Here is a 57,671-nt window from a genome sequence, read left to right on the forward strand (position 1 = left end):
ACTGGAGATGCCAATTTTCGCACCGATTTCCTGAATCGGCTTCTTGTTCGCCTCACGGGCGATTTCGATGTCGGATTTGTAGCTCATTGGGCAGGGTCCCTGATTGAATGCCGTGCGTGCCGACGCAATACGTCGGTGCTGATCAATCCATACCGTCGTGTACAATCGCAATGGATATGAATTCCGACATAATCATGGCGTGAAACGGCGTTGACCCAGTTCTGGCGCTGTTAGCGCAACATTCCGAGGCTTATAAGGGTTCCCACGCGCGCTGATCCGGCACAAAAAGCGAGACGGAGTCGTTCAGCTTCAACGTTCCCGGACGTTCGATCCAGGCCGTGACGCCACGACGGCCCTTGGCAGCGGGTTTGAACGTCTTGCCATAGCCTGGAATGTCAGATTCGATTTCTTTCCCTGGATAGATGCAAGGGCGGTTCTCCATATCAACGGTCATCGTAAGCCCATCGGGGGCCTGCAGCCGCGATGAGGGCGGAATATGGGTAAAATCCGGTATTCCCTTTAGCACCATCGACGCCCCCAAATAGGTGGGGTCGAGCGTTTCCAGCCCCATTTCACTTGCGATCTCGTCCAGTTCTTCGGACGACAGAATCGTCAACTGACGCACATTTCGAATTTCAGTATCTTCGGGGTACAGGTTCTTCATACGCATACATGAGGCTCGATTGACCCCTGCGTGACGGGCGCCTGTTTCCCCGGCAAAATCAAGATCCAACCGATCGACCGGACGGGCGCGCAGCGAGCCACCTGACGGTACATGCCCCAACCAGACAACCTGCGCCGAATACTCGGTTTTTCGCATCACCGGCATGTGGGGCCTCGCTCCAAATTCCTGACAACGGCTCTTCGCACCGTACGTATCCCGACTGTGAAGTGAAGCAAAAAAGACCCGGGACAATGCCCGGGTCTGATGTACTTAAGCTGAAGGTTCCGGCTCCATCCCACCATCGGGCGGAGACTTCTTGACCTTTGTCTTGGGAATCGCCGTCACGCTGGGCGCGCTGCCCTCGTCGGGATTGTCACCATCATCATCACCCTCGCTGGGCGATTCACCGTTCATGACGCGCTTGATCTCGTCCCCGGTCAGCGTCTCATATTCCAGAAGACCCTGTGCCAGACGCTCCCATTCCTCGTTCTGTTCGGTCAGAATCTGGTGGGCGCGCTCGTAACCCTGCTGGATCAGACGCTTCACCTCTTCCTCGATCAGCTCTTTGGTATGGGCCGAAACCGAGAACCCGGCGGTATTGCCAGAGTATCCATCATGCGCCTCGGCATAGTCGATATTGCCGACCTTGTCCGACATACCCCAGCGCATCACCATGGCGCGCGCCAATTGGCTCGCTTGCATGATGTCACCGGCTGGGCCGTTCGAAACATGGTCTTCGCCGTACTTGATCACCTCGGCGGCCTTACCCGCCATGGTCATGGCCAGCTTCTGCTCACATTCGTCACGGTGATAGTTCAGGCGATCCATTTCCGGCAGCGAAACAACCATGCCCAGCGCACCACCGCGCGGGATGATCGTCGCCTTGTAGACCGGATCACACAGCGGCAGGGTCAGCCCGACAACGGCGTGACCGGCCTCGTGATAGGCGGTCTTTTCTTTCTGATCCTGGGTCAGCACCATCGAGCGACGCTCAGCCCCCATCATCACCTTGTCCTTGGCATTCTCAAAATCTTCCATGGTGACAAAGCGACGGCCCACGCGCGCGGCCATCAGCGCGGCCTCGTTCACGAGGTTCGCCAAATCCGCACCCGAGAAGCCCGGCGTACCACGCGCGATGATGCGCAGGTCCACATCGGGGCCCAGAGGCGTCTTGCGCGCGTGAACGCCCAGAATCTTTTCGCGGCCTTTGATGTCGGGGTTGCCGACAGTCACGTTGCGGTCGAAGCGGCCCGGACGCAGCAGCGCAGGGTCCAGAACGTCCTTACGGTTCGTTGCCGCCAGAATGATCACGCCTTCGTTGGCCTCGAACCCGTCCATCTCGACCAGCAACTGGTTGAGGGTCTGTTCGCGTTCGTCATTACCACCACCGTAACCGGCACCACGATGGCGACCCACAGCGTCGATCTCGTCGATAAAGACGATACAGGGCGCGTTTTTCTTAGCCTGCTCGAACATGTCACGGACACGGCTGGCACCGACACCAACGAACATCTCAACAAAGTCAGAGCCCGAGATAGTAAAGAACGGCACACCCGCCTCACCCGCAATGGCACGGGCCAACAGCGTTTTACCGGTACCCGGAGGGCCAACCAACAGCGCGCCTTTCGGGATCTTGCCGCCCAGACGGCTGAATTTCTGCGGGTTGCGCAGGAATTCCACGATCTCTTCCAGCTCTTCCTTAGCTTCGTCAATGCCTGCGACATCATCAAAGGTCACGCGACCATGCTTTTCGGTCAGCATCTTGGCCTTGGACTTGCCAAAGCCCATCGCGCCGCCTTTGCCGCCACCCTGCATCCGGTTCATGAAGTAAATCCAGACACCGATCAGCAGCAGGAAGGGCAGCAGCGTGATCAGGAAGGACTGAAACCCGGATTGCTGCTGTTTCACGGCCTGAACGGGAATGCTTTCGTCGATCAGCAGCTTGGTGACTTCGGCATCGGCGGGTTTGATGGTGACATAGGTCGCGCCGCTTTGCGTGGAATAGCGAATCTGTTCACCGTCCAACGTCACATTTTTGACTTCGCCGCTTTCAACTGCGCTGACAAAATCGGAATAGGTTCTTTCATTGCTCTGAAGCGTTCCGCCCTGACCACTGAAGAAATTGAACAGTGCAAGGATCAGCAGAAACAGAACGACCCAGAAGGCGATGTTACGAGCGTTGCCCAAGGAATATCTCCCAAAAGATTTCGGCAGGTGGGGGTCTGCCGGTTTGCCCTATAAAATAGAGATGATTCAAGCATGTTCAATGCGATAAAAGCGAAGAGTAAAACTCGGGCCTTTGTGGGGCCATTTCGGCTGTCCAACCGTTGGAATAATCAACTAGGGGTGCAGCAAGCAGGTTTTCACCGCTCCACACGGCAGGCGAGGCCAAAAGCGCCATACGTGGTTTGCCCAATGCGCGCCATTCCGGCACCTGCGGCAAACCAGTCTCACCCAGCGCACGCACCTCGGCGCCCACGGTCCGAGGGCCGGACAGAACCCAACGGTCATCCCAAAGCTTTTCCGGGGTGGTGATTTCTGTCGCCACGGCGTTTAGCTCTCTGCAAAACCACATTTTATCGCCGTGTGGGATCAACAAACAGCCCGCCAGAGTCAGGGTCTTTGCATCCCGAACGGCTGCCACAGCCTGATCCACCGCAGCCCCGCGCGGTGGATAGCCCGGTCCTGCGATCCACACGGTGATTCCAATGACCAGCCGCCGTTGAATCTCTGCCGGAAGCAGTTCAAAGCCGTTGCGGTCCACGCAAATGTCCCCGCTATCCATATCAGTAACTCGTCGTGCGGATTCCTGCGTATAATGCGCCAGTGCTTCACGCGCTTGTGCAAGATTTTCAGCCACGCGCGACAGCGATTGTGCAGAAATCCCCAGCGGTTCCAGCCCTGTCAGGGCTTCACGCGCTTTGATCCGGTCGAATTTGAAGTCCTGATTCGACGGATCCTCGATCCAACTTGCGCCGATCCGCGACAGGTAGCCGCGCAGGGTTTGCCGAGTGATTCCCAACATCGGGCGCAGCAGCGACACGCCGTTTTGGTCCCGCACCCAAGGCATCCCTGACAATCCTGTCACACCGGCCGCCCGGCCCAACCGCATCAGAACAGTCTCGGCCTGATCATCGGCTGTATGTCCCAAAGCAATCGCCGATATGTCATTCCGGTTCGCCCAGTCGGTCAACAATCGATACCGCGCCTGACGGGCCTGATCCTGCAGATTGCCCGCACCATCCCACCCCTGCCACCGCAGCGTTTCGTGCGGGATATTCAATCCAGCGGCCTGTTCGGCCACGCAAATAGCCTCAGATGCCGATTCGGGGCGCAATCCATGATCCACGGTGGCAGCGAACAGATCGACCTGCTCGGCCTGAGCGATTTCATGCAACAGATGCATCAGCGCCACCGAATCCCCGCCACCAGACACGGCGATACCCAAACGTGGCGGCAGTCGGTCAGGCAGCCGCGTGCGGAGTTCAGATCGAAGTGTTTCGGCCTCGCCCGTCAAGAACAGCCCAGCGAAGCCATTTCCTGAGTGGCGGCGGATACTGTGGCCGAGGCCGGGAACCGCACGCCAACCTCTGTCAGGGTGATACAAGCCTGTTCGGTTTGTCCCAGACGACCCAACGCGGCACCCAGTTCAAACAGAGCCTCGGGGGCAAACGCACCTTCGGAATCGCCGGTAAAGCTGGCCAGGAACGCCCGTGCGGCCTCACGCGTGTCGCCCAATCCGTCCAGCGCCTGCCCGCGCTTCAAATGTGCTTCGGGCGCAAGCGGGCTGCCTGGATACGACGAATCGAACTGCGCGAACTGGTCGGCTGCGGCCTGAAAATCCCCTTCGGACAGGGCCAGCGCAGCAGCTTCGAAGTCTGATTGTTCACCGATCGCCAGTTCCCCCTGCTCACTTACCGAAGAGGGCGTTGGTGAAATGGGTGCCGCAGAACCGACCGTAGCTCCTGAATCACCACCCAGGGTCGAGGTTTCGCCAAGCGTACTCAGATCTCCGCCTTCCAGTTCGACCAGACGGAACTCCAGGTCGCCGATCCGGTTGGTGCCATCGGTCACGACGTTCTGAACCCGCTGATTAAGCTGCTCGGTCTGGCTCGTGAGGCGTTGCAACTCGGCCTCGATCGCGTCGACTCGTTCCAGAATGGAACTGCCAGACAGGTTCGGCGCCGGAGATCCGGTCGTCGAAAACTCACGCTTTAGACGTTGAATCTCCACGTGCAGCACTGTCAATTCCTGACGGATATCCGCCAGCGTCTGCTGATCCTGTGCTTGTGCCACACCGGCGGTCGCAATAACTGCGGCCAGAACCCATCCTGCAAGTCTCATCATTTTACCCCAAGGTTGAACCGGTCAGCACCGTAACCGCGCGGCGGTTCTTGGAATAGCATTCCTCGGTGCTGCAAATCTCAATCGGGCGTTCCTTGCCGTAGCTGACTGTTGTCAGGCGGTTCCCTGCCACCCCGCGCGAGATCAAATAGTCGCGGGCCGCATTCGCCCGTTTCGCGCCCAGACCAAGGTTATACTCGCGTGTGCCTTGTTCATCTGCATGACCCTCGATAGTAGCCACGAAATCCGGGTTGGCCAAAAGCCAGTCTGCCTGCCCCTGCAAGACCGTTTGCGCCTGTGGCGTCAGTGTGGACTGATCCACTGCAAACAATACCCGGTCGCCAACAGTTTGCTGGAAATAGGCGGGCGAGCGCGGATCGCTGGGCGAGCCCGGCGCAATGGCACCATTTGCGCCATTTCCAAAACCGCCACCCAGTGCCGATGGATCGTTGTTGGTACAGGCGGCGATTACACTCAGCGCGCCTATAGCCAGAACTTTGCCCAATACGTTCATTTCAAGTGCCTCGTTGTTTTATCGGTTTATTGCCGTCTCTGTATCACAGTGCAGGATTTTTGTGAACTTTTCCAACCGCCTGCCCCGATCAATTCTGCAATGGCCCCCAAGACGGATCGCTGCCGCCATCCGGAGTGCGCACCGGATGCAAGTTCCGCCCCGAAATATCCACGGAATACAGCGTCGCCCGCCCGCTGGCCCCCTGCGTTTCGCGGGTAAACATGATGACGCGGCCATTGGGGGACCAGGTCGGCCCCTCATCAAGGAAGGATGAGGTCAGCAGTCGTTCTTCACTGCCATCCGTACGCATGACACCGATGTGAAAACGGCCCTTGTTTTGCTTGGTAAACGCAATCAAATCGCCACGCGGCGACCAGACCGGGGTGCCGTAGCGGCCTTGACCAAAGCTGATCCGTGTTGCCTCACCCCCATTGGCGGGCATGATATACAGCTGCGGTGTGCCCGAGCGGTCGCTTTCAAACACGATCTGCGAACCGTCCGGGGAATAGCTAGGCGCGGTTTCAATGGCCGTCGTATTGGTCAGACGAACGCTTTGGCCCGAGGCCAGGTCCATCTTCCACAGGTCGGTATTGCCGCCCTGAATCAGCGAATAAACAATCGAGCGGCCATCGGGCGAAAAGCGTGGGGAAAAGCTCATCGTGCCTTCTTGCGTCTGCAATTCGGTTCTTTTCACTCGGTCGACGTCCAGAACATAGATGCGTGGCTGACCGGTTTCATAACTGGTATAGAGCAACCGATCGCCCGACGGCGAAAAGCGCGGGGCAAGGACGATGGCGGCACTGTCAGTCAGGTACTGCACGTTGGCTCCGTCATAATCCATGATCGCCAAACGTTTCAGGCGCTGATCCTTGGGCCCGCTTTCGGAAACAAAGGCCACGCGGCTGTCGAAATATCCGCCCTCTCCCGTGATGCGGCTGTAAACCTGATCGGCTACTTTATGCGCCATGCGTCGCCACCCTTCGGTAGTGCCTGCAAATTGCAGACCGTTGCCCAGTTCCTGACCCGAAAACACATCCCACACCCGGAATCGCACAGTCAGCCGGTTGCCGGAGACGTTCACAGCACCCGTCACCAGCGCATCTGCGTTGATGGCTTTCCAGTCGGCAAACTGGACCGGCGCATCAAAACTACTGACCCGACTGATGAATGCGTCCGATGAGATTTCGCGGAACAGCCCCGTACCGGTCAGGTCGGCGGCTACGACTCGAGAGATGTCGTTGGCATATTGCGCCGCGGCTGGCCCGTCAGGCACAAAATTCGGAACCGCAAAAGGCAAGGGTTCAATGATCCCCTGATCCAGTTCCAGACGCAGCGGTCCGCTCTGTGCGTATACCGGCGCTGTCATAATCGTCAGGCCAAGCAATAGGCTGGTCAGAAATCTCATCATTTGATCCGCATCCTCTCGGGATTGAATGTAATCTCAATATCTTGCCACTGAGCATATTTGTCAGCAGGCAGGTCGTATCCTTTGGCGCCACAGCGCAATATTGCCCGTCTGGCGGCTTCGTAAGCTTGTTTAGCAGACGCCGTTGTTCCGCCCGAGCTATCGATCATACGCAGGCTACCGCCTTCCACCTTCCCTTCACGGGTCAATGAAAATCCAACGACTACAACCGTTTGCAAGGCATCCGTGGACAATGACCCCACGTTCCAACACTGTGACACAGCCAGACGCATTGCATCTTTTTCACCGCTTGTCAGTGGAGGACCAGCAGGCTCACTACTCTCTTGCAAAGCCTCGGCCAAAGCATCTTCAACGGCGCTTTCGTCAACTTGTGTTGGTGGCGTCGACTCCTGCTCCTCAGGTTCTGCCACTACCGGATCTGCCGGTGGCGCGGGTCGGTTTGGCCGCACCTGCGGTCGCGGGGACGTACGCGGAGCGTTCTCTTTGGTTTCCTCGGCTTCGGTCACGATCTGATCCGTGGCCTCTTCCGGAGCGGTTTGATCCTGCTGTTCCTGCTGGGTATCCGCACCCTCATCCAGCGACACAGCGGGCGTTTCCACTTCGTCCGGTTCCGCCTCGGGCGGTGGTGGCGCAATGGGTTCCGGTGCAACCTTGTCAGCGGGGCGCGGCTGCGCCTCGGGGCCCGGAGCCGCGGGCAGCACTTCGGTCACTGGCTCGGGCTGATCCAGTGTCGGCGCTTCGTCGACCACTTCGGGTTCTGGCGGAGCCTCGACCGGTTCGGGTACGGGATCGGGCTCGGGTTCAGCTGGGGTCACAACCTCGGGTGGGGTTTGTTCTTCTTCAACCGGTGCGGGCGGTGTCACATCTTCGGTGGGCACTTCGGGCGGTTGCAGGGCAACGGGTGTCGACACCTCAGGCGCGGTGCGCTGTGCGGTTAAAGCATCGAACTGATCAACCGAGACCACCGACACCTCCTGCACAGCCATAGGCAGGGGGTCGGACCGGAACGTGCCGCCGAAAAAAGCCCATCCAATCAAGACGACATGGGCAATAGCCGAGATCTTGGTGCCGGTATCCACCGCGCGGCCTCACTCTCCACCTTCGTCCAGGGCCGGCCCGCCGCTATCGGTCACAAGACCCACATTGGAAAACCCACCCGCATTTAACGCACCCATTACCTGCATCACCTGCGCGTAAGGAATCGCCCCGTCGGCCCGCAGGAACACGCGATCACTGCTGCGTTCTGCCGCAATGGCGCGCAGTTTGCCAATCAACTCTTCGCGCACCACGTCCGTCGTCTGGATCTGCACGCGTCCATCCGCGGTCAGTGTTACGGTCAGTGGTTCTTCGTTATCGCCGGGCAAGGCACTGGCCGCCGTTTTCGGCAAGTCTACAGGCACCCCAACGGTCAAAAGCGGGGCCGCAACCATGAAAATAATCAGCAACACCAGCATGACATCCACAAACGGCGTCACGTTGATTTCGGCCATTGGCTGCGCCCGGCCGCGACGCCGCCCGCGTCTGCGCCCGTTCCCACCACCGTTTTGCTGAACTGCCGCGCCCATCGTTAGCTGTCCAACTGTCGCGACAGGATGGTGGCGAACTCGTCAGCAAAGGCTTCGTACCCGCCAACGATCCGGTCACTATCCGCACTGAGCTTGTTGTAGAAAATGACCGCCGGGATCGCCGCCAGCAGGCCCAGACCCGTGGCCAGCAACGCCTCGGCAATACCCGGCGCCACAACGGCGAGGTTTGTATTCTGTTGCTCGGCAATCTCGATAAAGGCGTTCATGATGCCCCAAACGGTTCCAAACAGACCAATAAACGGCGCGGTCGAGCCGACGGTCGCCAGAATGGGAAGGCCCTTTTGCAGCGTCTCAGCCTCTTTCGCGATGGCAACGTCCATGGATCGGTCGATCCGCGCCGTGGCCCCGGCGATCAGCCCGCCATCAGTGCGATGAGACCGCCGCCATTCGATCATACCGGCGGCAAAGATCTTTTCCGAACTGCCATCAGGCTGCGTTCCAATCTGTTCGAACAGCTCATCAAGGGGGTTCCCTGACCAGAAGCTTTCATCAAACACCTGGGCCTCACGTCGTGCCGCGCGGTAGTTGATCAGCTTTTGAATGATGATGCCCCAGGACCAGATAGATGCGCCGATCAGCATCAGCATCACCAGTTTGACGATAAAGGTCGCGCGGGCATACAGCCCCCACATGGAGAAATCGATCTCCTGCGCCAGCGCCAGCGTTTCAGCTTCCATGAACCTGCTCTTTGTTTTGCCTGTTGGCCGTTCGTTTGGCCTTGTTTTGCCAAACGCTAACCCAGATGGTCCTGAAAAGCCAACAGAACCACCCCAACGCCGCAATTTGTTACAGCAATGCGCGAATCTCTGCCGGAAGCCGCACCGGTTTGCCCTGTGCATTCATGCAAACGGCGGTGACAGTGGCACGAAAAATCTCGGTTTCGCCTCTTTTTACCAACTGCCCCATCGTAAGCCGAACGCCCGAGCGTGAAATGAAATGAGTTTCGATGGTCAACTCATCGTCGAACTTGGCCGGGGCCAGGTAATCCGCCTCAATCCGCCGGATGACCCAAACGATCCCATCATCGCGCATCGCATTTTGGTCATTGCCCAACCGGCGCACATAGTCCGACCGGGCGCGCTCGATGTATTTCAGGTAATTCGCGTGATAGACCACGCCGCCCATGTCGGTGTCTTCATAATAGACCCGAACCGAATAGATGTGCTTTTGCGGGTCGGTCATACTGGCATTCCATCCTGTTGAAATCTTTGGAACGGGGCAGGACATGCCTCACACAGATGCAGGCCAACGCGCAATCCCTATAAGGTTACAAAAAATCAGATCACCCAACACTTGGTATCGAAATTTATCCCCTAGCTGGCTAGGCTGACCAAATAGAGGTTTGAATTTAAAGGGGATCCCATGGCCACCCCCCACCGAGAAGAGGGCAAATTCCCACTGCCCATCCTGCAGGGTATCGTGCCGATCAAGCGGTCGTCCCTGCCGACTGAGGTTCTTGCCGGACTGACCTTTGCCTGTCTCGCGATCCCCGAGGTGATGGGCTACACCAAAATCGCAGGCACCCCTGTGGTGACGGGACTGTACACGATCCTGATACCGATGGCGCTGTTCGCCCTGTTCGGATCATCGCGGCATCTTGTCGTGGGGGCGGATTCCGCCACGGCGGCCATAACTGCGTCTGCTCTGGCGGGTATGGCGGTGTCAGGATCTTCGGAATATCTGGCGCTGGCCTCTCTGCTGGCGCTGATGGCAGCAGTGCTGTTGATTGCCGCGCGCCTGATCGGCCTTGGCTTTCTAGCCGATTTCTTATCTCGGACAGTACTGGTTGGCTTTCTGACTGGCGTAGGCATTCAGGTGGCCACGGGAGAGGTGCCCGGAATGCTGGGGATCGAGGCGTCGGGCCACGGAACGCTGGCCAAACTTCAGGGCTTGATACAGCACTATGACCAGACAAGCTGGCCAACGATCGCGGTATCCTTGTCCGTTCTGGTCGTCGTCATTGGGTGCAAAAGTTTATCGCCCAAAATACCCGGCCCGCTGATCGCAATTTTGGGCATCATCCTTTGCAGTTGGACTTTCCAGTTCAGCGCGGCGGGCGTCACCGTGCTGGGCGCGGTTCCCGGTGGCCTGCCCGCCCTTTCAATCCCGGATGTGGATTGGAACTGGTCTCTGTTCAAGCAACTGACCCCTACCGCCCTGTCGATCTTTGTGGTGATCCTTGCCCAGAGCGCCGCAACCTCGCGCGCTTATGCGGCCCGGTACGAGGACAAGTTCAGCGAAAACACCGATCTTGTCGGGTTAGGTTTGGCCAATCTCGGCGCAGCCTTTACTGGCACTTTCGTCGTCAACGGCAGCCCCACCAAAACTGAAATGGTGGCCAGCGCCGGAGGCCGCAATCAAATCGCACAACTGACGACGGTGGCGATTGTTCTGGTGGTAATCCTGTTTCTGACCGGGCCGCTTGCGTTCCTGCCAAATGCCGCGCTGTCCGCGGTAGTCTTCCTGATCGGTGTAAAGCTAATCGATTTGAAGGGCCTTGCTGCCATTTATCGGCAGGCACGGTCAGAATTCTGGATCGCGGTGGCCACAGCAGGTGTTGTGGTTCTGATCGGGGTCGAGCAAGGGATCATCTTTGCCATGGTTCTGTCGCTGATCGACCACACGCGCCGGGGATACCACCCCAAGAACGCGATCATCGCCCAAAGCCCTGATGGCGGCTGGCATATAAGTCCAGTCACCACGTCAAACCAGTTCAAACCCGGCCTGGTGATCTATCGCTTTTCCCACAGCATTTATTACGCCAACACGCAATGGCTGTCGGACGAGGTCGCTTCAATCCTCAATAGGGCCGACCCCAAGTTGCGGTGGTTCTGCATCGAAGCTTCTGCCATTGATGATGTGGATTTCACCGCAGGTTACTCATTGCGAAATATCCACGGCTTGCTGCAGTCCAAGAACATTCGACTGGTTTTTCTGCTGGTCGAACCGGATGTCCGCAAAGAACTGGACCGCTACGGTGTCACCGATCTGGTCGGGCCTGACGCATACTTTGACACCGGCAGCGATCTAATTAAGGCGTTTCAGCACCAGAGCAAACCACTTGCCTAGGCTTTATTGCGGCGCTTGTAGCCGCGCAAACAGCCTCAGCGCGTGTGACGCATCCTGCGCAGCCCCGGGCAGGATCGGGTCATAGGCCGCGCGGATCACCTCGGCGATTTCGGGTCGCAGAACGGTTGTTTCCCCGGCAACAGCCAATGGGGATTGGGTCCGAAATGCGGTGTCCGACCACAGCAAGATGGTCTGCACCACCTGGCTAAGCGCCAGTGTTTCCGCCGGAACCTTGGACAGTTCCTTGTCCATTCTCAGAAATACAAAAGCCGCGCGGATCGCTCCGTCCTCTTCAAAGCGGAAAATCCGGTACTGGTTGGCATCCGCAGCCATCAGACGATCCACCAAGGGTGCCAGATCGGGGATCAGCCGATCCAGATCGGGAACCTCCAGCAGCTCTTGCCAGTCTCGGAAAAAGAACACCATGCAATTGGCGCCAAGTTCCGGATCCGTTTCGGCCATCTTGTGCCCAGCCAATGCCACCACGGCCTCGATCGCGCCTTTGACGGTTGCCAGTGTTTCATCCTCAACACCAAAGACAATCGGCACGATGGGGCGCCCCCAACGGGCAAACAGAAACTCACCACTTTCGCGCGTAAACAGCGCCTCGATCTGATCGGGTGTCACGCCCTGCCCCTTTTCTGAATCAAATACGGCCGCCGGTGGCATAAAATCTAATGGTGCGTACTTCAACCAAACAGATCGCTCTGTCCCTTCGGTGCGGCCATGCCCAGATGCGTCCATGCCTTTTGCGCCAACATCCGGCCGCGCGGGGTGCGTTGGATTAGACCCTGTTGCAACAAGAAGGGCTCGATCACCTCTTCCAGCGAGTCGCGGCTTTCCGACAGCGCCGCCGACAGGGTCTCAATCCCCACTGGACCACCTGCGTAATTCTCGGCAATCAGCTTCAGATAGCGCCGGTCTGCGCCATCCAGCCCCAGATGATCCACGCCCAGCCGCGTCAAGGCCCCGTCCGCCAGTTCGCGCGTGATCCGGCCGTCGCCTTCGACAATGGCGAAATCGACAACTCGCCGCAGCAGCCGCCCAGCAATCCGCGGTGTTCCGCGCGAACGTCGCGCAATCTCGCGCGCACCGTCATCATCCGCAGGTGCCCCCAGTTTTCGGGCGTTGCGGGTGACAATCTCATGTAACTCGTCGACCGTATAAAACTGCAGCCTGGTCGGTATCCCGAAGCGGTCGCGCAGCGGCGTGGTCAGCAGACCCATCCGCGTGGTCGCACCGACCAGCGTAAAGGGCTGCAATTCAATCCGAACGGTCCGGGCGGCAGGGCCTTCGCCGATCACCAGATCCAGTTCGAAATCCTCCATCGCCGGATACAGCACTTCTTCGACCGCTGGGTTCAGACGGTGAATTTCGTCGATAAACAGCACGTCCCGCGATTCAAGATTGGTCAGGATCGCCGCCAGATCCCCCGCCTTGGCCAGCACCGGCCCCGAGGTCATGCGGAAATTCACCCCCAACTCACGCGCCATAATCTGCGCCAGAGTGGTTTTCCCCAGCCCCGGAGGGCCGTGAAACAACGTGTGATCCATTGCCTCGCCCCGCTGACGGGCGGATTGGATGAAGATACGCAGATTGGCGCGTGCCTCGGCCTGACCGATGAATTCGTCCAGACCCTGCGGACGCAGGGCGCGGTCATTATCCTCGGGCATCGGCTCGGGCCGCAGGGTGGGATCTGCATCTACCATTCAATCACCCCTTCGGAGCAAGCAGTTTCAGCGCTGCTCGGATCAGATCAGCCTCACCCGCGTCAGGCAGGTTGGCTGCCGCTTCGGCCACGGCGGATGCCGCGTCAGACGGCCCATACCCCAGATTTGACAGCGCCGACAACGCCCCTGCCGAGGCCGCCGCAGCCCCCGAAGCCTGCTTCACCGCTCGCTTCGGCGCAGGTGCCGGTTCCGCCAGTTCGACAACCTCTAGCTCTGGGCCGTCCATTGCCTCGGTTACGGTTCCGCCCATGGCCATCACACCCGGCGCCTTGTCCTTGAGGTCCAGCACAATGCGCTGCGCGGTCTTTGGTCCGACACCCTTGGCCGCCTTAACCGCGCCCCAGTCGCCCAGAGCAATTGCACGGCTGACCCCATCGGGGCCCAATGCCGAAAGGATAGCCAAAGAAACCTTGGCCCCAACCCCCTGCACCGAGCACAGCAGCCGGTGCCATTCCTTTTCGACCAATGACAGAAAACCATAAAGCTGCATCAGGTCCTCTCGCACCACCATGTCGGTGTAGATCGAGACAGCCTCACCCACCCCCGGCAGCGCCGCCATCGTCCGGTCCGAGCAATAGACGAGGTAACCCACGCCGCGAACGTCGATCAGCACGTGATCCGCCGCGCGATAATCTAGCCGCCCCGTCAGTTTCCCAATCATGCCCGCACCTCTTTCATGCGCGCCTGTGGCGCTGTGCCGTAATACGAATGACAGATGGCAATCGCCAGCGCATCCGCCGCATCCGCCCCTTTGGGCTGACACCCAGGCAGCTGTAGTTTGACCATGTGAAGTACCTGCTCTTTTTCGGCATGACCGACACCCACAACCGTTTTCTTGACCCGGTTGGGTGCATATTCCCCCACCGGCAATCCGGCCTGCGCCAGTGTCAGCAAGGCCACTCCGCGCGCCTGACCAAGCTTTAGCGTTCCGGCCCCATCTTTGTTGACGAAGGTCTGTTCGATAGCTGCCTGATCAGGTTGATGCTCGGCGATGACCTCGACGATCTGATTGTGCAGTGACAACAACCGCTCACCCAGATCATCCCCGTCCGACTTGCACAAACCGTTGGCAACATGAGTCAGGCGGCTGCCATGTGATTCGATGACGCCCCATCCCAGGGTCCTTAGCCCCGGATCAATGCCCAGAATTCGCATGTCGTGCCTCGGCCTGCTCGGGTTTTTTGTGATCTTTGTTTCCGATTAGCACGAAGCGTGAACATTTTCCAAGCGAATTGACACGAAGTCTGAAAACGACACACCTAACCCACCCGCGACAGCGCGGCTTGTTTGCGACAGTGAAATGCCTGAATTCGACACGTTCCATGACCGTTAAATGGCTAATAAATTAAGGGTTTTTTAGAAAAATCCACCCTTGCAAAAATTGCATAGGACACATGCAATTTCTGCTCTTGCGCGGCCAAATCCACGTCACTAGATGCCCGCTTAGTATCAAAACTGTAACACCAACCAGAAGGAAACAGGATATGGCTGCATTGGACACCACCCGCGCCACCACTGGCTCATTCGGCCTCGTCGGCCGTATCGGCGCAACTTTCGCATCGGTCGTAAACGCCGTCGCAGAATGGAATGACGCCCGTGTAACCCGCAACACGCTGAGCGGTCTGACTGATCGCGAACTGGAAGATATCGGCCTGTGCCGCGGCGATATTGACGTCGTGGTGGAAGGTCGTCGGTAAGACGCAACCATCACTCATTCGCCCCTTTCCTCCCTCAGGGGCACAAAAGAACGCCGCGCATTTCACGATGCGCGGCGTTTCTTTTCAAAGCTGACCGAATTCAGCGAATGAGGCTATTGATATTCGTCGCCAAAAACTCTGACACGGGGTCAATCTGCATGACCCAGGCGCCGGCCTGTTCAACCGACGTACCCTGCGCCAGACTATCAACGCGATATTGATAGGCCGAAGCGCCAAGGCTGGTTAGCAAAAAGGTCTTGAATGCAAACAGCCCAGCAAGACAGATCAAAAGCAGCTTAGCCGGAACCGCAGATTTGACTCGCTGCGGTTTCATCACCACCAGGCCATCTTTGCGCATCGTGGCGCGATAGCCCCGGCTGAGCTTGGCGTGTTTCTTGTTCAGGCGATGAACGCGCTGACCAAATTCCAGTTGTTTTCCCGTCATGGCAGCCTCCAATAAACCGCCCCCGTAACCACGTCCTGACGGTAGTTACAGATTGCGACAAAAAAGAGGCAAGAATCCATGAAACTCCTGAAAATGGTCTAAATTACGCCCTGTTTGCTTAAGATTAGCGTTGTCCATTCACCAATCTCATCTCTTTTAGTTAAATTGAACCCGTTTTGTAGATAAACCGAGATCACATCATCGGCCTGCTCATTGAGGATTCCCGAAAGAATTGCATATCCTCCGGCCCGCAGATTCGCTCCGATTTCGGGGGACAAGGCAACCAATGGACCTTTGAGAATATTGGCAAAAATCAGGTCGTAAGGGGCGTGCGACTGCAGATCCGGGTGATCGAATCCAGCGGCTTCGATGCATTGAACCCTACCGGCCATATTGTTGGCTTTCAGATTGGCTTCGGCCACATCTACCGCAACCTGATCTATGTCGCTGGCTATGATATCACCGTCCCAAACCCGCGCGGCGGCCATGGCCAAAACGGCAGTCCCGCAGCCGATATCGGCAACTTTGGATGCCGTGAATCCATCGTCCAGCAGGAAATCCAGCGCCTTGAGGCAACCCAAGGTCGTGCCATGGTGACCGGTGCCAAAGGCCATCGCGGCCTCGATCAATAGCGGGATGCGCCCTTCGGGCAGCTTATCGGCATCGTGGCTGCCATAGACGAAGAACCGCCCTGCCTCGACCGGGGCGAGTTCGCGGCGCACATGGGCAACCCAATCGGTTTCGGGCAGTTCCGAAACCACAAACGGCTTGGCCTCGAAGGCCGCGGCCAGAACGGCCAATGCGGTGTCATCGGGGGCTTCGGTAAAATAACCACCAACTTCCCACAGGCCCGAGCCGTCTTCGACCTCGAACACGCCGACACCGGTGGGTTCCGGTTCTAGCCGCTCCATCGCTTCGCCCAGACCTTCGGCGGCTTTATTGCCGGTCAGAGTGGTAAGCGCAGTGAATGTGGGCATGGGGGCCTCCTGTCTCAGTTGAAACAGCGCCTAGGGCGTGGGCCCGCCAAGGTCAAGCAGTTGCGCCTATTCTGCGGGGGCCGGGGCGTATTTCGACAGGATGGTTTCGTTGCCAGCCTCAGGATGGCGCGGGATCAGCAGCGATAAGCCCAGCGACACCATCGCCATCGCGGCGGCCAGTGCAAAGACCGCTCCTGGCGAGGCCACCCAAAGCAGGCCCAGCAACGCAGGCAGGAACACTGCCGCGATGTGGTTGATGGTAAAGGCCACAGCCGCCGTGGGCGCGATATCGGCCGGATCGGCGATCTTCTGGAAATAGGTCTTCAGCGCCAAAGCCAGCGCAAACAAAACGTGGTCGATCACATAGAGGGTTGCGGCCAGTATGACGCCCCAGCCAAACCAGTAGATGCCGCCATATGCGGCGAACACGATGGCCAGACCGGCATATTCAAAGATCAGCGTACGCCGTTCACCGAACCGTGCCACCGCCTTGCCCAGCAACGGGGCGGCCATCATGTTGATCATCAGATTGATCAGATAGAGGCTGGTCAGTTCATGCACTTCAAATCCGAACTTCTCGACCATCATAAAGCCTGCGAAGACGACGAAAATCTGCCGCCGAGCGCCAGCCATGAACTGCAAGGCATAATACAACCAGTACCGGCGACGCAGAACCAGTTTCTTGGTCTGCGGTGTAGGCGCATCAAATTGTGGGAAAGCGAACAAGCAAAACAGCGCCAGCAGGGCCGTTGCTCCACCTGCCGCCATAAACACGAAGTTATAGGACAGATCGAACCGTTCCCAGGTCAGCACGATCAAACCATACACAACCGCCGTAGCTGCCGAGCCCATTGCAACCAGCCAACCCAGTACCTGCGGTGCGCGGTCCTTAGGCAACCATTGCAGTTGCAGCGATTGGTTGACGGTTTCGTAGTAGTGAAAGCCTATCGAGCTGAACAGGGTAACGAACAGCAGCCCGCCCAAACTTGGGAACCACGCCGTCACCGCCGTTGCCACACCCAGCATCATCAGCGAGATCATCGCCAGCACTTGTTCGCGGATAAAGATGATCACCGCGATCACGCCGATGGCAAGAAAGCCAGGAATCTCACGAACCGTGTGCAACAGGCCGATATCTGCACCGTCGAAATTGGCAACTTCGATCACGAAGTTGTTCAACAGCGCGCTCCACGCGTTGAAGGCAACGGGCATGGTCAACGCCATTACGAACAAGAGCGTCACCGGGCGGCGCCAGAACGGAAGGCTCTGTGCCTCAGCAAGGGGCATGGGTTTCAGCATGAGACCCCTCTACGCCCATTTATGCTGCTTGGCGAGAGGAAAGCTGCACATGCACAATCGCTCTGCGCCAGTGCAGAGTCAGTAAAAGCTCTGCGGGTCGATGTCCACAGTCAGTCGGATGTCGCCTTTCAGGCGCAATGGGGCGATCCAACGGGCGATAGCGTCTTGAATAGGCGCACCTTTCGGAGCTTTGACCAGCAGGCGTACACGGTGTCTGCCCCGGATACGCGCGATGGGCGCGGGGGCCGGGCCGAACACGTGCGCCCCAATCTCGCGCAGCGGTGCATCGTTTCGGGCCATGGCATTGCCGATATCAAAGACAGGGCCGACCTCGGGCCCGGACAAAACGATCCCGGCCATGCGCCCGTAAGGCGGCACGCCAGCCGCCTGCCGCCCTGCGGCCTCGGCCTTCCAGAAACCTTCCTCGTCACCCGACAGAATGGCGCGGATCACCGGATGTTCTGGCTGAAACGTCTGTAACAACGCCTGCCCCGGCTTGTCCGCGCGCCCAGCCCGACCTGCGACTTGTCGCATCAACTGGAACGTGCGTTCGGCGGCGCGCAGGTCGGCGCCATGCAGGCTGAGATCAGCATCAATAACTCCCACCAAGGTCAGTTTGGGAAAGTTATGTCCCTTGGCCACCAGCTGCGTGCCGATAATGAGGTCGGCATCCCCCTCGGCGATCTCCTCGATCTTGGCCTTCAACGCCCGCGCCGATCCGAACAGATCAGAGCTGAGCATCGCGATCTTAGCTTCGGGGAATGTCGCCTCGGCCTCTTCTGCCAACCGTTCGATCCCGGGCCCGACCGGGGCCAGCTTGCCTTCGACACCGCACGAGGGGCAGGCGCCAGGCATCGGTTTGGTCTCACCACATTGATGGCACATCAGACGCTTGAGAAACCGGTGTTCAACCATCCGCGCATCACAGTGATCGCAGGCAATCTGTTCGCCGCATGCCCGACACAACGTCACCGGCGCATAACCGCGGCGGTTGATGAACAAAAGCGACTGCTCGCCCCTTTCGATCCGCTGCCCCACCGCCTGCCGCAAGCTTGGAGAAATCCACGTTCCCGGCTGCATCTGCTCGGCCCGCATGTCGATCGGCTTCATCTCAGGCAGTACTGCCGCCCCAAACCGCGATGTCAGGTCGAGCCGCTCATACTTCCCCGCCTCGGCATTGGCCCAGCTTTCCAGCGACGGCGTGGCGCTGGCCAGAATCACCCGTCCTCCGCAAATGGCTGACCGCAGAACCGCCATGTCACGGGCGCTGTAATGTACTCCGTCTTCCTGTTTGTACGAGGTGTCGTGTTCTTCATCGACCACAACCAAACCCAAATCCCGAAACGGCAGGAACAACGCCGAACGCGCGCCCACGACCAGTTGCGCGTCACCCTGCCCGACCATCCGCCAAACCCGGCGGCGTTCGGTCATTGTCGCACCCGAGTGCCACTCGGCCGGGCGCGCGCCAAACCGCGCCTCAACCCGCGTCAGGAATTCGGCGGTAAGGGCAATCTCGGGCAGCAACACCAGCGCCTGCCGACCCATCCGCAACGCCTCGGCCACAGCTTCCAGATAGACCTCGGTCTTGCCTGAGCCGGTCACCCCCTTCAGCAATGTCGTTCCATAGTCGCCGGTACGCTGACCGGTCTGCAACTTAGCAACCGCTGCCGCCTGATCCTCGGTCAGGGTCTTGCCCGGCAGATCCGGATCCAACTGTGGATAGGGCAAATCGCGCGGGCTGTCCTCCTCGCGCACGGCACCCTGTTTCACCAAGCCTTTGACAACTGACGATGTCACACCAGCCTGTTCCGCCAATTCCTTCAGCGTAAATGCCAACCCGCCATAGTCCTGCAGAACCTCCAGAACGCGGGTCCGTGCGTCGGTCATCCGGTCTGGCTCACCTTGTCCAAGGCGGTAAATCTTGCGCATTGACGGTGGATCACCCAGTCCAGGCGCGCGCGTCGCCAACCGCAGCATTGATGGCATCGGCGTCAGCGTGTAGTCAGCCACGCGTCCCAGAAACACGCGCATCTCTTCGCGCATCGGCGCAACCTCAAGCACGCGGATCACCGATCGGGCCTTGCTTAGATCAAAGCCGCCCTGCCCTGGCCCCCACACCACGCCTAGAACCTTGCGCGGGCCCAGCGGCACCTCGACAAACGCGCCCAGAAAACACCCGCCCTCGGGCGCCTTGTAATCCAGCGTCCGGTCCAGCGGCTGTGCGGTCAGCACGGCCACCAGCTCACCTTGGTCGAAATACTCCTGAGTGCTCAATGCATATCCTTGGGCCAGGGGGTTTCAGCATGGGTCTCTTTGAGGTAAAGGCATCCGCGACCAAGGCCAACCCATCAAAGGACTGCCCTCATGAAATTCTTCGTAGACACCGCCGAGATCGACGCCATCGCCGAACTGAACGATCTGGGCATGGTGGACGGCGTAACCACCAACCCCTCGCTGATCCTGAAATCGGGACGCGACATTCTGGAAGTGACCAAAGAGATCTGCGATCTGGTCGACGGCCCCGTGTCCGCCGAAGTGGTTGCGACCGAAGCCGACGATATGATCGCCGAAGGGCGCAAGCTGGCCAAGATCGCGCCGAATATCGCTGTCAAAGTACCGCTGACATGGGCCGGCCTGAAGGCCTGTAAAACGCTGACCGACGAAGGCCAGATGGTTAACGTGACCCTGTGCTTCTCAACCAATCAGGCGATTCTGGCTGCCAAGGCGGGTGCAACATTCATCTCGCCCTTTATTGGCCGTCTGGATGACATCAACCTCGACGGCATGGACCTGATTGCCGACATCCGTCAGGTCTATGACAATTATGGGTACGAGACCGAGATTCTGGCGGCTTCGATCCGCACCGTGAACCACGTGACAGATAGCGCCCGCATCGGTGCAGATGTGATCACCGCACCACCCGCCGTGATCAAAAAGTTGGCGGATCACCCGCTGACGGACAAGGGTCTTGAAACCTTCCTGGCTGATTGGGCCAAGACCGGTCAGAAAATCCTCTGATCCTGTAACGCACCCGCGCGGCGCCTTCAGGCGTCGCGCCCGGCCCAACTGCAGAATCTGATCTTCTGATCAGTGTATTGCAGGCGGGAGCTTTTCCGACACAGCCCAAGTTTAATTCTACTTTTGCCTGTATTTTTTCCAAGGCAAATGCACCAACCCGTGTTATAAGCCGCTCAACAAAAAAAGACCGGACGGGACATGAGCAGCAACACCAAACTCAAGGATAATCTCCGCGCCGCGATTCTGGCTGAACCGGACGCTGTGCTGGACGACAAGGATCTGATGCAGGCGCTGGTCGCAGCCAACGAACAGGCGCGCGGTGACAATGTCATCGACCTGCGCGGCATCGCCATGCAACGGCTTGAGGCGCGGCTGGATCGGCTTGAGGACACGCACCGTTCGGTCATTGCAGCGGCATACGAAAACCTTGCGGGCACAAATCAGGTGCATCGCGCCATCCTACGCCTGCTGGAACCGGTCGAGTTCGAAGATTTTCTGCGCGCGCTAGGCAGCGACGTGGCCGAGATTCTGCGCGTCGATCACATCACGTTGGTTCTGGAAACAACAGTGATGCAGGAAGATCAGGCAATCGAAAAACTGGGCGGCGTGCTGACCGTGGTCGAGCCGGGCGCAATCAACGCCTATCTCAGCCAAGACCGCGGCGGCCCCGCACGCGAGGTTGTTCTACGTCAGGTTCCAAACCCAAATCCCCGGATTTTTGGGGCTACGGCCAATCAGTTCAGGTCCGAGGCCTGTTTGAAATTGAATTTGGGCGATGGGCGCTTGCCCGGCATGATTGTCATGGGATCCAAAGACGCCAACCATTTCACTCCGCAACTGGGCACCGATCTGCTGTCGTTTTTTGCCAGTGTGTTCGAACGATCAATGCGCCACTGGTTGTCATGAGCCTGATCTCTCCGGCCTGTCGCGATGCGTTGCAGCATTGGCTGGACAGTCTGGGGGCGTTGGCCGGACGGTCTGAGAATACGCAGACCGCTTATCGCGGCGATATTACAGATTTCCTGTCCTTCATGACCCTGCACCACAGCGAGCGGCAGGGTCTGGCGGCGTTGGCGCGGATCACGGTATCCGACATGCGCGCCTGGATGGCCGATCAACGCGCATCTGGCGTGGGCGCACGCTCGCTTGCCCGCAAACTTTCGGCCGTCAAAAGCTTTTATCGCTGGCTGTCCGAACGTGAGGGGTTTGAACCCACGGCCGTGCTGTCGACCCGCGCGCCAAAGTTTACCAAGAAACTGCCCCGGCCACTGGCCGAAGACGCCGCCCGCGCCATGATCGAAACGGTCGAGCTGCAATCGACAAGCGATTGGGTCTCGGCCCGTGACGTGGCGGTGGTCACGCTGCTCTATGGCTGCGGCCTGCGCATTTCCGAGGCGCTCTCACTGACCGGCGCAGATGCCCCCCTGCCGGAGACCCTGCGCATCATCGGCAAAGGCGACAAAGAGAGAATCGTCCCGGTTCTGCCCGTGGCCCGCGCAGCGGTGGACCACTACCTGCGACTTTGTCCGCACCTGCAGGCCAAGGACAAAGCACTGTTTCGTGGCGTGCGCGGCGGCCCACTGAATCCACGCGCGATACAGGGGGTAATGGCCAAGGCCCGAATGCAACTCGGCCTGCCGGCAACAGCCACACCGCACGCGATGCGACACAGCTTTGCCACACATCTTCTGTCCGCCGGAGGAGACCTGCGCGCCATTCAGGAATTGCTTGGACACGCATCGCTTTCGACCACACAGACATACACTGCTGTGGATACAGCGCGGTTGATGGAGGTCTACAACCGCGCCCATCCCAAAGCGTGATGTCTCTACATCGTAACGTTGGGTACTCACTCTAATCTTGCTTTTGGTTTGCATCTGCCGAATGCATCGTACATGAACCCTTCATGACTCTTAGATTCAAAGCCCTTTCCGTCCATCTGTTCACTGCCACAGGTGCTGTTTTCGCAATGCTGGCCATGTTGGCGGCCGTCGAGGAAAAATGGAGCCTGATGTATCTGTGGCTGGTGGTCTCGTTTATCGTGGACGGGATCGACGGGCCGTTGGCGCGGCACTACCATGTCAAAAAGAATGCGCCCGAATTCGACGGGGTGCTGTTGGATCTGATCATCGACTATCTGACCTATGTATTCATTCCGGCCTTCGCGCTGTTCAAATCCGGGCTGATGGATGGCTGGACCGGTTGGTTTGCCATCATTGTCATCACTTTTGGTAGTGCGATGTATTTTGCAGACACTCGCATGAAAACAAAAGATAATTCATTTTCTGGCTTCCCCGGTTGCTGGAACATGTTCGTGATCGTCATATTTGCGTTAGAGCCCAATTTCTGGGTCATCCTGCTGCTGGTGTCGCTGTTGTCCCTGGCGATGTTCCTGCCGCTGAAATTCATCCACCCGGTGCGGACCGAGCGGTGGCGTGCGGTGTCGCTGCCGATGGCTTTTGCCTGGACATTCTTTGCAGGCTGGGCGGCCTGGGTCGATTTCCACCCCGAAAGCTGGGCGCACTGGGGTCTGGTGATAACTAGCTTGTATCTGGTCTTCGCAGGAATAGCGCAACAGATCGTCCCGCAGCGCAAAAGCGCAGGCTACAAGACCTCTTGAACCTCGAACTCGGTGCCGTTGTGGGTGAACACGTCACCCTCTTGCAGGCCGACCATGGCCAGATAAATCGGGCTTTGTGTTGAGATGCCCATGTAGGTTTTGCCGTCCACATCGAACCGCGTGGTCGAAACGCAAACCACGAAGCGGCGATTGTTGAACTTGACGACGGCCCCTGGCTGCACCCTATCGGTGATATTGAAATCGGTGTTTTCAATCACATCAATCTTGGCGTGATGGGCATGCACAGGGGCATCAAAAGCCGCCGCCAGATCCGCGTTCTCGCGCGAGGCCGCGATATCGTCCTTGTCATGCCCTTCCCGGTCATCCAGCTGAGAATCCTTCAGGAAAGCGTCGTAATGGGCCTGTGCCGTCGCCAATTCCTGTGCTTCCAATGACATCAGTTTATCAATGATGGCCTTTTTTCGGACGGCCGGGTCTGTTGAGGCAGTCATGCAATGCGATCCCTTGAATTCTCTATCTGATACAAGTTGAGCCTCAACCAGCCGGATTGCAACAGATTTCCGTGATCAGATCAGCAGGCCCGCTGCCCGTTCATGGCGCAGCAGGGCGACTTTGGTCTCAATCCCGCCATCCCCCGAAAAGCCACCCAGACTGTTGGCAGCCAGTACCCGGTGGCACGGGATAATCACCGGAATCGGGTTGGATCCGCAGGCCTGCCCCACCGGTTGAGGCGGTTGGCCCAGTTCCTTCGCGATATCTCCGTAAGTCCGTGTTTCGCCCAGCGGGATGGCAAACATTAGATCGCAAACCTGCTTTTGAAAATCGGAACCAGTTATGCGGTATGGCAGGTCAAACTGGTCCAGTTTCCCCTGATCATAGGCCTTCAGCTGTGCGGCGGCCTCTTGCAGCAGCGGGGTCTCGAGTCCCTCATCCCGCCCATTCCACACAAGACGTGTGACGGCGCCATCAGTTTCTTCGACGCCAAGTCGACCAAACTGGGTTTCAACGGCAATCATCGGCATGACGGCAGCGTTTCAGATCGCCAGGCTGGGCGCAAGAAGAGAAAACCCCCGGCGTGTGGGCCGGGGGGTCAAATATTAGCTCAGCGCCTCGTCGCAGCGTCCGCAGACGCATTCATGGGCGTGGCGGCCCACATCGGGCAGGATTTTCCAGCAACGCTGACATTTGTCGCCCTCGGCCTTTTCGAACAGCACCGCGACGCCTTCGATTTCCGGCACGCGGAACGCCTCGGCCGGGGCCGGGTCGCCAGTGACGGTCAATCCGGATGTGATGCACATGTCATCCACGTCGAAGGTTGCCAACAAGTCGCGGGTATCGCCATCCTCGACGTGCACGATCGGGGCCGCTTCGAGGCTAGAACCGATCACCTTGTCCTGACGTTGGATTTCCAGCGCGGCGGTTACAGCCCGGCGCACACGGCGAACCTTGGCCATGTTGGTTTCCAGCTCCGTATCGCGCCACTCGGTGGGAGTATTCGGGAAATCCACCAGATGAACCGAACTGTCGTCGCCGGGGAATCGCTCCAGCCAGACCTCTTCCATGGTGAAGACCAGAACCGGGGCAAGCCATGTGGTCAGGCGATGGAACAGGATATCCAGCACAGTGCGCGCAGCGCGGCGGCGCAGCGTGTCGCCGTCGCAGTACAGCGCATCCTTACGGACGTCGAAATAGAACGATGACAGGTCAACGGTGGCAAAAGTGAAGACCGCGCTGAACACGCCCTGGAAATCGAAGGACGCATAGCCCTTGCGAACCTGCTCATCCAGATCGGCCAGACGGCTGAGAACCCAGCGTTCCAAACGTGGCATATCCGCCGGATCAACCCGATCCGCTTCGGTGAAGTCAGCCAGCGAGCCCAGCATGAACCGCATGGTGTTGCGCAGGCGGCGATAGCTGTCGGCGGTGCCTTTCAGGATTTCCGGCCCGATCCGCTGGTCAGCGGTATAGTCGGTCTGAGCCACCCACAGGCGCAGGATATCGGCACCGTATTGTTTGACGACCTCTTCCGGCACGATGGTATTGCCCAGCGACTTGGACATCTTGTTGCCTTTGGCGTCCAGCGTGAAGCCATGGGTTACCACATTGCGATAGGGCGCACGGCCCTTGGTGCCGCAGGCCTGCAGCATTGACGAATGGAACCACCCACGGTGCTGGTCAGTGCCTTCCATATAGACATCGGCGATACCGTCCTCGGTCCCATCTTCACGGTCTCGCAGAACGAAAGCGTGGGTTGAGCCGGAGTCAAACCACACGTCCAGCACGTCGAACACCTGATCGTAGTCGTCGGGGTTGGCGATACCGTCGAGGATTTTCTCTTTGAACCCGTCGGTGTACCAGATATCCGCGCCGTCTTTCTCGAACGCTGCTTTGATGCGGGCGTTCAGGTCATCGTTACGCAGCAGATAGTCCGCGTCAGTCGGTAGCGCGCCCTTCTTGGTGAAACATGTCAGCGGTACGCCCCAAGCACGCTGGCGAGACAAAACCCAATCCGGGCGCGCTTCGATCATGGAATACAGGCGGTTGCGACCGGTCTGCGGCGTCCATTTCACCAGTTCGTCGATGGACCGCAAGGCACGTTCGCGGATGGTGTCGCCCATCTCGCCCATGCCGTCATCCAGCTTGCGGTCGACCGAGGCAAACCACTGCGGCGTGTTGCGATAGATGATCGGAGCTTTCGAGCGCCACGAATGCGGATAGCTGTGCTTGATCTTGCCGCGTGCCAGCAGACCACCGACTTCGACCAGCTTGTCGATCACGGCCTTATTGGCGTCACCTTCGCCACCCTTGCGGGACAGGATGTATTTTCCACCAAAGAACGGTAGATCGGCGCGGAACGAGCCGTCATCCATTACATTGTAGGTGATGACCTGCTCAAGCATGCCCAGATCGCGGTAAAGCTCGAATTCCTCCATCCCATGCGACGGCGCGCAGTGGACGAAGCCTGTACCCTCGGTATCGGTCACGAATTCAGCCGCGCGGAAGTCGCGGATGTCATCCCATTCGCCGTCGCCACCTTCGGCACCGGCCAGCGGGTGGGTCAGTTGAACATTGGCCAACTCATCCGTCGTCACGTCGCGGACGCGGGTCCACTGATCGTCGTTCAGACGGGCGCGGCCCAACACGTCAGCGGCAAGGTTGTCTGCCAGCAAGAACTTGTCGCCGACACTGGCCCAGCATTCCTCAGGTGCGCCGGTGACTTCGTACAGGCCGTAGGAGATATCCTTACCGTACACGACCGCCTTGTTCGACGGCATGGTCCATGGAGTCGTCGTCCAGATCACGACAAAAGCATCATCCAAGTCGCCTGCATTCACGACTTTGAACTTCACCCAGATGGTGAAGCTTTCCTTGTCGTGATACTCGACCTCAGCTTCGGCCAGCGCGGTCTTTTCGATGGGCGACCACATCACAGGTTTCGAGCCCTGATAGAGCGTGCCGTTCATCAGGAACTTCATGAATTCGTCCGCGATCACGGCTTCGGCATGATAATCCATGGTGATGTAGGGATCGGGCCAGTTGCCGGTGATGCCCAGACGCTTGAACTCTTCGCGCTGGATGTCGATCCAGCCTTCGGCGAACTTCCGGCACTCCTGGCGGAAATCGACGATGTTCACCTCATCCTTGTTCTTGCCCTTCTTGCGGTATTGTTCCTCGATCTTCCACTCGATTGGCAGGCCGTGGCAATCCCAGCCGGGCACATAGCGCGCATCATGACCCATCATCTGATGGGATCGGACGATCATGTCCTTGATCGTCTTGTTCAGCGCGTGGCCGATATGCAGGTGTCCGTTGGCGTAGGGGGGGCCGTCATGCAGGGTAAAGGGCGTGCGGTTTTCTTTTTCACGCAAGCGGTCATAGACGCCGATGGTCTCCCACCGCTCCAGCCATGCGGGCTCGCGTTTGGGCAGGCCGGCGCGCATGGGGAAGTCGGTTTTGGGCAGGTTCAGCGTGTCTTTGTAATCAGGTGTCTGGATCGTGTCGGCGCACATTGGGGGCGTCCTTTGGATGATCTGGTCGTCTTATGGCTCGAAGCGGTCGGTGCGAAGTCTCAAACACCTTTGCCCGGCGTCTCAATGGGTCAGAGCGCCGGGGATATAATTCGAATAATGATGGCCATCCGGTCATACATGGCCGCGCTTATAGGACGCCCGCCCTCAATGGTCCAGAGGTTCCGGGTCCTGCGGCGAATGGCGCAGCTTGGCCCATCGGTTCAGCCATGCCAGCCCTGCCAATGCCAGGCCCAGCGCCAGCAGCGAGAACACCCGGATCAGCCCACCCAGGCCAGCGATATCGATCAGGAACACCTTGGCCACGGCCAGTCCGATCACCACCAGACCCGCCTTACGCATCAGGTCGGATCGGCGCGCCAGCGATTGGTAGAACAGCACCGCACCAATCGCCAGCAGAGCCATGGTGTAGGTGTAAAGCTCAGGCTGTGTCACGCCGTTGCCTTCATACATCCCAGCGGCGCCCTGCCAAACATGGCGGATCATCAACCCCAGCCAAAGGGCGGCAAGTACACTGGTCAATCCCCAACTGGCACGCTTTAGCCAAAGCGGGGTTGCGTAAATGCGCCAGACCGAGAAACCGATAATCAGCGCAGGCAGCAGATAGGCCACCGCCAGCGTATTCAGAACCGGCGGTCCCAGAACCGGTGGCACGGCTGTGCCGAGCAGCGGGTTCGCCTCGACCACCGCCTGCGCCAGACGCAACAAGCCGTGGCTGGCAAAGAACGCGGTCAGCAGATAGCGGACGTAGTTCAGCTTACCCCCCAGTTCCAACCGCTGGACTTGCGCGAAGGCTAGAAGCAGCCAGATGATCGCCAGCAAGCCCAACCCCCAGTGGCTGTTGGTGGCGTTGCCTTCGCCAAAGCTTTGCAGCCAGCGCTCCAAAAGCAAGGACAGCAGAATGCCCCCGGTTGCCCAAGCCGCGCTTTCCAACAACAGGCGCGCTACCGGGCGATGCATCGGCCGCAGTAGCAACCACCCGATCACAAATCCCAAAGTGGCCCCGCCATACACCAGCGCCATCTCAGGCACCGGTGCATAGCTGGCCCAGGCAAGGCCCGGTGTCAGAACCAACCGAACGGTGACTGTGAATACGCCTGCCCAGATGAACCAAGTCATCGGTGGCAGATTGAATTGGCGGTCCAGCGCCGCTGCCACCACGACCATCACAACCAGCGCAATGGTTAACGCGGCCGAGCTAAGAACAATGATGCAGGCAAAACTCAGGCAGGACAGGGCTGATATCGTAGCCAGCGCCGGACGCATCCGATCCTCGCCATCTAATCGCGCAAAACGCTCGGCCAGAATGACCATCAGCACGCCCAGCGCAATTGCGTGCAAGGCCCAAGGGTATGCCCCGATGACGTGGGCCGGATGCCAGCCGACCTCAAGCGCGATGGCCAACGCGGGGGCAAACACCGCCGCTGCTCCGGCCCAGATTGGCGCGTATTTTTGCGCATTCATCGACCGCCACGCCGCAGTGATCGAAATCACCACGCCAAGGGCGATGAGAATGGTTGCCACCCAAGGAAAGTCAGCCTCGGGCGTTTCTGCAAAGGTCTCGGCAAACTGGCGCAAAACGATCCCGTTGTCCAAGCCATGCATCAGGACAAACCAGACGAGACCAAGCGCAGGCAGTGCCGTAGCATCCTGCAACGCTTCGGCCCGCTGTGCCCACAACATCAATCCAAGGGTCATCCCGGATAGCAGAACAACGCCCAACCAGAATTCATCAACACTGTCCGCCCAGTGCAGCGACACAATCGCCGAGCTGACAGCGACCGCGCCAAAGCCCAGTCGGGTCGGGAATTCTGGCCATGCATCGCCCTTTTTCCGCCTAACGATTTCGCAGATCATCGACCCGCCATGATTGGGCCAAATGCGCCGGACTGGAATTGCGATGGCGATCACAGCCAATGCCGTTACGCAAATCAAGTATGCGGCCTCGGTCAGGGGCGAAGACAACACCAGCAGTAGGCAGGTTGTGTAGGCCCCAAACAAGGTCAGGACCGAAATCCATGCCCATCGCCGCACCGTGTCGATTCCCAGACCCAGAACAGCGATGACAACGAAATAGGCATACAGCCAGCTTGGGTTCTCTGACGTGCCACCAACCACGAAGGGGGCAGAAAACGCACCCGTTAATCCGACAGCGGCCAGCAAGGGGCCGTGAAACCAGCCCAAAACCAATCCCACCAGCGCAACCGCGACCATTGCGGTCAAAGCGACCTCGGGGCCGATCAGGTCATAAAGCTGCCGCGCGGCCAGAACGGCTCCGAACAGCGTGACCAGCCCAGCACCGGAAAAGACCGACGGCAGATAGGCAGTCGCTGTGCTTTCGTCATCACCATATCTGCGCCGGATGACCTCGCCAGCAACAATCAGCACTGCACCGAAAAGCAACGCCGCGATCACACGAGCGAATGGCGGCAACAGCCCGCTTTCAACGCCGTACTGAACCAGAAATATCCCCGCCAGCGCCAGCGACAGGGCCGAGACCGCATAGAACCAGTTCTCGCGCAGCCAGATTGTCAGCGCGGCCAGACGATCCTCGCGGAAGACAACGGCTGCGGGTGGCGTTTGCTCGGCCACAGGTTTGACCGATTGCGCCTTGGCTGCAGACCATGGAGCGGGTTTCGATGCCCTGTCCGGATTTTCGGTCGGTTTGCGCGGCTCAACCTGCTGCGGTTCCGGCGCATCGCTGCCAAGGGACAGTATTTGGCGCTCCAGATGCTCAACCCGTCGACGTAGGCGTGTATGGTTGACTAACAGCACAATGAAGGTGACCGGAATGGCCAGCACGATCAATCCGACAAGGACAAGAAGGGATTCCAATGGGTTCTCCGGGCGGTTTCGATGTCAGGCTACCTGAGGCGCACAGTCAGCAACAGCCAGAATTCCCGATAAATTGCTTGTCGGTCTTAAGGGCTACACCCAACCAATCGACGGGCGGGCGATCATCAGCCAGATGATAATCAAAACCGACGCAAAGGCAGGAAATCCGCAAGCGAACCAGATGCGGAACAGACGGTGATAAGCCCAAGGCAGCGGCGCGTCCGCATCTGCAGAGGCCTGCGCCAACCTGCGCATTCGAACCTGTATCCACACCACCGGCAACCAAAACACCCCCGCAACCGCATAGAGCACCAGCGAGGCCAAAACCCAACCTTCGGTCAAAGGCCAGCCCAACCGCCACGCCAGCAATCCGCCTGTCACCGGTTGCAGTACAACCGCCGTTGCCGTGAACAGCAGATCGGCCAGCACCACGGTTCCTGCGGTCTGCGCGATGAACCTGGCGTCACCAGAACGATGCGCGATCAGCATGAAAAACGCGATGCCTGCCCCCGTGCCCAACAGGACGCAGGCGCCGATAACGTGTAAGAAACGCAGGATCAGGTCAGGGTCCATCAGCGGCTCTGCAACAGGGGCCAGGCGATAAGCGACAAGGTCATCGCCGGCAGGATTTTGATCAACGGGCCAAGCGGGTCCAGCCACAGGCCGGGTACGGTGAAACTGGCCGCCAGCAAATAGAACAAGGCCACCGCGACCTGCGCCAGACAGGCGCGCGCAGCCCACGGTCGCCACAGGATCGCAAGCCCCAAAAAAATGTCGACCAATGACCAGAACAAAACGCTGGCAACGGCCATTCCGGTGCTCCACCCGGCCCCGGTCAGAACCGATGTAGCCTTAGGCAGACCAATCAGCCCGAAAAAGCCGGACAGCAGCCAGAACAGGCTGAGCGCGGCGACGACCAGTGGCATCAGCAAGGACATTCGCGCAACCAGCCGATGTTCACGGGCGCAAGTCAGGCCTGCATAAACCTGGGGCAAGGGTGCCAGTGACCGGCCTGTTGCGGCGCGATACGGTTCCGGATCACCAACCACACCCTCGCCCATCACGGTCATCGCATTGCTGCGCAGAGGCGAGCGCCAACCCAAATGGCCCAACGCATCAGCGCCGCGTGCGATTATGGCTGTAACAACCGCCGGCATTCTCACAGTGAGTCGCGCTGCGGGAAAACCCATCCAGCGCCGTGTCTCGGCCAGGACCTCAGATAGTGGGGCGGGCGTGTCTTCGACCAGATCGTAAGTGCCCTGTGGGACCTCATCGGCCACGGCTGCGGTCACGGCACGGCACAGGTCCGACATGCCGACGCATTGAACCAAAACATGCGGATACGCGATGGGTTGTACCATAGGAACCGCTGCCAGCATGCGCAGCAGCGCTGTTCCGCCATAATCGGATTGCCCGATCACCAGACCGGGTTTGAAAATCCAAAGCGGCAAATCACAGGCCCGCAGCGCAGCGTCCCCAGCCGCCTTGGTGCGCATGAAATCCGTTTCTGCATCGAGGTCGGCACCAATGGCCGAGATTTGAACCACCGCAATGCCCCTTTGCGCGCAGGCTTGCCCCAAGGACGCAATGGCGGTGTGATGCACAGCCTCGAGATCATCGGCGGGACCATCCTGCAATGCTCCTGCACAGTTCACGACACAGTCAACGTGCTCCAGATGCGCGACCCAGTCCTTGGGCTGCAGACAAGCCCGCAAATCGCCTTGCACCTGCGTGACATCCGGCAGAACCTGCACCCCGGTTTTCAAGTTACGCACAAAGGCCGCCACATGCGCGCCCTCGGCTTGCAGAGATCGCGTCACCGCAGCGCCGATAAAGCCATAAGCCCCTAGAACCAGGACGTTTTTATTCTCAATCCGCAATGGTTGCTCAACCCGATGAACCTGTCTGCGGCAGCGTAACCGTTGGCCAACAATTGACCAGCCCCATGGGACCCACTGCGACAATCTTGGCCGTCAGGGGTGAAACAGCGAGCCGACAAGATAAGCGATCAAGGCCGCTGCACCGCCGATCAAAAAGGTCTCGAGCCCGGACCGCCACCACGGGGACAGCGACCAATGGGCTTTGAAGGCCCCAATGGCAAAGAAAACACCCATCGTCATGCAGACCGAGATGGCAAAGGCATGATCGACCGATAAAAGGAATGGCAGCAATGGCACCATGCCCGCGACAAGAAAGGCGATGAAGGTCGCCATGGCAGCTTTGAACGGATGGGGGTCAACGCTGCCCAACCCGTATTCGCCTTCGACCATCAGGTTGATCCAATTGTCGTGGTTGGCGGTGATTGCATCGGTGGCCTCATCCAGAACGTCGCCCGACAGGCCCTTTTGGGCTAGTATCTCGCGCACCTCGCGGCGCTCGCCCTCCGGGTAAAGGCTGATGTGGCGTTCCTCGATGGCGCGGATGCGGCGGATGTTGTCCAACTCGGCCTTGGTGCCCGAGTAATTTCCGGCAGCCATGGAAAACCCGTCGGCCAGAACATTGGCAAGCCCCAGCGCCACGATGATGAACGGCGAAAGCCCCGCTCCGGCAACCCCGGCCACGATGGCAAAGGTGGTGACCGATCCGTCGATACCGCCATACACCACGTCCCGCAGCACCCCTCGCCCCGGAGGCGCATTGATCCGCGCGGCAATTTCCTGCTGGCTGTGTCCGTGATCGGTCATGGCTGGCTCCGGCTTTGTTATGCACACCAGCGGGCCACAGGACTTTGCGTCAGGTCAAGTTTTGAAAAACAACCCGCTGAGCGCGCGTTTGATCATCCCGCGCGTAGATGGCTTGTGCCGGTCGGAAAACGGCAGTGGTCGGCAAACCTCCATCGCAGCCACACCAACCCGCGCGCTGAGCGCGCCGTTCACCAGCCCCTCGCCAAACCGGCGCGACAGTTTACTAAGGACCGATCCGCCCAGAATAGGTTCCAGCAGATCATCACCCACGGCCACGGCCCCTGTCGCCACCAGATGCACGAACACTGCACGGGTCAGGCGCCAGCTGCCCAGAAATCCAGCGCGTCCGCCATAAATCTCAGCAACCCGACGGATCATCCGTAATGAGGCCGCAAGCGCGGTCACCACATCGGCCAACGCCAAGGGCACCAGCGCCGTCACCGTTGCGACCTGCCGGGCGGCGGCCTCGACCTCGCGGCTGGCGGCGGCGTCCAGAGGGGCCAGCAATTCGTCCTCGGCCAAGGTCAGCAGGGTTGTGGCGTCGAATTGCTCTTCCATCCGTTCAGCCAGACGGTCACGGCCCCACCGGGTTTCTTCGCGCCCTTTGTAAAACGCGATCAGGCGGTTGGTGACCGCACGGGCCTGTGCCAAATCCGCCTCAGCCAACGCGGCATCTGCGGCGCGGCGCATCCCATCCACGCGGGACAAGCGCCCGATGGCTGCCAGCTCCCGTAGGGCGATGATCAGGGCGACCAGAACCAACGCACCGATCAGACCAGTTACAACCCAGCCCAATATCGGTGACCGCAACAACAGCGAGGTGGCGAAATCCCATGCGGCAACAGAAACCACCGCTCCAATCACGGCCAGCGCCAGACCCCAAAACCATCGTGATAGAACCGAGGGTTTCCGCGCAGCCAAGCGGGCGGCCACTTGCATCGCCTGACCTTGAGGTGGCTCAATATCGGGGACCGGCGGAGCCTGTGCGACGTCGGCAGCAGGTTGTTCCGTATCGAGATCAATCAGTACCGGACCTTTAGCCATCCGCCACCCCTTTCCGCCGCCAGACATATTTGATGTCTGGCAGATTTTCATCGTTATCGGCCCCGTCGCTGCGGGCAACTTCGGCAAAACCGTTGCGCTCATAGAACCGGCACGCCCCGTGGTTGGCCTGAAACGCAAAAAGGGACAGTTCGATCTGATCGGACTTGGCGTGGTCCAACAAGCGCTGTCCAATGCCTTGTCCACATTCTGACGGTGTCAAATACAGGGAATGAACTTCTGTTTCATTGAGCGCAAGAAATCCCACAACGCCAGTATCGGTTTCGGCCACCGTGACCCACCCTAGATCGATCATCCAACCGCAAAAGGCGATGGTTTCAGCGCAGGTATGTAGCTCGGGCATCCAATCGTTTTCGCGCGAAAAGCCGTGCAGGATCTCTCCGATCTTTCCGGCATCCGTGGTACGAGCGGGGCGGAGAGTCACGGTCACAGGCGGTCTCCGATCAGAAACTGCGTGGCACGGTCCAACCGGATATGGGGCGGGCCATCGCCCGGACGCAAGGTCAGATGCGCTGGGGCAAAGGCCATAAACCCAAAATCCTTGTCCAACCAGTTTTCAGCCCCGTTACGGGCCGGACCCAGTAAATGCGCCGGGTCATCTGGCAGATCACCGGGATAAAAGGCCGCCTGTTTGCCGTTCAGCAACGTCCCACGCACACACGGCAGATCCGCCCCGTTATGCGTCCGGATTTCCTCGGTCGTGGCACGCAGGGCGGCCAGCGACAGCGCCGCCGTCTCGGCCCCGGCAAAGCTGGCCCGGTCGCGGGCATCGCGGGTTAGAGCCTCCATGATATGGGTTAGGCGAGGATGCTGCGTGTGGTGCAGGTGATCGGCCTTGGTGGCTGCGAACAGGATACGTTCAACCCGCTTGCCCAACAGCAACTGGCTGAGCCACGCATTGCGCCCCGGTCGAAAGGCCGACAGGATATCGGCCATCGCGCGTCGCATATCCTCAACCGCTTGCGGCCCCTTGTGGATTGCACCCAGCGCATCGACCAGAACCACCTGACGGTCGATCCGCGAGAAATGATCGCGAAAGAAGGGTTTCACCACTTGCGATTTATACGCCTCATACCGCCGCGCCATTTCGCGGTGCAGGCTGCGGCGCGGTGCGTGGCCCTCCACCGGCAATGGCGCAAAGGTCAGCACCGGAGAACCCGCCAGATCGCCGGGCAGTAGAAACCGCCCCGGCGTACAGTCGTAAAAGCCTGCATCCCGTGCGGCGTTCAAATACGCAGCAAAGGCTTTGGCCAACGCCTGAGCCGTGGGTTCGTCATGAGCATCCGCAGGGTTTGCCACCCGGGCCTGCGTCAAATACGCGGCCGCTTCGGTCCGCGTTTCGATACGGTTTAAGGTTTCGGCTGACCAGACCTCATATGATTTGTCCAGTAGTGCCAAGTCCAGCAGCCACTCACCCGGATAGTCCACAATATCCAGATGAACCGTGCGCGGCCCCTGCAGACCCGCAAGCAACCCTGCCGGACGGGCCTTGAAGGAAAGGCGCAGCTCGGACACGGCGCGCGTGCTATCTGGCCAATGAGGCTGCGGCCCGATCAGCGCAGCCAAGTGGTTTTCATAATCAAAGCGCGGCACCGTATCGTCCGGCTGGGGTTGTAAGTAGACCGAATTGATGCGGCCCTCCTGCTGCGCGACCAATCCTGGCATACGCCCCCGGTCCAGCAGATTCGCAACCAGGGATGTGATGAACACCGTCTTTCCCGACCGCGCCAACCCGGTAACGCCCAGACGGATGACCGGTTCAAACAGAGTTTCAGACACACGGTCGCCCACGGATTCAACACCGCGCACAAGACTGTCTGCCAGGGATGAGATGACCAAACTGTCGCCCCGCTTTTATCGTTTCGCTCAAGATAGGTAGAGGGTGCCGTACATACCAGCGCTTTCCCACTCTTGCCCGTTCCCGCGCGGCGCGCTACGAGCAGCCCATGCCTAGATACGCGCTGAAAGTCGAATACCAAGGGGAACCGTTTGCCGGGTGGCAGCGGCAAAAGGAATTGCCGTCTGTGCAGGGAGCAATCGAACAGGCCTTGTCGCGAATTCAACCCGGTGATCACACCATTGCTGCAGCGGGCCGCACCGATGCGGGCGTTCATGCGCTGGGTCAAGTCGCCCATTGCGATCTGGTCAAGGATTGGGACCCGTTCCGCCTGTCTGAGGCGCTGAACTATCATCTCAAGCCGCAACCGGTGGCCATCGTCAAAGCCGCACAGGTTGACGAAGACTGGCACGCCCGGTTTTCCGCGTTAGAGAGGCAATACCTGTTCCGCATCCTGATGCGTCGTGCGCCTGCGACCCATGACGCCGGGCAGGTCTGGCAGATCAATCACCAGCTGGACGTCGATACCATGCAGGCCGGGGCGGATATGTTGATCGGGCAGCATGACTTCACCACCTTCCGCTCATCCATCTGTCAGGCTGCGAGCCCGGTCAAAACGCTGGATGAGTTGCGGGTTGAACGGGTTGAGGGCTTTTCCGGCCCCGAGATACATTTTCACGTCCGCGCCCGGTCGTTCCTGCACAATCAGGTGCGCAGCTTTGTGGGGACTCTGGAGCGTGTCGGTGCAGGCGCGTGGACGCCCGAGGATGTGCGCGACGCGTTGCAGGCCGCTGATCGCGCCGCCTGTGGGCCCGTATGCCCGCCGCAGGGCTTGTACCTGGCACGGGTCGGGTATCCGGAACCGATCTTCGGTTAGATCGCGCGCAGTAGCAAACCACTGGCGATAACCGCGATTGTCAGACCCGCCACCAATTCAATGGTCGGGGCCAGCACAGATGCAAACCGCGTGGCCGAGGCCGACGCCAGCAATCCACCGCGCAACCCGAACGACGTCCACCCGACCAGAGTCGTGACCAGCGCCGTGCCCAGCGCCATGGCAAACGCCCCGGCGATGCCAACCATCGCGATTCCCATCTGCCAAGTCAGGATCAACACAAACAGCGCCCCGGTACAGGGTCGGGCCGCGATACCGGCAATCAGCAGCAACGCCTCGCGCAGACTACCGACCTGCGCTACTTCTTCCGCTGAGGGGCCGTGACGATGGCCGCAATCTGAACAGACATCGTGGTCGTGATGATGGTCGTGATGATGGTCGCGACCATGGTGATGACCGTGGTCGTGATGCGCTTGCGCTGTGTTACTGCGGTGTCTGCGGGCAAAGCTGCGAATGGCGCGAAACACCAGCCACAGACCGATCGCGGCGATGGCACCATAGCTGATCGGGGCCATGACCTGTTCGGTTGTTCCCACAAGGCTTTCGCGTGACATCTGAAACACCAGAACGCCAGCGTAAACCAGCACGACTGCTGTCACTGCCTGCCCCAGACTGGACAGCACGCTGATTGCGGATAACCGCCAAAAGGCGACCCGACGACCCAGCCCGTACCCGCCGATCAGCACCTTGCCATGACCTGGACCGATGGCATGAAAGAACCCATAGGCGAAACAAACCGTCAGCAGGGTGGCGACGGCCTCGGGCTGTTCCGCCCGTGCGGCGCGTAAGGATCGGGCGATCTGGTTCTGAAACTCGCGCTGCTCACCCGCAGCCCATGCGGCCAGACTGTCAAACCCACCGGTGCCCCAAAACCACAGAAGCAACGCAATGGCGATGGCAACCGGAACAATCAGGTATTTGGACATGAAACGAAAATCTCGGTCGCAAAGTTTTCCCCGACCAGCGGGATATCGTTTTCCTCAAGGTCGTAATCGGCGTCCAGTGTCAACAAAAAGGCCTGCATCTGCGCCAGCTGACCATCGATATCGGGGTCGATCCGATCCATCTGACAGGACGCAGGGCCACTCACCGTCACCGGGCGGGTCAGTTCATAGGCAATGTAGAACGTCTCATCAAAAGCCTTCGCCGTCAGCGAAGATGCAGACACCGCGTCGCCATCAACCGCGCGCAAATGGGTTGTCACGATACGACCATCTTCGGTGGTTGCTGTCGGTTCCAATGGGCCGGACAGCGACACGGGCACGCCATCTGCAAAGACAACCAGATCGCCATTGTACCCTTCGATCCACTGTGCGTCGAAACCGGCCAGGAATTTCTCTTCATTTTCAGTGAGAACTCCGTCGAAATCCTGATCCAATTTCATGTCTTCAAGTTGATACAGCGAGTAAAGCTCATCATAAGCCCAGGTCACCCGCACATGGGTCAGGTGGCCGGCGTCATCCACAATGAATTCCAGCCCGGTGTCGATAAAGACATGCGGGTGCGCCATGGCCGGGATCGGCAGGCAGCAAGTCAACAGGGTTACAATCCAACGCATGCGTGAAAGATAGGGCCTGCGTCCGCGCGCGGCAATGCGATTCAATCAGCGCCCGCAGAAACCGGCCAAAGGGTCATTTTGGCGGGAACAGAACCAGTGTTTGCAAGGCCGTACCGACAGGACCTTGCGTGTCATACAATACGGACTGGGACATTCCGATCCCCGACGGCTGCCAATGGCACAGTGATTCTGAGGCCAGCCAATCCGACCCCGGCTCGCGATGGATTTGCACGGTCAGATCGGTGTTCATGAACCCCATCTCGGTCGTCGGTGCGTTCCACGAGATGCCGTTGCCACAATCGGCCAGCGGGCACAGTGCCTGAATCGGCGAAGGGTCCTCGCCCTCAAGCAAAGCCGGGGTGCGCATCCAGACCGTCTTGGGACCGGCGCCCTGATTGCCGTCTTTCGGGTACAGCACTTCTGAGTGGTTGGCGAAGCCCGGCAGACCGTGGCGTATCTCACCGATCGGAAATGGCCCCGTCACCGCATCTTCCAGCCGGGGTGAAGTAATCGTGACATTCGGGACCGGTCCCAGGTTACGGCGGGCCAAGTGCATCGTGGTCGCGGTGGCGCAGAGCGTGTCGTCCAGATCGTGAACCGTTACCCGCGTGGTCGCCAGCGTCTTGGTGTGGCGCGTAGTCTCGGCAGCCACGCGCAGCCCTGCCAAGGGTTGTGGGCGCAGCAGATCGACCGTCAGGCGGGTCAGCATCTTTTCCGGTCCCACCTCGGTTTCCGCGGCACGCACGATTAGACCGCTGACAGGCCCGGCGTGGCAGTGATCGGCCGACCACGGCCCCCGGGCGGGGTCATTGCCCACAAAAGCGCCATCAGGGCGCAGATGAAAATAGGCCTGTTGGTTCAGGTCTTGTGTCCCGTTCATACGCTGCCTCAAAAGTTTTCTGTGCGTGTCTGGTAATCCGATCCGATGACCGGGCTTTACCTTGGGCCAAAGAATGACTTAGCTGCGGCAACGATGTCCAGTTCAGTGACGGCACGTCATCACTGGCAAATTGAAGCAGAGGGGGGCGCGACATGGCGTTGCTGATCGAAACCGGGTTGTCCGACTGGATAAGCGACAACGACATCGCCCAAGACATTCGGCGGCTGCACCCGGACATGGATGTACGCACGCCTGAAACCCTTGGTGATCCAACCGACATCACGATGGTCGCCGTCGTCGTGCTGTGCAACGATCACCCCAAGCGGCTGCCCAACCTGAAACTGGTGCAAAAACTGGGCGCCGGGGTAGAGACCATCGTCAGCAATCCGCACCTGCCCGCGCATGTGCGTATAACACGGCTGAAACCGGACGCCCCCGCGCAGGGTATTGCCGAATGGTTCGTCGCTTATGTTCTGCGCCATCAACGACACATGACCTTTCATGAAAAGGCGCAAAACCGCGCGGAATGGGCCCCCAGAGCACCACTCTATTCGCCAGACACCGTGGTAGGTGTGCTGGGTCTGGGCCATATCGGCGCCCGCAGCGCCAAAATGCTACGCGCCGTCGGGTTTCAAGTGATGGGTTGGAGCCGCTCAGCCAAGCAGATCGATGGGGTTACCTGCCTGCATGGCGACGCGGCTCTGCCAGAACTGCTGGGTCAGTGCGACCATGTCTGCGCGATCCTGCCTTCGACCCCGCAGACAATCGGTTTGTTCGATGCAGGGATGCTGGCGGCAATGAAGCCAGGTAGCCAATTACTGAACGCGGGTCGCGGGGATCTGATTGAAGAAACCGCCCTGATCGTCGCGCTGGACCATGGTACACCCGGTCATGCGGTGCTGGACGTGACTTCGACCGAACCACTTCCGTCCGACAGCCCGCTCTGGACACATCCCAGTGTCACTATCACGCCGCACGTGTCGGGCTGGCATCTGGGCGAAGCGCTGGCTGATGTGGGCGAGAATTTCCGCCGCCTGAGCGCAGGAGGCCCTTTGCTGCACGAAGTCGACAGGGCCCGCGGTTACTAGACCCAGATCAGGGTGTCAGGATCCAGTTTCCGCCTGCGTCGCGACACCGGCGGGTTCTGACCTCGCGAGTCTGATCCGATCCTTCGGGTCGAATGAAATGCTGCAGGTGTACGCAGTTGTCACGTACGTCGCGGACGCGAATCGTGCCTTTGGAACCGGTGGCTTCGTTCACCCAGGAACTTTCCTCACCCACCCGAGGTGTCGCGCCTGACAGCATCGCGTCAGCGGCTGTGTTCACAACCTCGAAATCGGCAGGTGTCAGCCCCATTTCTGCGATGATTCGGGAAAGCGGCTTGGCCTGCACGGTCGGGATTGCAGCCAGAACAACAACAGCTACCAATGTAGAAGAAATCCAGGCTTTCATGATCGCCTCACCTTGCTGAAATAGATTTGCATTCAAGACTATACCGGCAGCGAACGGGGGCCAAGCCCTGTTGGGCAAACGCTAAAACTATCCAGAACAATTCTTTTGACGGTCTAAGGCCGCTACTGGCATGGCATTCCATTCGTGGCGTTAGCCCGGCACAACTGAGTTACCCCGCACGAATGCCCCCTATGGTGCGTGGGCGGAGCGAAACAACCACGATCAACTGTGCAAAGACGCGAACCAGCAACCACCCCGTAACTGGCTAACCACTTACGCCGATTCAGTTTTTCCCGCGCAGGGGTTCACAGAAGCACTTGAATCTGGTGAAATAGCACCGTTTTTAGCACTGGAGATTGTTCAATGGTACTGCGCGGATCCCTGCTGGCACTGGCAGCTGTAATTGGCCTGACGGCCTTAGAGGCGACCCCTGTAGTCGCCAAAGAGGAAACCAAATCGGTCTTCGTCATGAGCCGCACATGGGCCGTTACGCAGGTTTCGGATGCTCCGGTCGTGTACCGCGCCACGCGTGACAACAACAATCTGAACCCGTTCGGTCCGCCACCGCGCCTGCGCACCATTCAAGCTATGGCCGCCATTCAGGCAGCCACCGGATGCAAGCCTATCCGGGCCAGCATGTATCAAAACATCTCAGGCCAGTTCTTTTCGCAGGTCAGCTGCAATTGATCTTGCCGCGAAACGGGCATTGAGGTCAGCGCGGCCCACTGCCATAGCTTGCGCATGAAACTTGCAATCAATGGATTCGGCCGTATTGGCCGCACGATCCTGCGGCAGCTGCTGGCTTTGCCGTGGGGCAAGGATATTGAGCTGGTGCTGATCAACGATATCGCACCGCTGGAAACCTGTGCCTACCTGTTCAAATACGACAGCACGTTCGGCCCCTACTCTGGGCCTGTCGATACCGGCGACGGAACCCTTGTCATCGACGGCCACACAATCCCGGTGACCCACAGCCCCGACCTGTCCCGCGTCGACCTGAGCGGCGTGGATGTCCTGATGGATTGCACCGGCGTCGCCCGTACCTCGGATGTTGCCAGCCAGGGGCTGACCGCCGGGGCGGGCAAAGTGCTGATCTCGGGTCCCTCGCCCGCAACCGAAGTCACGATCGTTCTGGGCGCCAACGAAGCGCAGTTGGGCAACGCCCGGATCGTTTCGAACGCGTCCTGCACCACCAATGGGCTGGCCCCACTGATCAAGGTGCTGGATGGAATCGGCGGCATCGCCTCGGCCCATATGACGACCATCCATTGCTATACCAACAGCCAACCCATGATTGACGCCCCGCGCGGCGATCTGGCCCGGTCACGCGCCGGGGCGCTTTCCATGGTGCCCACCACCACCAGCGCCACGCACTTGATTGATGAGGTCATGCCGCATCTCGCGGGTCGCATCTCGGGCGCGGCGGTGCGTGTCCCCACAGCCAGCGTGTCTGCGGTGGATTTGGTCGCAACACTTGAGCGCGGTATGTCCGCCACTGACTTTGAAGCCGAGCTGCGCAAGACGGTCGCGCAGTCTCCCGTTCTGGGATGGACCGATCACCCGCTGGTGTCGTCAGATTTGCGTACACGACCGGAATCTTTGGTCATTGCAGGCCCCGAGACGCGGATGGTCGGCGACCGGCAGGTTCGCATTTTCGGCTGGTATGACAATGAATGGGGCTTTTCAGCACGTATGCTCGACGTCGCCCGCCTGATGGCACAGCCTTGAATTCGCGGAACCGCAGCGCGCGGGCCTGCCCGGGCGCTGCCCGGCCCAACGGATCACAAGAATCTTTGATGCGATGGGATCGGGCGGGAGGAGCCCGTCAATGCGTTCATGGGTTGGCGCCACATTACCACCCCGCAAACGGGGCTGACGGGGCACACAAACCGGTAATTTGGCATCTCATTCGATAAGTTCTTTCCCTGTGTGGAAACTGATGCTCTAACATGAACGGTATCAGCCGTTGTTTTTCATAAGACGGTGAAATTGATTTCGACTTGGGGCAGTTGGAGCCATTCGATGCGGGGAAGCAGGCCACAGGCCTTTGTGAAATATTGTCTGCTTGGCGTTATTGCCGCCGCTCTGCCCTCATCTCTGGCCGCGCTGGAAACATCCCTGTCCGCGCCCGGTGCGCCCCAGGGAGTGGTTGAACGTATCGAAGAAACCTCCTCGGTCTTAACGGCGGATGAACGTGGCTTGGATACACCGCTCGAGGTTCTGTCTGCCGCCCTGTCAGATTACCGCACACTCGTTCAGATTCTGTATGACGAGGGCTATTTCAGCCCCGTCGTCAGCATCAAGCTGGATGGCCGGGAAGCGGCTGACATCAGCTCACTAACCGTACCCAACACGATCAACCGAGCGGTTATCACGGTAAATACCGGACCGACCTTCACTTTTGGAACGGCTATCGTCGCCCCTGTTACGCCGGAGACAATCCTGCCAGAGGAATTCGCTCCCGGAAAACTGGCCACGACCGGTGCCATCCAACAGGCGGCCTCGGCCGGGGTACAGGGCTGGCGGGACGCGGGTCACGCCAAAGCCCAACTTGAAGACCAAACCGTTATCGCTCGCCATGCGCAGAGAAAGCTGGATGCTGAAATCGACCTTGAGCCCGGTCCGCGCCTGACCTTCGGCAAGATGTTCATCAAAGGCGATACAGATGTACGCCACCACTCGATCAACAAGATCGCCGGCTTTCCCTCGGGCGAGGTTTATTCGCCAGCGGAAATCCAGAAGGTCGGCACCCGCTTGCGTCGGACAGGCACGTTCAGCATCGTTTCAATCGAAGAACATGAAACGCCCAATCCCGATGGCACGTTGGATTTCGATGCAACTTTTGAGGACATGCCCAAACGCCGCCTGACCTTCGGGGTCGAGCTGGCCTCGAATGCCGGGCTGGACGTCACCGCGACCTGGACCCATCGCAACGTCTTCCGCCGCGCGGAACGGCTGCGGTTCGAAGCCGCTCTGCGCAATATCGGCGGAACCGAGGATTTGGACGGCCGCATTGGTTTGCGCCTTGATCAACCCGACCGGCTGGGCCCGGACGACAACACCTTTTGGAGCGCCCTGCTGGAGCGGCGGAATACCGAGAATTACAACGTATCCGTGGCCTCGCTGGCCTATGGTGCGCGTCGCACCTTTTCCGACCGGCTTTATGCCGAAGCCTCGGCTGGATTTCAGTGGTCGGATGCAGATGACGCCTATGGCAGCGGCCGCAAGTTCCGCTATTTCATTATCCCAACCCGGTCTGAATGGGACGAGCGTGACAGCAAGGTCAGCGCGACTCGCGGATTTTATCTGGATGCGCAAATCATGCCCTTTGTAGGTTTTTCCGGCACAGACACGGGCATCAGGCTGTTCGCCGACACACGCGCCTATACCAGCCTGGGCACGGGCGGGCGGCTCGTTTTGGCTGGTCGGGCTCAGATAGGATCGATAATCGGTCCTTCCCCAAGCAATGTGACACCGGATTTCCTGTTCTTCTCGGGTGGTGCCGGCACAGTGCGTGGGCAGCCGTTCGAAAGCCTCGGCATTCCAGTCAACGGTGGTGAAGCAGGCGGCAAGTCCTTCCTCGGGCTGTCGGGAGAAGTCCGTGGCAAGATCACCGACACGATATCGCTTGTCGGGTTCTATGATTTCGGTACTGTGGACACTTCTTCTTTCATCGGCAGCGGTGCAGAATACCATTCCGGTGCCGGGCTTGGGGTGCGGTATGATCTTGGGGGGTTCGGCCCTCTACGCGTTGACTTAGCCCTGCCGGTTCAGGGCGACACTGGCGATGGTCTGCAATTCTATATCGGGATCGGACAAGCGTTTTGATACGGCAGTTTTCATATCCGGTTGTGACAACTGTGCTGATCCTGACAGCGCCGCCCGTACTCGCGCAAGAGGATGACGGCGGCGGCAGCATGCTGGAACGTTTTCTGCAGGACACCCTGTCGGGGGATGATCAGAACGTCACCGTTAAAGGCTTGCAAGGCGCGTTGAGCGCCCGCGCGACGATTGAAGAGATCACCGTATCGGACGACGAAGGTGTCTGGCTGACCATCAAAGACGCTCAGCTGGACTGGAACCGGCTGGCCCTGATCCGGGGTCGATTTTCCGTCAATGCCCTGACCGCGCAGGAAATCGACATCGCCCGCACGCCGGGCACAACCACCAAGGACACGCCTGCGCCGACAGCCGAAACCAAACCGTTCGAACTACCGGAACTGCCCGTTTCCATCGAGATCGGTGAAATCAGGATTGATGAGCTGTCACTGGGTGAACCTCTGATCGGGGTTGCCGCCGATCTGGCGGTGACGGGGAACCTGTCACTGGCCGATGGTACATTGGACACCAACCTGGATGTCACCCGCCTGGACCGCGGAGGGGATGAGGTGACACTGACCGCCGGGTTCCAGAACACCTCGCGCGAGATCAATCTGGACCTGCAGGTGAAAGAGGCCGCAGGCGGCGTGATATCAACTGCGCTGAATATTCCCGACAGCCCACCGATCGGCCTGTCGGTCACAGGCTCGGGCCCAGTGACCGATTTCACTGCTGATATCGCCCTGAGCAGCGACAATCAGCAACAGGTCACAGGGCAGATACAGCTGCGCGCCGCTGAAACCGGTGCGGCAGACGGGATCGCCTTTACCGCCGATCTGGGTGGCGACCTGACTCCCTTTATGGCCGAGGATCTGGACCCGTTCTTTGGCCCGAAAACACGCCTGTTCGTGGACGGCCAAACCAAACCGCAAGGCGCGCTGGACATCCCCGATCTGGAATTGACCACCCAAGCCCTGGACCTAAAGGGTGAGTTGCAATTGGCCGAAGGCGGCACGTTACAATTGGCGGCCTTGCAAGGCCGGATCACCCCGCCCGACGGAACAACGGTGGTTTTGCCGGTCAAAGGCGGCGAAACCTCGATTGAAGCGGCGCAGATTTCCGCTTTGTTCGATCAGAAAAACGGCAATTTGTGGGATCTGAGCCTGACGGCGAATGCGTTTCAATCTCCGCAAGCGAAACTGGACACGGCCCGCATCACCGCGCAGGGCACGTTAGAACAGGGCACTTCATTCAGTGTAATGGGAGACCTTCAGGCCATCGTCGACGGGATCGATCTGAATGATCAGGCCCTGAACACGGCCTTGGGAGAGAGCATCACGTTGGATGGGCAGTTCGATTACGGCAGCGATCAGTCTCTGAACCTGTCGGGGTTCGAACTGGTGGGAACCGACTATACCCTTGGGCTGGATGCGTTGATCGACGGATTGAATAGTGGACTGACGGTTGACGGTTCGGCCACGCTTGAGGCATCGGACCTGTCGCGTTTTTCGGACCTGGCGCAGCTTGATCTGGGCGGTAGTGCCTCGGCCCGCGTTGACGGCACAGGCTCACCATTGGAGCGTAGCTTTGACGGCAAACTGGTGCTTGAGGGCAGCAATCTGGTCACCGGGCGCGACGATATCGATCCCGTCATCAAAGGCGAAACCACCATCACCCTGGATGCCAGCCGAGGCAGCGACGGCATCACCATTCGCGAGTTTGACCTGAACAGCGAAGCTGCGCAGGCAAAGGCCAGCGGCGAGGTCACGACACCTGACGGCAACCTGACCATTGACGGCAAGGCCCGCGTGAATGCGTCTGACCTGTCGGTCTTTTCCGGTCTGGCCAAGCGTGAACTGGGTGGCGCCCTGCGGGCGGAAATGGACGGCAAAGGCACCGTGCAGACTTTGGAATTCGACGGCACGGCCAGCGTGATCGGACAGGATATACAAACCGGAATGTCCGACATCGATCCGCTGCTGACCGGCAAGACCACGATCACCTGGGACGGGGCACGCACGACAGATCGGATTGAAATTCGCGAAGCGACCCTCAACGGTACCGCCTTAACTGCAAAAGTCGCCGCAACGGTGGATGACCCTACCGGAGAGCTTTCGGTTGACGGCACCGCCCGTGTGAACGCCCCGGATCTGTCGCTGTTCTCGGGGTTGGCCAAGCGGGATCTGGGCGGCTCGGTCACCGCGAATGTGCAGGGCAACGGAAATCTCGCCAATCGTGTCTTTGACGTTCAGGGCAATGTGGACGCTGACGACCTTCGGACCGGGATTGATTTGGTCGATAAGTTGATCCAGGGCCGCACGACCCTGAACATTGATGCCGACAAAGACGACGATGGCATGGAAGTCCGTAAGTTTAGCCTGAGGGGCACTGCCCTATCGGCTACAGCATCGGGCAAACTGGACCGAGAGGCGGGTGGCCTGACCTTCTCGGCCCAGCTTGACGACCTGTCCCGTGTCATGACGTCGATGTCCGGCCCGCTGACGTTGGACGGGAATGTTGCCCCAACGGGATCGGGACTGGAAGGGGACATGCGCCTGAGCGGCCCGGACAGTTCCTATGCAGCCCTGACCGGAACAGTAGACACCGATGGTTCGGCCGATTTGGATTTCGACGCCAAGTTGAACAGGATCGAACGGTTCGCGCCCGAATTCCCTGGCACCGTTGCGGCAACCGGCACGGCCAAGCGCGACAATGGCGTCTGGACCATTGACGGGTCAGCCAATGGCCCGGCCGAGATCAACAGCACTATCGCTGGAACCTTCGATGAAAACAGCGGCGAGGCCGATCTGCGGGCGCAGGGTGGCATCAACCTGGGCGTCGCCAACATCTTTATCTCACCCAACAAGATCGAAGGATCGGCCCGGCACAATCTGCGGCTCAAGGGAAAGCCCGAGCTAAGTTCGCTCAGCGGTTCTATCACCACTTCGGGCACGTCAATTGCGATCCCTGAGATCGGACAGACAATAACCGGCATCAGCGGCTCGGTCGAATTGGCGCAGAGTCGCGCCAATATCTCGTTGAATGGTGGCATGCGCGCGGGCGGCACTTTTACCATCTCGGGGCCATTGGACCTGACACCGCCGCTGAACGCGAACATTGTTACGCGGCTCAATCAGTTGGTGCTAACAGACAAGCTTCTGTATGAGACCACGCTGAACGGTGAGATCGCCATGACCGGAGCGCTGGCGGGCAACAGCGCCATTTCCGGTCAGATCACGTTCGAGGAAACCAATATCAACCTCGCTGCCGCGGCTGGTGCCGTGGGCGCTGCACCGATCCCCGAGATCAGGCATGTCAATGAAAGCGCGGCTGGTTACCTAACACGGGAACGCGCGGGCCTTGTTGTCGAGGAAGGCGCGGAAAAAAGCGATTCACGTATCGCGCTGGATGTCAGCCTGCTGGCGCCCAAGGCGGTTTTCGTGCGCGGCCGGGGTGTGAACGCCGAACTGGGGGGGCGGCTGAATATCGGCGGCACGACCACCGCAGTTATCCCATCCGGCCAAATCGAACTGATCCGGGGAAATTTCGACATTCTGGGCCGCAGGCTGGCCCTGACAAAAGGCATCGTGACACTGCAAGGCGACCTGACGCCGTATATCGAGTTCGCCTCATCCACCAGCACGTCCGATGGCACCGCCACAATCGAAATCGCGGGCCCGTTGGATGCGCCGGAGGTTGACGTTTATTCCGACCCTGAACGCCCAGCCGAAGAGGCGCTGGCCATGCTCTTGTTCGGCAACCGGTTTTCCGAAATTTCACCCTTTGTCATCGCCCAGATGGCGGCGTCTCTGGCGCAGCTCAGCGGTGCCGGGGGAGATGCAACCAAAGGGCTTCGCGATTCGACCGGCGTTGACACGGTGGATATTGGCGCGTCCGAAGGCGGTGCTGGCCGACTGGGGGCCGGCGCGTATCTGAGCGACAATCTCTACACCGATTTCACCGTCAATACCGAAGGTGACACCGAGGTGAACCTGAACCTTGACGTGTCGGACAGTTTTACTGTCCGCGGTTCAGTCGACGGGCGCGGAGAAACCGGGGTTGGCGTGTTTTTCGAACGGGATTATTAATCGCTGCGGCGGATGCCAATGGTGTGCCCAACCTGCGGTGCGGGGTCCAATGGTGCATGATCTTGAACCATCCGGGCCAACCGCGCTACCGCCCAGTCCGGATATGGAGTGGAACGCCCGGTCGTATGACTGACGTTCATGAACAGCGCCTCTTGCGTCGCACAGAGTTCACCATCATCGGACAGCATCTGTGCAAAGTAATGCCCCCGTTTCTGATCGGAATCCAACATCCGAAAGCGAAACCAGAACGGTTCGTCCTGCCTAATCTCGCGCAGAAAATTCATATGCGACTGCAGGATGTAAGGCCCCTGCCCCAATGCGTCGACCTGCGCCTCGCCCAGACCCAGATGATCATCCATCAAGTGATCCAGCGCGCGGTCGAAGGCCACGCCATAGAACCCCACATTCATGTGGCCGTTATAGTCGATCCACTCGGGCAAAACTCTAAACCCTCGTATTTCAATCGGGGCATCATAGGGCCCATCGTGACCGCTGAGGGGGTTAGTCATCTGGATCCTCCTCGAATATTGCGACGGCGCGCACAAAACCCGCCGAGGCGCCCTTGATCTTGAACGGAAAACACGAAATTTCGAAACCCGTTGGTGGTAGGTCTTCCAGATTGGTCAATTTCTCAATGTGGCAATAACCGATATCCATCGACGCCCGATGGCCCTCCCAGATAATCGACGGGTCGCGCGTTTCGGCATATTCCTGGGCCGTCAGCGCAAAGGGTGCGTCCCAGCTCCAGGCGTCTGTGCCAGTGACCCGCACCCCGCGTTGGGTCAGGTACAACGTCGCCTCGCGCCCCATACCGCAGCCTTTCATCAGGTAATCGGCCTGTCCGTATTGCGTACCGGCTGAGGTGTTCACGACCACGATATCCAACGGCTGCAAGGTATGCCCGATCCGCTTCACCTCGGCCTCAACATCGGCGGCAGACACCACATAGCCGTCGTCGAAATGGCGAAAATCCAGTTTTACGCCGGGGTTCATGCACCATTCCAGCGGCACCTCATCGATGGTGATCGCCCTCTCGCCATTATTCATGGTCGAGTGGTGGTGATACGGCGCGTCCAGATGGGTGCCGTTATGCGTGGCAATTTGCAGCCGCTCAATGGCCCAGCCTTCGCCGCCCGGTAGGTCCTGTTTTTGCAAGCCGGGAAAGAAGGACATGACCTGTTCTGCGGTCTGATCATGGGTCATGTATTCGATTTCGGGCAGCATGATTGGCGGGTCCGAAACGATCCCGGTTTCCAACGGAACGGACAGATCGACGAAACGGCGGGTCATGTAAAACTCCTGCACCAGTGACGCCGACAGGGTTGGCTGCAAGTAACTTGCTGTCAAGGAAAGAAAAAAGGCGGCCCAATCGGCCGCCTTTCATGCTGCGTACGCAACAAGGTTATTCTGCCGCGACCGCGTCTTCGATTTTTTCAACCCGGATAGCCGAGAACTTGAACTCGGGGATTTTGCCAAACGGATCGATGGCCGAGTTGGTCAGGATGTTCGCAGCCGCCTCGACATAGGCGAAGGGGATGAACACCATGTCCTCGGCAATGGCCCGGTCCGCGCGTGCCATGATCTCGATCGAACCACGTCGTGTGGTCAGACGGATCATTTCGCCCGGTTCGATCCCCATCAGCTTGAGCGTTCGGGGGTTCAATGAACAGTTCGCTTCCGGTTCTACGGCATCCAGAACCTTAGCACGGCGGGTCATGGACCCGGTGTGCCAATGTTCCAACTGACGGCCGGTCGTGGCGATCATCGGGTATTCGTCATCCGGCGCTTCGTCCGGTGGGATGACGCTGGCAGGGGTAAACCGCGCACGGCCATCGGCACGCGGGAAACCATCGCCAAACACAATCGCCTGACCCGGATCGGTTTCGCTGAGCGACGGGTAGGTGATCGTTTCTGTTTCCAGACGCTCCCACGTAATGTTGTCCAGCGACGCCATGGTCAGCTTCATCTCGGCAAAGACCTGAGACACATCCGTGTAATCCCAGTTCAGACCGATGCGCTGCGCCAGTTCCACCGTGATCTTCCAATCCTCGCGCGCCTCACCCGGAGGCGTCACAGCGGGGCGCACCCGCTGCACCTGACGGTTGGTGTTCGACACGGTGCCGTTTTTCTCATACAGCGCCGAGGCGGGCAGGATGATGTCAGCATAGTTCGCCGTTTCGGTCAGGAAGATGTCCTGTACGATCATCAGATCCAATTTGGCCAGTGCCTCGCGCGCGTGACCCACATCCGGGTCGGACATGGCCGGGTTTTCACCCTGAATGTACATCCCCTTGATGTTGCCCGCGTAAGCCTGATCAATGATCTCGGTAACTGTCAGGCCCTTCTCGTTCGAGAAATCCTCAGAGTTCCATACGTTGTTGAACTTGGCGCGGATATTATCATCAGTAACCGATTGATAATCCGGCAAGAACATCGGGATCAGACCCGCATCAGAGGCGCCTTGCACGTTGTTCTGACCGCGCAGCGGGTGCAAACCTGCGCCCGGCTTACCAACATTTCCGGTCATCAGTGCCAGCGAGATCAGGCAGCGCGAGTTATCCGTGCCGTGGATGTGTTGGCTGACCCCCATGCCCCAGAAGATCAGACCGGCTTTGGCCTGCGCAAAGGTGCGGGCGACGCGGCGCAGCTGGTCCGGTTCAATACCGCAGATCGGCGACATCGCTTCGGGTGTGAACTGGCGCAGATGTTCTTTCTCGGCCTCCCAGTTCTCGGTCCAGCGGTGGATGTACTGGCTGTCGTAAAGCTCTTCCTCGACGATCACGTTCATGATCGCGTTGAGCATCGAGACATCCGCACCGGGGCGGAATTGCAGCATCTCATCCGCGAACTTGCGCATTCCAACGCCGCGCGGATCCATCACGATCAGCTTGCCACCGCGCTTGGTGAACTGCTTGAAATAGGTCGCTGCAACGGGGTGGTTTTCGATCGGGTTGGCCCCGATGATGATCGCCACATCCGCGTTTTCGATCTCGTTGAAGGTCGCGGTCACCGCGCCCGAACCCACGTTTTCGATCAGCGCCGCCACTGACGACGCGTGGCACAGACGGGTGCAGTGGTCGACGTTGTTGTGGCGGAAGCCCTGACGGATGAACTTCTGGAACAGATAGGCTTCTTCGTTGGTGCATTTGGCCGAGCCAAAGCCCGCAACGCTACGCGGGTCCTCGTCGCGCATCGCCTTCAGCTTGGTGGCCGCCAGATCCATCGCCTCTTCCCAGGTCGCTTCGCGGAAATGGGTCGATAGGTTGCCGGGATCGACGTTCAGGCCCTTGTCAGGCGCATCCTCGCGCCGGATCAGCGGTTTGGTCAGGCGGTGCGGGTGGTGGATATAGTCGAAGCCAAAGCGGCCCTTGACGCACAGACGGCCTTCGTTTGCGGGGCCGTTGATGCCTTCGACATACTTGACCTTGCCATCCTTGACCTTCAGCGAGACTTTGCAGCCAACACCACAGAACGGGCAGACGCTTTCGGTTTCAGAGTCGTAATCCTTGCTGTCCCCCTGTTGCTGATCGTCCAGCACGGTGGCCGGCATCAAGGCACCCGTCGGGCAGGCCTGAACACATTCGCCACAAGCTACGCAGGTCGAAGTCCCCATCGGGTCGTTCTGATCGAACACCACCTGCGAGGTATGTCCGCGACCGGCCATTCCGATCACGTCATTGACCTGCACGTCACGGCAGGCGCGGACACAGAGGTTACAGTTGATGCAGGCGTCCAGATTGACGCGCATCGCAACGTGGCTGTCATCCTGCAGCGGGATCTTTTCGGCCTCTTTGGCCGGGAAGCGGCTGTCGCTGACATCGTTCAGTTTGGCCATGTCCCAGAAGTGGCTGGACACATCATGCGGCTGTTCGGGCTGGTCAGCGACCAGCAGTTCCATGACCATCGCACGGGATTTTTCGGCGCGGTCGGTGTCTGTCTTGACAACCATACCTTCCGAGGCAGGGCGGATGCACGAGGCGACCAGAGTGCGTTCGCCTTCCACCTCGACCATGCAGGCGCGGCAGTTGCCGTCCGGGCGATAGCCTGGCTGCGGCTTGTGGCACAGGTGTGGAATGATCAGGCCTTGGCCATTGGCCGCGTCCCAGATCGTCGTGCCTTCGGGCACGGTGACGTCGTCGCCGTTCAGGTTGAAGGTGACGGTCTTGGTTGGGCTTGCATCAAGCATGGCTCTGTCTCCCTCAGATTTCGTCAGCGAAGTGTTTCATGACAAGGCGGATCGGGTTTGGCGCCGCCTGCCCCAGACCGCAGATGGATGCGTCGCCCATGACCTGACACAGATCCTCCAACAGGTCCTGATCCCACTTGTCGGCCTGCATCAGCTTGACCGCCTTTTCACAGCCCGCCCGGCAAGGCGTACACTGGCCACAGCTTTCATCCTCGAAGAAGCGCAGCATGTTCAGCGCCGCGTCGCGGGCCGTGTCCTGATCGGACAGAACCACCACGGCGGCCGAGCCGATAAAGGTACCGTGAGGCTGCAACGTGTCAAAATCTAGCGGGATATCGTCCATCGACGCTGGCAACAGGCCCGAAGACGGTCCACCCGGCTGATAAGCCTTGAAGGTCTGGCCCTCGGCCATGCCGCCGGCAGCCTCGATCACATCCAGAATGGTCGAGCCTGCGGGCAGCAAGTAAACGCCAGGCTTCGCTACGCGGCCCGAAACCGAATAGCTGCGTAGACCCGTGCGACCGTTCTTTTCAGTGCTGTTGAGGCATTCCGGCCCTTCACGGCACACTTTGGTGACCCAATACAGCGTCTCAACATTGTGCACCAAGGTCGGGCGGTTAAAGACCCCAACCTGCGCTACAAACGGAGGACGGTGACGCGGCAGGCCCTTTTTGCCTTCGATCGACTCGATCATCGCGGATTCTTCACCGCAGATGTAGGCGCCAGCCCCCCGGCGCAGGTCGATATAGCCTGGCTCAACGATCCCGGCCTCTTCCAGCGCTACAATCTCACGGCGCAGGATTTCCAGCACTGCCGGATATTCGTCGCGCATGTAAATAAAGCAAGTCTCAGCCTCGACCGCCCAAGCGGCGATCAGCATGCCCTCAAGGAAAACATGCGGCGTGCGTTCCAGATAGTAACGGTCCTTGAACGTACCGGGCTCACCCTCATCGCCGTTCACAGCCAGATAGCGCGGACCTTCGTTCATGCGAACGAAGCCCCATTTCTTGCCGGACGGGAAGCCAGCGCCACCCAAACCACGCAGGCCCGAGGACAGGACGTCTTCCTGCACCTTCTCCCAATCACCATTGTCGCGCAGTTTTTTTAGCTTGGCGTAACCGCCGTTTGCCTCATAGGCAGCAAAGGTCTCGTAGTCGGGCAGATGGGCGTGAGTGTCACCGGCGGCAATCGCTGCCTGCACCTTTTCCGGCGTCGCATGGTCGATATGGTTGTGGCCGATCTCAAGCACCGGGGCCGTATCGCAGCGACCCATGCAGGGGGCACGGACTACGCGAACCTCGGACGCGTCCAAACCATCCTCAAGCGCCTTTTGCAATTGCTGGGCACCAGCCATTTCGCAGGACAAAGAATCACAGACCCTGATCGTCAACGCGGGCGGAGGGGCCTCGTCTTCTTTCACTACATCGAAGTGGGCATAGAAGGTTGCCGTTTCATAGATCTCTGCCTGCCCCACCCGCATTTCGACCGCCAAAGCGGCAATGTGGTCGGCGCTGATATGGCCGTGTGCGTCCTGAATCAAATGCAGGAATTCAATCAGCAGATCGCGATGGCGTGGGCGGTCGCCCAGCAGACGTGTAATTTCCGCCTGTGCCTCATCCGTGAATTGACGGCCTTTGGGCGTGTGCCGCCCCTTGCCTTTACCTGACTTCCAGACGCCCTTGGGTGCGCCTGATGGCTTGGTGTCTAATGGTGCCATGATGCCCTCCGATTGAGGCTCCGTGTCTCATCAGAATAGCATATCGTCAAATCGCATATTTCAATCGCACGATAACGACAGTTTATCACCGCAAAGACGTCACCACGGCACGCAGCGCTTCGACTGTTGGCAATTCGGGATCCCGTGTAAGGGTCGCAAGACAAATCGGCTTGCTGACAACGGGATCGACCAGTGGCAGCACCTTTGTTCCCTTAAGATCACCCAGCGCTCGCACCAGCACCCGAGGGACCACGGTGGCCGCCAACCCCTCGCGCGCCATGACCATCGAAGCGGTAAATCCACTGGTTTCGGCGACGACATCCGGGTGCAGGCCCTGTTCAGCGAAAATCCGGTCGAGGATGCGCCGGTTCTGCATCTGTGGCTCCAGCAGGCTGAGTGGGAATTCGGCCACACTTGCCCATGGTATGGGGCCGGTTTCATCCGTCATATGCGACGGCACCAGCAAGACATAGGTCTCTTCGTACAAAGGTTGCACCTGCCGCAGATCGGTTCCGATGCTATCCCCATAGGTGATGCCCGCGTCCAGACTGCCCTCGTCCAGACGGTGCTGGATCGCTGTGGCAGACATTGTCTCGATGCGCGTAATGATGCGGGGATGCGCATCCCGCAACCGTTTGGTCAGCCGCCCGGTAAAGGCAATCGCGGTCGGGATCACACCCAGTATCAGGGTGCCGGTGATCTCACCCTTGGCGGCCAGCACCTGCTGTTCCAGCGCCTTGGTGTCATCAAGGATACGCCGTGCCCGCTGGACGATCATCTCGCCCTCTTCGGTCAGGCCCTGAAACCGGTTGGCGCGGCGGACGATCGACACGCCCAAGCGATCTTCGAGGTTGCGGATACGCATTGAAAAGGCGGGTTGCGATATCCCGCATTCCTCGGCCGCTTTGGCAAAATGACGGTGCCGCGCCAAAGCGCTAAGCAGTTGCAGGTCACGGATTTCGATCATTTTGGGATGTCTCAAAGAACGGATCAACCCTATAATAGATAGGATTTCGACGTATAGGAACTCGTCGCCAGGCTGGGAACATTTTGAACTAAACCTCAGCGATCCTTGAGTTCAATATGCACATTGAAACACCGGAAAACCGCATCTGAAATTTTATGTGAGAAGTGGACATGCGTCTCAGGATTTCCAGAGTCCACAAATTGCATATCTCTGCTGGTCGTCCGGTGATCAATGGTTACGCCGTCTGAACCTTCCGAAAGGAGAGCAGAAGCACCTGGAGTGTCCGGCAAACTTGAAGCCTCAACGTCGCTGCCCTGATAGATACGGCAGGCAATCACTTGGCCAAGAGAAGTGTTTGGGATCACGACCTGATAGGGGTGAGCCATCATGAGCGGGAATGATCTGACTTCGAACTCGTAAATTTCATCATACGTCACGACCGCCCGCGGGTTATAGGGGCTACGACCCGTGGACCCGGCAATCGATGCGAAAGGTAGAGAGGCGAATAGCAAGACTGGTAGCAACTGGTGTGCAATTTTCTTAGGTCGCGTCATATCTAACTTGCTTCAATTCTGGCTGTTGCCTCAGAAAATCTTAGGCTTAAGCCTAAGATTAAGAGCACCACTTTGACAAAACTTCGACCCGAGTGGCGGATTTATTTTTTCCTCAAACGGCAGAGTCCACTGTTGCAACACCTGCGACCTCAACCGCAGGGCAATCAAGTTCCTGCAATAAACACACCGAACGCTTGCCCGGCGAAGCTTTTTAGGATCAGGTATTGAACAAAAAGTGCATTACGTCGCCGTCCTTGACGATGTAGCCTTTGCCCTCAGCCCGCATCTTGCCGGCCTCTTTCGCGCCCTGTTCGCCTTTTGCCGAGATAAAGTCGTCATAAGCGATGGTCTCGGCGCGGATAAAGCCTTTTTCGAAGTCGCCATGGATCACACCAGCAGCCTGTGGTGCGGCGGTGCCTGTGCGGATGGTCCAGGCGCGGGCCTCTTTCGGGCCGACGGTGAAATAAGTCTCAAGCTTCAACAGGTCGTAACCAGCTTTGATCAGACGGTCGAGTCCGGGTTCCTCCAAACCCATCTCTTCCAGGAACATCTGCGCTTCGTCTTCTTCCAACAGGCTGATCTCTTCTTCGATCTTGGCGCTGATGATGACATGGGCATTGCCCTGCGCCGCGGCCATCTCGGCGACTTTCGCAGAGTATTCATTGCCGTCAGCTGCTTCTTCTTCGGACACGTTGCAAACGTATAGCACTGGTTTGGTGGTCAGCAGTTGCAACATCTTCCACGCTTTGGCGTCTTCGTCCGAGACCTCAACCAGACGCGCCGGTTTGCCATTTTCCAGCATCGCCTGCGCCTCGGCCAGCAAGCGTTCCTGCTGCTGTGCTTCCTTGTCGTTGCCTTTCAGCTTGCGCACCAGATTGGCGCGGCGCTTTTCGATGCTTTCCAGATCGGCCAGCATCAGTTCCGTCTCGATCGTGTCGGCATCGGCCACGGGGTCGACGCGGCCGTCCACATGGGTCACGTCACCATCTTCGAAACAGCGTAGCACATGGGCGATGGCGTCGGTCTCGCGGATATTGGCCAGAAACTGGTTGCCCAGCCCTTCACCCTTGGACGCGCCTTTAACCAGACCAGCGATGTCCACAAAGGTCATCCGTGTTGGGATGATCTGCTTAGAGCTGGCAATCGCCGCCAGCTTGTCCAACCGGTCATCAGGCACGGCCACGTCCCCCACATTGGGCTCAATGGTGCAGAACGGGAAATTTGCCGCCTGAGCGGCTGCGGTTTTGGTCAGCGCGTTAAAGAGGGTCGACTTGCCCACATTCGGCAGACCCACGATTCCCATTTTAAAACCCATAGCGGCCTCCTGATGCCATTCGAGGGGTGCTTCTATGCAGGTCCGGATCAATGCGCAAGCCAGACTGCGGAAACGAGGAAAAGACCAATTTACAACATCACGAAATCGTTCGTCATTCGTGAACTTGCCCGGATTGAAATTGGCACACTAAGATCACCACGTAAGGTGTTGCAAACAAACATATAGTGAATGTGTAATATGAAGTTTACCTCTGCAATTTTCGCGCTGCTTTTGGCCGCACCAGCAGCGCAAGCTCAATCCCTTGTCTTTGGCGCAGGATTTTCAGATTTCTCGGATAGCCAATCCGAGGACGAGGCTGTGTTCGCGCTCGAGTATCAGCATCGCCCCTTTCACGAGGCCTCCCGTTTTGCCGCTTCATGGGGTAGTGCGCTGACTGTGGATACCGCAGGTGATATTCATATCGGTATCGGCCTGATCGGAACC

At 59.1% G+C, this 57,671-nt stretch carries 52 protein-coding genes (1 of these 52 running past the window's edge); 13 read left to right on the top strand and 39 right to left on the bottom strand.

Annotation, left to right across the window (positions count from 1 at the left end; genetic code table 11):
- Window positions 1-250: 250 nt before the first annotated feature.
- From ACR0LY_RS18885 to ybgC, 10 genes are all read right to left on the bottom strand, one after another.
- Window positions 251-829, bottom strand: a complete 579-nt coding sequence (locus tag ACR0LY_RS18885; RefSeq protein WP_170351702.1) for an MOSC domain-containing protein — start codon at window positions 827-829, stop codon at window positions 251-253.
- A 105-nt stretch (window positions 830-934) separates the two neighbouring features.
- Window positions 935-2,851 carry an ATP-dependent zinc metalloprotease FtsH gene (gene ftsH / locus ACR0LY_RS18890; protein ID WP_170351703.1) on the bottom strand — a complete coding sequence of 639 codons (1,917 nt, stop codon included), beginning with the start codon at window positions 2,849-2,851 and terminating at the stop codon, window positions 935-937.
- A 76-nt stretch (window positions 2,852-2,927) separates the two neighbouring features.
- Complete coding sequence (gene tilS, locus ACR0LY_RS18895) at window positions 2,928-4,181, bottom strand: tRNA lysidine(34) synthetase TilS (protein WP_170351704.1); 1,254 nt, start codon at window positions 4,179-4,181, stop codon at window positions 2,928-2,930.
- A complete protein-coding gene (ybgF, locus tag ACR0LY_RS18900; protein ID WP_170351825.1) occupies window positions 4,178-5,008 on the bottom strand; it encodes a tol-pal system protein YbgF in 831 nt (276 codons plus the stop codon). Before ybgF ends, tilS begins: the two co-directional genes overlap by 4 nt.
- 4 nt (window positions 5,009-5,012) lie before the next feature.
- Window positions 5,013-5,522: a peptidoglycan-associated lipoprotein Pal gene (gene pal, locus ACR0LY_RS18905; RefSeq protein ID WP_170351705.1), complete on the bottom strand. Its 510-nt coding sequence runs from the start codon at window positions 5,520-5,522 to the stop codon at window positions 5,013-5,015.
- An 88-nt stretch (window positions 5,523-5,610) separates the two neighbouring features.
- Window positions 5,611-6,930 (bottom strand): Tol-Pal system beta propeller repeat protein TolB, encoded by a 1,320-nt coding sequence (tolB, locus tag ACR0LY_RS18910; protein WP_170351706.1) that lies wholly within the window; start codon window positions 6,928-6,930, stop codon window positions 5,611-5,613.
- Window positions 6,927-8,027, bottom strand: a complete 1,101-nt coding sequence (locus ACR0LY_RS18915) for an energy transducer TonB (RefSeq protein ID WP_170351707.1) — start codon at window positions 8,025-8,027, stop codon at window positions 6,927-6,929. The genes tolB and ACR0LY_RS18915 overlap by 4 nt, the downstream gene beginning before the upstream one ends.
- A 9-nt stretch (window positions 8,028-8,036) precedes the next feature.
- Window positions 8,037-8,513 (bottom strand): protein TolR, encoded by a 477-nt coding sequence (gene tolR / locus ACR0LY_RS18920; RefSeq protein WP_170351708.1) that lies wholly within the window; start codon window positions 8,511-8,513, stop codon window positions 8,037-8,039.
- A gap of 2 nt (window positions 8,514-8,515) precedes the next feature.
- Complete coding sequence (gene tolQ / locus ACR0LY_RS18925) at window positions 8,516-9,211, bottom strand: protein TolQ (RefSeq protein ID WP_170351709.1); 696 nt, start codon at window positions 9,209-9,211, stop codon at window positions 8,516-8,518.
- Between the two features lie 109 nt (window positions 9,212-9,320).
- Complete coding sequence (gene ybgC, locus ACR0LY_RS18930; RefSeq protein WP_170351710.1) at window positions 9,321-9,716, bottom strand: tol-pal system-associated acyl-CoA thioesterase; 396 nt, start codon at window positions 9,714-9,716, stop codon at window positions 9,321-9,323.
- 180 nt (window positions 9,717-9,896) lie between these two features.
- On the opposite strand from ybgC, the gene ACR0LY_RS18935 reads away from it, so the two are divergent.
- A complete protein-coding gene (locus ACR0LY_RS18935; protein WP_170351711.1) occupies window positions 9,897-11,603 on the top strand; it encodes a SulP family inorganic anion transporter in 1,707 nt (568 codons plus the stop codon).
- A 3-nt stretch (window positions 11,604-11,606) separates the two neighbouring features.
- Here the strand turns inward: ACR0LY_RS18935 and ACR0LY_RS18940 are convergent, their stop codons facing one another.
- From ACR0LY_RS18940 to ruvC, 4 genes are all read right to left on the bottom strand, one after another.
- A complete protein-coding gene (locus ACR0LY_RS18940; RefSeq protein WP_170351712.1) occupies window positions 11,607-12,230 on the bottom strand; it encodes a hypothetical protein in 624 nt (207 codons plus the stop codon).
- A 62-nt stretch (window positions 12,231-12,292) separates the two neighbouring features.
- The gene (gene ruvB / locus ACR0LY_RS18945; protein WP_058283170.1) at window positions 12,293-13,312 is read right to left on the bottom strand and encodes a Holliday junction branch migration DNA helicase RuvB; all 1,020 of its coding nucleotides are present in this window, start codon (window positions 13,310-13,312) and stop codon (window positions 12,293-12,295) included.
- 4 nt (window positions 13,313-13,316) lie between these two features.
- Window positions 13,317-13,994, bottom strand: a complete 678-nt coding sequence (gene ruvA, locus ACR0LY_RS18950; protein WP_170351713.1) for a Holliday junction branch migration protein RuvA — start codon at window positions 13,992-13,994, stop codon at window positions 13,317-13,319.
- Window positions 13,991-14,488: a crossover junction endodeoxyribonuclease RuvC gene (ruvC, locus tag ACR0LY_RS18955; RefSeq protein WP_170351714.1), complete on the bottom strand. Its 498-nt coding sequence runs from the start codon at window positions 14,486-14,488 to the stop codon at window positions 13,991-13,993. The genes ruvA and ruvC overlap by 4 nt, the downstream gene beginning before the upstream one ends.
- Before the next feature lie 329 nt (window positions 14,489-14,817).
- On the opposite strand from ruvC, the gene ACR0LY_RS18960 reads away from it, so the two are divergent.
- Window positions 14,818-15,030 (top strand): DUF1127 domain-containing protein, encoded by a 213-nt coding sequence (locus ACR0LY_RS18960; RefSeq protein WP_170351715.1) that lies wholly within the window; start codon window positions 14,818-14,820, stop codon window positions 15,028-15,030.
- 100 nt (window positions 15,031-15,130) lie between these two features.
- Here the strand turns inward: ACR0LY_RS18960 and ACR0LY_RS18965 are convergent, their stop codons facing one another.
- The 4 genes from ACR0LY_RS18965 to ACR0LY_RS18980 form a co-directional block, all read right to left on the bottom strand.
- The gene (locus tag ACR0LY_RS18965; protein ID WP_170351716.1) at window positions 15,131-15,475 is read right to left on the bottom strand and encodes a hypothetical protein; all 345 of its coding nucleotides are present in this window, start codon (window positions 15,473-15,475) and stop codon (window positions 15,131-15,133) included.
- Window positions 15,476-15,573: 98 nt separating this feature from the next.
- Window positions 15,574-16,452: a 50S ribosomal protein L11 methyltransferase gene (locus ACR0LY_RS18970; RefSeq protein ID WP_170351717.1), complete on the bottom strand. Its 879-nt coding sequence runs from the start codon at window positions 16,450-16,452 to the stop codon at window positions 15,574-15,576.
- 66 nt (window positions 16,453-16,518) lie between these two features.
- On the bottom strand, window positions 16,519-17,751 hold the full coding sequence (locus tag ACR0LY_RS18975; RefSeq protein WP_170351718.1) for an MFS transporter: 1,233 nt from the start codon (window positions 17,749-17,751) through the stop codon (window positions 16,519-16,521).
- A gap of 78 nt (window positions 17,752-17,829) precedes the next feature.
- Complete coding sequence (locus tag ACR0LY_RS18980) at window positions 17,830-20,025, bottom strand: primosomal protein N' (protein ID WP_170351719.1); 2,196 nt, start codon at window positions 20,023-20,025, stop codon at window positions 17,830-17,832.
- Between the two features lie 90 nt (window positions 20,026-20,115).
- On the opposite strand from ACR0LY_RS18980, the gene fsa reads away from it, so the two are divergent.
- The 4 genes from fsa (at window position 20,116) to ACR0LY_RS19000 (ending at window position 23,389) form a co-directional block, all read left to right on the top strand.
- On the top strand, window positions 20,116-20,769 hold the full coding sequence (fsa, locus tag ACR0LY_RS18985; RefSeq protein WP_170351720.1) for a fructose-6-phosphate aldolase: 654 nt from the start codon (window positions 20,116-20,118) through the stop codon (window positions 20,767-20,769).
- Window positions 20,770-20,967: 198 nt separating this feature from the next.
- Window positions 20,968-21,675 carry a DUF484 family protein gene (locus tag ACR0LY_RS18990; RefSeq protein WP_170351721.1) on the top strand — a complete coding sequence of 236 codons (708 nt, stop codon included), beginning with the start codon at window positions 20,968-20,970 and terminating at the stop codon, window positions 21,673-21,675.
- Entirely contained in the window at window positions 21,672-22,592 is a 921-nt protein-coding gene (locus tag ACR0LY_RS18995) for a tyrosine recombinase XerC (RefSeq protein ID WP_170351722.1), read from the top strand. The genes ACR0LY_RS18990 and ACR0LY_RS18995 overlap by 4 nt, the downstream gene beginning before the upstream one ends.
- Before the next feature lie 83 nt (window positions 22,593-22,675).
- Complete coding sequence (locus ACR0LY_RS19000) at window positions 22,676-23,389, top strand: CDP-alcohol phosphatidyltransferase family protein (protein WP_170351723.1); 714 nt, start codon at window positions 22,676-22,678, stop codon at window positions 23,387-23,389.
- Here the strand turns inward: ACR0LY_RS19000 and ACR0LY_RS19005 are convergent.
- The 10 genes from ACR0LY_RS19005 to ACR0LY_RS19050 all read right to left on the bottom strand — a co-directional run bounded on the left by ACR0LY_RS19005 (window position 23,374) and on the right by ACR0LY_RS19050 (window position 35,798).
- The gene (locus ACR0LY_RS19005) at window positions 23,374-23,841 is read right to left on the bottom strand and encodes a hypothetical protein (RefSeq protein WP_170351724.1); all 468 of its coding nucleotides are present in this window, start codon (window positions 23,839-23,841) and stop codon (window positions 23,374-23,376) included. The two genes, ACR0LY_RS19000 and ACR0LY_RS19005, sit on opposite strands and share 16 nt — an antisense overlap.
- A gap of 75 nt (window positions 23,842-23,916) precedes the next feature.
- The gene (locus ACR0LY_RS19010) at window positions 23,917-24,372 is read right to left on the bottom strand and encodes a methylated-DNA--[protein]-cysteine S-methyltransferase (protein WP_170351725.1); all 456 of its coding nucleotides are present in this window, start codon (window positions 24,370-24,372) and stop codon (window positions 23,917-23,919) included.
- A 75-nt stretch (window positions 24,373-24,447) separates the two neighbouring features.
- On the bottom strand, window positions 24,448-27,360 hold the full coding sequence (ileS, locus tag ACR0LY_RS19015) for an isoleucine--tRNA ligase (RefSeq protein WP_170351726.1): 2,913 nt from the start codon (window positions 27,358-27,360) through the stop codon (window positions 24,448-24,450).
- Window positions 27,361-27,525: 165 nt separating this feature from the next.
- Window positions 27,526-30,213, bottom strand: coding sequence for a DUF2339 domain-containing protein (locus tag ACR0LY_RS19020; protein ID WP_170351727.1), 2,688 nt, complete (start codon window positions 30,211-30,213; stop codon window positions 27,526-27,528).
- 93 nt (window positions 30,214-30,306) lie between these two features.
- Complete coding sequence (locus ACR0LY_RS19025) at window positions 30,307-30,786, bottom strand: DUF2269 family protein (protein ID WP_170351728.1); 480 nt, start codon at window positions 30,784-30,786, stop codon at window positions 30,307-30,309.
- Window positions 30,786-32,093: an SDR family oxidoreductase gene (locus tag ACR0LY_RS19030; RefSeq protein ID WP_254440271.1), complete on the bottom strand. Its 1,308-nt coding sequence runs from the start codon at window positions 32,091-32,093 to the stop codon at window positions 30,786-30,788. The genes ACR0LY_RS19025 and ACR0LY_RS19030 overlap by 1 nt, the downstream gene beginning before the upstream one ends.
- Before the next feature lie 93 nt (window positions 32,094-32,186).
- Window positions 32,187-32,897: a VIT1/CCC1 transporter family protein gene (locus ACR0LY_RS19035; protein WP_170351729.1), complete on the bottom strand. Its 711-nt coding sequence runs from the start codon at window positions 32,895-32,897 to the stop codon at window positions 32,187-32,189.
- Between the two features lie 54 nt (window positions 32,898-32,951).
- A complete protein-coding gene (locus ACR0LY_RS19040) occupies window positions 32,952-33,941 on the bottom strand; it encodes a YcjF family protein (RefSeq protein WP_170351730.1) in 990 nt (329 codons plus the stop codon).
- The gene (locus ACR0LY_RS19045; RefSeq protein ID WP_170351731.1) at window positions 33,934-34,389 is read right to left on the bottom strand and encodes a GNAT family N-acetyltransferase; all 456 of its coding nucleotides are present in this window, start codon (window positions 34,387-34,389) and stop codon (window positions 33,934-33,936) included. The genes ACR0LY_RS19040 and ACR0LY_RS19045 overlap by 8 nt, the downstream gene beginning before the upstream one ends.
- A complete protein-coding gene (locus ACR0LY_RS19050; RefSeq protein ID WP_170351732.1) occupies window positions 34,386-35,798 on the bottom strand; it encodes a YcjX family GTP-binding protein in 1,413 nt (470 codons plus the stop codon). Before ACR0LY_RS19050 ends, ACR0LY_RS19045 begins: the two co-directional genes overlap by 4 nt.
- 107 nt (window positions 35,799-35,905) lie before the next feature.
- Between ACR0LY_RS19050 and truA the strand changes: the two genes are divergently transcribed.
- Window positions 35,906-36,673, top strand: coding sequence for a tRNA pseudouridine(38-40) synthase TruA (truA, locus tag ACR0LY_RS19055; RefSeq protein ID WP_170351733.1), 768 nt, complete (start codon window positions 35,906-35,908; stop codon window positions 36,671-36,673).
- Here truA and ACR0LY_RS19060 read toward each other — a convergent pair.
- The 3 genes from ACR0LY_RS19060 to ACR0LY_RS19070 form a co-directional block, all read right to left on the bottom strand.
- The gene (locus ACR0LY_RS19060) at window positions 36,670-37,617 is read right to left on the bottom strand and encodes a nickel/cobalt transporter (protein WP_170351734.1); all 948 of its coding nucleotides are present in this window, start codon (window positions 37,615-37,617) and stop codon (window positions 36,670-36,672) included. The two genes, truA and ACR0LY_RS19060, sit on opposite strands and share 4 nt — an antisense overlap.
- A complete protein-coding gene (locus tag ACR0LY_RS19065) occupies window positions 37,602-38,249 on the bottom strand; it encodes a DUF1007 family protein (RefSeq protein WP_170351735.1) in 648 nt (215 codons plus the stop codon). The genes ACR0LY_RS19060 and ACR0LY_RS19065 overlap by 16 nt, the downstream gene beginning before the upstream one ends.
- 73 nt (window positions 38,250-38,322) lie before the next feature.
- Window positions 38,323-39,129, bottom strand: a complete 807-nt coding sequence (locus ACR0LY_RS19070; protein ID WP_170351736.1) for a thioesterase family protein — start codon at window positions 39,127-39,129, stop codon at window positions 38,323-38,325.
- Between the two features lie 152 nt (window positions 39,130-39,281).
- Here ACR0LY_RS19070 and ACR0LY_RS19075 point away from each other — a divergent pair, with 152 nt between their 5' ends.
- Window positions 39,282-40,217: a 2-hydroxyacid dehydrogenase gene (locus ACR0LY_RS19075; protein WP_170351737.1), complete on the top strand. Its 936-nt coding sequence runs from the start codon at window positions 39,282-39,284 to the stop codon at window positions 40,215-40,217.
- Window positions 40,218-40,224: 7 nt separating this feature from the next.
- Here the strand turns inward: ACR0LY_RS19075 and ACR0LY_RS19080 are convergent, their stop codons facing one another.
- Window positions 40,225-40,581: a hypothetical protein gene (locus ACR0LY_RS19080; protein WP_170351738.1), complete on the bottom strand. Its 357-nt coding sequence runs from the start codon at window positions 40,579-40,581 to the stop codon at window positions 40,225-40,227.
- A gap of 363 nt (window positions 40,582-40,944) precedes the next feature.
- Here ACR0LY_RS19080 and ACR0LY_RS19085 point away from each other — a divergent pair, with 363 nt between their 5' ends.
- The 4 genes from ACR0LY_RS19085 to ACR0LY_RS19100 all read left to right on the top strand — a co-directional run bounded on the left by ACR0LY_RS19085 (window position 40,945) and on the right by ACR0LY_RS19100 (window position 48,488).
- Window positions 40,945-41,268 (top strand): hypothetical protein, encoded by a 324-nt coding sequence (locus ACR0LY_RS19085; protein WP_170351739.1) that lies wholly within the window; start codon window positions 40,945-40,947, stop codon window positions 41,266-41,268.
- Window positions 41,269-41,322: 54 nt separating this feature from the next.
- Entirely contained in the window at window positions 41,323-42,309 is a 987-nt protein-coding gene (locus tag ACR0LY_RS19090; RefSeq protein ID WP_170351740.1) for a type I glyceraldehyde-3-phosphate dehydrogenase, read from the top strand.
- A 294-nt stretch (window positions 42,310-42,603) separates the two neighbouring features.
- A complete protein-coding gene (locus ACR0LY_RS19095) occupies window positions 42,604-44,409 on the top strand; it encodes an autotransporter assembly complex protein TamA (protein ID WP_170351741.1) in 1,806 nt (601 codons plus the stop codon).
- 23 nt (window positions 44,410-44,432) lie between these two features.
- Entirely contained in the window at window positions 44,433-48,488 is a 4,056-nt protein-coding gene (locus ACR0LY_RS19100; RefSeq protein ID WP_480641257.1) for a translocation/assembly module TamB domain-containing protein, read from the top strand.
- Here the strand turns inward: ACR0LY_RS19100 and ACR0LY_RS19105 are convergent.
- The 7 genes from ACR0LY_RS19105 to ychF all read right to left on the bottom strand — a co-directional run bounded on the left by ACR0LY_RS19105 (window position 48,485) and on the right by ychF (window position 57,227).
- Window positions 48,485-48,997, bottom strand: coding sequence for a thioesterase family protein (locus ACR0LY_RS19105; protein ID WP_170351742.1), 513 nt, complete (start codon window positions 48,995-48,997; stop codon window positions 48,485-48,487). The two genes, ACR0LY_RS19100 and ACR0LY_RS19105, sit on opposite strands and share 4 nt — an antisense overlap.
- The gene (locus tag ACR0LY_RS19110) at window positions 48,990-49,778 is read right to left on the bottom strand and encodes a cyclase family protein (RefSeq protein WP_170351743.1); all 789 of its coding nucleotides are present in this window, start codon (window positions 49,776-49,778) and stop codon (window positions 48,990-48,992) included. Before ACR0LY_RS19110 ends, ACR0LY_RS19105 begins: the two co-directional genes overlap by 8 nt.
- Window positions 49,779-49,890: 112 nt before the next feature.
- Window positions 49,891-52,674 (bottom strand): formate dehydrogenase subunit alpha, encoded by a 2,784-nt coding sequence (gene fdhF / locus ACR0LY_RS19115; RefSeq protein ID WP_170351744.1) that lies wholly within the window; start codon window positions 52,672-52,674, stop codon window positions 49,891-49,893.
- A gap of 13 nt (window positions 52,675-52,687) precedes the next feature.
- Window positions 52,688-54,391, bottom strand: coding sequence for an NAD(P)H-dependent oxidoreductase subunit E (locus ACR0LY_RS19120; RefSeq protein ID WP_170351745.1), 1,704 nt, complete (start codon window positions 54,389-54,391; stop codon window positions 52,688-52,690).
- Window positions 54,392-54,476: 85 nt separating this feature from the next.
- The gene (locus ACR0LY_RS19125) at window positions 54,477-55,358 is read right to left on the bottom strand and encodes a LysR family transcriptional regulator (RefSeq protein ID WP_170351746.1); all 882 of its coding nucleotides are present in this window, start codon (window positions 55,356-55,358) and stop codon (window positions 54,477-54,479) included.
- A 95-nt stretch (window positions 55,359-55,453) separates the two neighbouring features.
- The gene (locus tag ACR0LY_RS19130; protein WP_170351747.1) at window positions 55,454-55,912 is read right to left on the bottom strand and encodes a hypothetical protein; all 459 of its coding nucleotides are present in this window, start codon (window positions 55,910-55,912) and stop codon (window positions 55,454-55,456) included.
- A 217-nt stretch (window positions 55,913-56,129) separates the two neighbouring features.
- The gene (gene ychF / locus ACR0LY_RS19135) at window positions 56,130-57,227 is read right to left on the bottom strand and encodes a redox-regulated ATPase YchF (protein ID WP_170351748.1); all 1,098 of its coding nucleotides are present in this window, start codon (window positions 57,225-57,227) and stop codon (window positions 56,130-56,132) included.
- 198 nt (window positions 57,228-57,425) lie between these two features.
- Between ychF and ACR0LY_RS19140 the strand changes: the two genes are divergently transcribed.
- On the top strand, window positions 57,426-57,671 hold the 5' portion of the coding sequence (locus tag ACR0LY_RS19140) for an acyloxyacyl hydrolase (RefSeq protein WP_170351749.1). It continues 240 nt past the right edge of the window; only the first 246 of its 486 coding nucleotides appear in the window; it begins with the start codon at window positions 57,426-57,428; its stop codon lies off the right edge, out of view.

It is taken from the genome of Ruegeria sp. BC5 (assembly GCF_056539205.1).

Excerpts from the sequence above, each read along its gene's own strand:
- ACR0LY_RS18960 (WP_170351715.1), top strand. The coding sequence starts at position 14,818 with ATGGCTGCATTGGACACCACCCGCGCCACCACTGGCTCATTCGGCCTC.
- ACR0LY_RS19120 (WP_170351745.1), bottom strand. The coding sequence starts at position 54,391 with ATGGCACCATTAGACACCAAGCCATCAGGCGCACCCAAGGGCGTCTGG.
- fdhF (WP_170351744.1), bottom strand. The coding sequence starts at position 52,674 with ATGCTTGATGCAAGCCCAACCAAGACCGTCACCTTCAACCTGAACGGC.
- ACR0LY_RS18885 (WP_170351702.1), bottom strand. The coding sequence starts at position 829 with ATGCCGGTGATGCGAAAAACCGAGTATTCGGCGCAGGTTGTCTGGTTG.
- ACR0LY_RS19035 (WP_170351729.1), bottom strand. The coding sequence starts at position 32,897 with ATGACCGATCACGGACACAGCCAGCAGGAAATTGCCGCGCGGATCAAT.
- ACR0LY_RS19085 (WP_170351739.1), top strand. The coding sequence starts at position 40,945 with ATGGTACTGCGCGGATCCCTGCTGGCACTGGCAGCTGTAATTGGCCTG.
- fsa (WP_170351720.1), top strand. The coding sequence starts at position 20,116 with ATGAAATTCTTCGTAGACACCGCCGAGATCGACGCCATCGCCGAACTG.
- ACR0LY_RS19125 (WP_170351746.1), bottom strand. The coding sequence starts at position 55,358 with ATGATCGAAATCCGTGACCTGCAACTGCTTAGCGCTTTGGCGCGGCAC.
- ACR0LY_RS19040 (WP_170351730.1), bottom strand. The coding sequence starts at position 33,941 with ATGGCTAAAGGTCCGGTACTGATTGATCTCGATACGGAACAACCTGCT.
- pal (WP_170351705.1), bottom strand. The coding sequence starts at position 5,522 with ATGAACGTATTGGGCAAAGTTCTGGCTATAGGCGCGCTGAGTGTAATC.
- truA (WP_170351733.1), top strand. The coding sequence starts at position 35,906 with ATGCCTAGATACGCGCTGAAAGTCGAATACCAAGGGGAACCGTTTGCC.
- ACR0LY_RS18935 (WP_170351711.1), top strand. The coding sequence starts at position 9,897 with ATGGCCACCCCCCACCGAGAAGAGGGCAAATTCCCACTGCCCATCCTG.
- tolB (WP_170351706.1), bottom strand. The coding sequence starts at position 6,930 with ATGATGAGATTTCTGACCAGCCTATTGCTTGGCCTGACGATTATGACA.
- ileS (WP_170351726.1), bottom strand. The coding sequence starts at position 27,360 with ATGTGCGCCGACACGATCCAGACACCTGATTACAAAGACACGCTGAAC.
- ACR0LY_RS19090 (WP_170351740.1), top strand. The coding sequence starts at position 41,323 with ATGAAACTTGCAATCAATGGATTCGGCCGTATTGGCCGCACGATCCTG.
- ACR0LY_RS18975 (WP_170351718.1), bottom strand. The coding sequence starts at position 17,751 with ATGCTGAAACCCATGCCCCTTGCTGAGGCACAGAGCCTTCCGTTCTGG.
- tolR (WP_170351708.1), bottom strand. The coding sequence starts at position 8,513 with ATGGGCGCGGCAGTTCAGCAAAACGGTGGTGGGAACGGGCGCAGACGC.
- tolQ (WP_170351709.1), bottom strand. The coding sequence starts at position 9,211 with ATGGAAGCTGAAACGCTGGCGCTGGCGCAGGAGATCGATTTCTCCATG.
- ACR0LY_RS19110 (WP_170351743.1), bottom strand. The coding sequence starts at position 49,778 with ATGACCCGCCGTTTCGTCGATCTGTCCGTTCCGTTGGAAACCGGGATC.
- ybgC (WP_170351710.1), bottom strand. The coding sequence starts at position 9,716 with ATGACCGACCCGCAAAAGCACATCTATTCGGTTCGGGTCTATTATGAA.
- ACR0LY_RS19060 (WP_170351734.1), bottom strand. The coding sequence starts at position 37,617 with ATGTCCAAATACCTGATTGTTCCGGTTGCCATCGCCATTGCGTTGCTT.
- ACR0LY_RS19070 (WP_170351736.1), bottom strand. The coding sequence starts at position 39,129 with ATGAACGGGACACAAGACCTGAACCAACAGGCCTATTTTCATCTGCGC.
- ACR0LY_RS19025 (WP_170351728.1), bottom strand. The coding sequence starts at position 30,786 with ATGGACCCTGACCTGATCCTGCGTTTCTTACACGTTATCGGCGCCTGC.
- ruvA (WP_170351713.1), bottom strand. The coding sequence starts at position 13,994 with ATGATTGGGAAACTGACGGGGCGGCTAGATTATCGCGCGGCGGATCAC.
- ACR0LY_RS19075 (WP_170351737.1), top strand. The coding sequence starts at position 39,282 with ATGGCGTTGCTGATCGAAACCGGGTTGTCCGACTGGATAAGCGACAAC.
- ybgF (WP_170351825.1), bottom strand. The coding sequence starts at position 5,008 with ATGAGACTTGCAGGATGGGTTCTGGCCGCAGTTATTGCGACCGCCGGT.
- ACR0LY_RS19130 (WP_170351747.1), bottom strand. The coding sequence starts at position 55,912 with ATGACGCGACCTAAGAAAATTGCACACCAGTTGCTACCAGTCTTGCTA.
- ACR0LY_RS18995 (WP_170351722.1), top strand. The coding sequence starts at position 21,672 with ATGAGCCTGATCTCTCCGGCCTGTCGCGATGCGTTGCAGCATTGGCTG.
- ACR0LY_RS19095 (WP_170351741.1), top strand. The coding sequence starts at position 42,604 with ATGCGGGGAAGCAGGCCACAGGCCTTTGTGAAATATTGTCTGCTTGGC.
- ACR0LY_RS18970 (WP_170351717.1), bottom strand. The coding sequence starts at position 16,452 with ATGCCCACATTCACTGCGCTTACCACTCTGACCGGCAATAAAGCCGCC.
- ACR0LY_RS19080 (WP_170351738.1), bottom strand. The coding sequence starts at position 40,581 with ATGAAAGCCTGGATTTCTTCTACATTGGTAGCTGTTGTTGTTCTGGCT.
- ruvB (WP_058283170.1), bottom strand. The coding sequence starts at position 13,312 with ATGGTAGATGCAGATCCCACCCTGCGGCCCGAGCCGATGCCCGAGGAT.
- ACR0LY_RS19065 (WP_170351735.1), bottom strand. The coding sequence starts at position 38,249 with ATGCGTTGGATTGTAACCCTGTTGACTTGCTGCCTGCCGATCCCGGCC.
- ACR0LY_RS19105 (WP_170351742.1), bottom strand. The coding sequence starts at position 48,997 with ATGACTAACCCCCTCAGCGGTCACGATGGGCCCTATGATGCCCCGATT.
- ruvC (WP_170351714.1), bottom strand. The coding sequence starts at position 14,488 with ATGCGAATTCTGGGCATTGATCCGGGGCTAAGGACCCTGGGATGGGGC.
- ychF (WP_170351748.1), bottom strand. The coding sequence starts at position 57,227 with ATGGGTTTTAAAATGGGAATCGTGGGTCTGCCGAATGTGGGCAAGTCG.
- ACR0LY_RS19005 (WP_170351724.1), bottom strand. The coding sequence starts at position 23,841 with ATGACTGCCTCAACAGACCCGGCCGTCCGAAAAAAGGCCATCATTGAT.
- ACR0LY_RS19000 (WP_170351723.1), top strand. The coding sequence starts at position 22,676 with ATGACTCTTAGATTCAAAGCCCTTTCCGTCCATCTGTTCACTGCCACA.
- ACR0LY_RS19010 (WP_170351725.1), bottom strand. The coding sequence starts at position 24,372 with ATGCCGATGATTGCCGTTGAAACCCAGTTTGGTCGACTTGGCGTCGAA.
- ACR0LY_RS18965 (WP_170351716.1), bottom strand. The coding sequence starts at position 15,475 with ATGACGGGAAAACAACTGGAATTTGGTCAGCGCGTTCATCGCCTGAAC.
- ACR0LY_RS18990 (WP_170351721.1), top strand. The coding sequence starts at position 20,968 with ATGAGCAGCAACACCAAACTCAAGGATAATCTCCGCGCCGCGATTCTG.